Origin of the sequence: Flavobacterium sp. 270 (genome assembly GCF_004368785.1) — a bacterium.
Taxonomy (GTDB): domain Bacteria; phylum Bacteroidota; class Bacteroidia; order Flavobacteriales; family Flavobacteriaceae; genus Flavobacterium.
Map to the genome: position 1 here is coordinate 1,211,100 of NZ_SODM01000001.1, position 57,671 is coordinate 1,268,770.

Here is a 57,671-nt window from a genome sequence, read left to right on the forward strand (position 1 = left end):
TGGAGAAAAGAAAACTCCAAATTCTTTTATTGTAGCCTGCGACAGGTTTATTTATATTGAAGTTTTGGATGGCGCGATTCAGAAAAAGAAAACCAAAGCCGTTGCAGACGTTAAAAAACTGATCGAAAAACCTGCTGAAAAAGCATTACATAAAATAGACAAACAGACTATCGATCTTATCGAAGCCACTATAGAAGATATCGAAGATGATGACGGCTGGGCTTTTTTGGGCGATGTCGGAAATCTAATCGTAAAGAAAAAACCAGAATTTGACCCAAGAAATTACGGTTTTTCTAAGCTTACGCCGATGCTGAAATCATTAACCGATATTTTAGAAATCGACGAAAGAGAATCAGACAAAAAAGGAATCAAACACGTTTACGTTCGTTTAAGATTCAATTAATTTATTACATTTTATTACCTATTTAATTCTTTAAAAACATGAGAAAGAAATTCTTTATTTACGGATTCTTATTGTTTCTAATTGTTCTCGCAGTTTACCTTTACACAAAACGAGGATTTTTGCTCGTAATTATTCTACCAATCTTATTGGTTGTTGGTATTTACAACGCAACTCAGACCAAACATGCCATTTTGCGAAATTTCCCTGTTTTAGGGTATTTCAGATATCTATTTGAAATGATTGCGCCAGAAATTCAGCAGTATTTTATTGAAAGATCTACTGATGGAAAACCTTTCTCTAGAAATCAGCGTTCTATGGTGTATCAAAGAGCCAAAAACATCGATTCGAGCACGCCTTTTGGAACACAGCAAAATCTTAATCACGATAGTTACGAAGGAATCAAACATTCTATATTTCCTGCAAAAGTCAATGAAGAATTACCGCGAGTATTAGTTGGCGGAAAAGATTGTAAACAACCTTATTTAGCTTCTCTATTTAACGTTTCGGCGATGAGTTTTGGTTCGTTGAGCGAAAATGCAGTTCGTGCTATAAATAATGGTGCAAAAAAAGGAAATTTCTATCAAAATACTGGAGAAGGTGGTTTAACTGAATTTCATCTTGCTGGCGGCGGCGATATTACCTGGCAGATTGGTACAGGATATTTTGGATGCCGTGATGCTCAAGGAAATTTCAGCCCTGAAAAATTTACTGAAAAGGCCAATCTTCCGAACGTGAAGATGATTGAAATTAAACTTTCGCAAGGTGCAAAACCGGGTCACGGAGGTGTACTTCCAGCCGCAAAAAATACTGAGTTTATCGCTAAGATAAGAGGCGTTGAACCACATACAATGATTCTTTCTCCTCCAGGACACAGTGCATTTTCAGATAGCAAAGGACTTATTACTTTTATTGCGCAATTGCGTGAATTATCAAACGGGAAACCTATTGGTTTTAAATTATGTATTGGTAATACAGCAGAATTTGAAGCTATCTGCCACGAAATGATTGCTGCTGATATTTATCCGGATTTTATCACTGTAGATGGTGCCGAAGGAGGAACTGGCGCTGCGCCTTTAGAATTTGCCGATGGTGTGGGAATGCCATTTGAGCCTGCTTTGATTTTTGTAAACAAAACTTTGATAGGGTTAAATATCCGCGATAAAATACGCATTATAGGAAGCGGAAAAATTATTTCTGGTTATTCTATTCTTCACGCTGTGGCATTAGGCGCTGATATGTGTAACAGCGCACGTGGTTTTATGTTTTCGCTGGGATGCATACAAGCGTTGCGTTGTCATAATAACGAATGTCCAACGGGAGTTGCGACTCAAAACAAAATGCTAATGAAAGGTTTGGTTGTAACCGATAAATCAGATCGCGTATATCACTTTCATAAAAACACACTGCATGCCGCTAATGAACTTTTGGCAGCTGCAGGCAAGAAAAGTTTCTCAGACGTTGATATCAATATCTTTATGCGTGGTGACGAATTTGCTAATTTATCAGATTCTTATTTTCCTGATAACTTAACCAATGTAACCAAACAACATTAAAAGTAAAAAAGCCTCTTCGCAATTGCAAAGAGGCTTTTTTAATATCTGTTTACCTAATTAAAGTTTAGCAGCTACTTTTTTATCAGAATCATCTTTTTCTAAAACTGCCAGTTCTTCTTTATCTACTAATTGCTTAGCCAGAATAAAGTTATTATACGCTAAAAAATATACATCAAAAGACACTCCCTCGTTTATTAAGTCTGCAGAAATTTGGTTGTTTTTAATCATTTCTTTTAACAGCGCCGGAAACGATTCTTTGTATGCTAATTTGTTTGCATCGTTTTCTTCCAGATTAGTTTCAATTCTAATTTCAATTCTATTGTCATTCAAAAATGCTTTTGCACTTGTACTGGTAATACCACTACCTTTTATTGAAGACGAATTATTGTAATTACTTACATGTTCCTGAATTTTCTGTTTGGTGTTTTTACAACTTACCAACAACAGTACAACAGCAAAAGCAAATGCGATTTGGGTAATTTTTTTAATCATAATTTTTTGGTTTATTAGTTAATTTTTAACTCAAACATAATAAACTTTTCACACAAAAGCAATATTCCGTTACAAAAAATACAAATGTAATTATTTGACTACAAATTAATTACGCTTAAATTTAATTGTAAAATATTAAGCCGCAAAAGCACATTTTGTACTAAAAAATTAAAACTAAAAATACCGTAAAGTCTTTGCTATTCTACAAAATAGACTTTATACGAGAAACCCAAAATCAATGCTATTTCAACAATTCAGGCAGTGTTTCATTATTGATTATTTCTTTAGAAAGAACCGTATTATCATTTGCTAAGAAATAGGCATCAAACTGAACGCCTTCTTTTACTACATCCTGCGGAATTTGATCACTATTAAGCATTCCTTTCAGCATTTTGCGAAATGATACTTCAGCAGCTGTTTTATTGGCTTCATTTTGCTCCAGATTAGTTTCAAACCTAAGTTCAATTTTATTGTCATCTATATAACCTCTGGCAGTTGTCAGCGTTACATTTTCACCTTTAAAATTAGCTGCAGTACTATTGTAGGTCGTAACATATTCCTGCAGTTTTTGCTTCGTATTTTTACAGCTTGCCAGCATTACAACCAAAATAATGGCAAATGCTATTGGAGTGATTTTCTTCATCATGATTTCTAATTTTTATTTTAGTTTTTGAAGTCTTAACAATGCTTCCAAATAATAATAATCTGCATAATTGATAGAACAGTCAATTTCGCTTCCTGCAGGTTTATGACCTGTTGAATGAAGTAAAAATGCCGAATTTACATCGTGGCTTTGGTATTGATCTGATAACGAAACAATCATCTTTTTAGATTTTGTCAGATATTCGTTTTTCAGGTTTTTATCTTTTGTATAAGAACTCAATTCCATAAGTGCCGAAGATACAATTGCTGCAGCAGAAGCATCTCTTGGCGCATTTGGAATATCAGGAGCATTAAAATCCCAATACGGAATTAAATCTTCAGTTGTTAATCGATCTAAATATACACGAGCTAGTTTATGGGCAAAATCTAAGAATTTAGGATCTTTAGTTTCTCTGTATGTCATTGTAAAACCGTAAATAGCCCAAGCCTGTCCGCGCGCCCACATACTGTCGTCACTATATCCTTGTGCTGTTCTTCCTTTTATTTTTTTCCCTGTTTCATAATCATAAATGATAACATGATAAGATGTGTTATCTGGTCTAAAATGATTTGCCATTGTTGTTTCAGCATGTTTTACAGCAATATCATATAATTTTTTACTTCCTCCATTTTTAGAAGCCCAAAACAACAGCTCCAAATTCATCATATTATCAATAATAGTATTATGACCACCCATTTTATTATGAGGCCAAGACTGAATTGTTCCTACTTTTGGATTAAAAAGTGTCGCCAAAGTGTCGGCAGTTTTCAAAATGATTTCTTTGTATTCTTTGTTTTTAGTTAAACGATATCCGTTTCCAAAACTATTGAAAACCTGAAAACCTAAATCATGGTCGCCGGCTTTGCTCACAGATAAAGGCGTCAAAAATCGGCTGAATTTATCGGCTTCTTTTTCCCATTTTTTATCTCCCGTAGCTTGATATAAATACCACAACTCTCCAGGCCAAAATCCGCTGGTCCAATCTTTATAACCAACAAATTTCCATTCGTTGCTTCCATTCGGAACCGTTCTTGGTGAAGTTCCGTCATTCGGAATTACTTTTAACGTTTTTGAAGCTTGTACTGCACAATATTCTAATTGCTTTTTGACATCAAATGATTTTGTTTCGCCTTTTTTCTGCGAATAACCAACGGTTACAGAAATCAGAAGCGCTGTTAATAAAGAAGGAAATTTTGGTTTGAGATTCATAGTAGTAGTTTTTTTTTTAGAACGCTAAATTTATAAAAATTACAAGCAGCATTCAAGAAATAAAAATCATTAGTCTTTTAGACCCACCAAATTCGTACTATTTTGCACTCTTTTTATATCTTTGTTAGGTAACAACAAAAGATATTTACTACAACTTGGGCAAATCCAGAATCTACTACACCCTCCTATTACTTTTAGTAATCTGTCTTGGAATTCTTTCCAGAAAAATTTCGATAGTACCGCTTTGCTGCGGTGATATTCTTTACGCAGTAATGATGTATATCTTAATTAGAATTGTATTTATAACTAAAAACGCATTTCAAATTGGCATTATTGCTTTACTCATTTGCTACGGAATTGAATTCTTGCAGCTTTATCAGGCTGATTGGATTGTCGCACTTAGAAATACCCTTTTTGGACGATATGTTTTAGGTCAGGGATTTTTATGGAGCGATATTTTAGCTTACACTTTTGGAATTGCTATTGCTTTTATACTCGAAAAAATTACTTTAAAATATTATAATTATGAATCTGGTTTTCGCATCAAATAATAAAAACAAAATCAAGGAAATACAAAGTATTCTTCCTGAAACTATTAAAATCTTAAGTCTTGAAGAAATCGGCTGTCATGAAGATATTCCGGAAACTGCCGACACGATTGAAGGAAATGCGATCTTAAAAGCTGATCATGTAACGCAAAAATACGGTTACGACTGTTTTGCCGACGACACTGGCTTAGAAGTTGAGGCGTTAAACGGCGAACCTGGTGTTTATTCTGCCCGATATGCGGGCGAACAGCGCAGTGCAGATGACAACATGAATAAACTTTTAGACGGCTTGGCAGATAAATCAAATCGCAGTGCAAAGTTTAAGACCGTTATCGCTTTAAATTTAAATGGAGAACAACATCTTTTTACGGGAATTGCAAAAGGACAAATTACACTGCAGAAAACAGGAAATCAAGGTTTTGGATATGATCCGATTTTTCAGCCGGAAAACTTTACGGAAACTTTTGCTGAATTACCTCTGGAAACGAAGAATAAAATTGGCCACCGTGGAAAAGCTACTCAGCAACTAATTGATTTTCTGAACGCAGCAAAATAATTGTTTAAAATACAACATTTTAATAGCGAAAAATTAAATTTCACGACGTGTTTTTTTGACATTTTAGTTGACAGCTTCAAAAAATGATTTTACGATTACCATAACTTTTTGATAATCAAATCATAACAAAAACACAATTCTTAAAATTGCATTAGTTTATATGAATAATTAACAGTAATTTTGCACCCTATTTTAAATACACATATGAATAAATTTGAACAATTAGGATTGAATGAATCGTTACTGAAGGCGATTTTAGATCTAGGATTTGAAAATCCGTCAGAGGTACAGGAAAAGGCGATTCCCCTATTATTGGAAAAAGACACAGATATGGTTGCGTTGGCTCAGACAGGGACAGGGAAAACGGCAGCTTTCGGTTTTCCGCTAATTCAAAAAATTGATGCTGACAATAGAAACACACAAGCATTAGTTTTATCGCCAACACGAGAACTTTGTTTACAGATTACCAACGAACTTAAAAACTACTCAAAATACGAAAAAGGTATTAATGTGGTAGCAGTTTACGGCGGGGCTAGTATTACAGAGCAAGCCAGAGAAATTAAAAGAGGGGCACAAATTATTGTGGCTACTCCGGGAAGAATGCAAGACATGATTAACAGAGGTTTAGTAAACATTAAAAACATAGATTACTGTGTTCTTGATGAGGCTGACGAAATGTTAAACATGGGATTTTATGAGGATATCGTATCTATTTTATCTGATACTCCTGACGAAAAAAGTACATGGTTGTTCTCTGCAACTATGCCACAAGAGGTTGCCAGAATTGCAAAACAATTCATGAGCGAGCCTGTAGAAATTACTGTAGGAACAAAAAATTCTGGTTCTGCAACAGTTTCTCACGAATTTTACTTAGTGAATGCACGTGACCGTTACGAAGCTCTAAAACGTATCGCCGATGCGAATCCGGATATTTTCTCTGTAGTTTTCTGTAGAACAAAACGTGATACACAAGCTGTAGCTGAAAAATTAATAGAAGATGGATACAGCGCTGCTGCGTTGCACGGAGATTTATCTCAGGCACAACGTGATGGTGTAATGAAATCTTTCCGTGGAAGACAAATTCAGATGCTTGTTGCTACTGACGTTGCTGCACGTGGAATTGACGTTGATAATATTACTCACGTAGTAAACTATCAATTACCTGACGAGATTGAAACTTACAATCACCGTTCTGGACGTACTGGTAGAGCTGGAAGATTAGGAACTTCTATTGTAATTGTTACTAAAAGTGAATTACGTAAAATTTCTTCTATCGAAAGAATTATCAAACAAAAATTCGAAGAAAAAGCAATTCCATCTGGAATCGAAATCTGCGAAATTCAATTATTACACTTAGCTACAAAAATTAAAGATACAGAAGTTGATCACGAAATTGACAACTACTTACCAGCTATCAACAATGTTCTTGAAGGTTTATCTAAAGAAGAATTGATTAAAAAAATGGTATCTGTAGAATTTAACCGTTTCATTGCTTACTACAAAAAGAACAGAGATATTTCATCTCAATCTTCTGGAGAAAGACGTGAAAGAAATGATTCTGAGCCAAGAGAATTCAATAATAACGGAGCAGTTCGTTATTTTGTAAACATCGGTTCTAGAGACAATTTCGATTGGATGTCGCTTAAAGATTATTTGAAAGAAACATTAGACTTAGGTCGTGATGATGTTTTCAAGGTTGACGTAAAAGAAGGTTTCTCTTTCTTTAACACTGATCCTGAGCACACAGAAAAAGTTATGGAAGTATTAAACAACGTACAATTAGAAGGACGTCGTATTAATGTTGAAATTTCTAAAAATGACGGTGGCGGAAGACGTGACCATAACGGACGTTCTGGTGGTGGAAGAAGTTCTGGACCAAGAAGAGAAGGAAACTTTGCTCCAAGACGCGAAGGTTCTGGAGGCGGATTTAGAAGCGACAGAAACTCAGCTCCTAGAGAAGGTGGTTTCAGAAGCGACAGAAACTCATCTGCTCCAAAAAGAGAAGGTGGTTTTAGAAGTTCAGCTCCAAGAAGTGAAGGCGGTTCTGATAGAGCTCCAAGACGTTCTGAAAGCTTTGGTGATTCACCAAGACCAAGAAGACCAAGAAGAGATTAATAATATTAATATCTTAAAATATAAATCCCAAATTCCATATTTAATTGGAATTTGGGATTTTTTCTTATATCTAAGAATCTCATCAGCACCTTTGTTAATTTTCTGATAATTATATTCGGAGACTGCGAAATATTTAATCTCGATTTACTACTTTTAGTGCTTTAAATCAGGATATGAAATATTTCGCAGTTTTCTTTTTTATGCTATTCTCTACTATTGGCTTTGCGCAAGACACAGAGTCTACAGTTCCTCAAAGAGTTTCAGGTTATATTATTAACGATAACAGTAAACAGCCTCTTTCTAATGTAAACGTCATTAATACAAATAAAGTACGTGGCGCAAAATCTGATGAAAAAGGATATTTCGAAATTGATGTGCAGGTAAATGACACATTGCACTTTTCTATTCTGGGTTTTCAATCTCTAAGAATCAGAGTTACAAATGACTGGATCAAAAATAAAGTAACCAGAATTCAGCTTACTGAAAAAGCTATTGCTTTGGAAGAAGTCGTGATTGCTCCATTTAGTTTAACCGGATATCTTGAAATTGACTCAAAATTAATTCCAACAAAAGAAAACTACCGTTATAGTATTTCAGGCCTTACACAAGGTTATGAAGCGGGAGAATATTCTCCAAATGCTTTCGGAAAAGTATTAGGATCAATCTTTAATCCTGCCGATATGCTTTATAATTTCTTCGGAAAAAATGGAAAAGAGCTCAAGAAACTGAAGGAAATGAAAAAAGATGATACAGTTCGAAATCTTTTAGAATCAAAATACGATCGTGAAACTGTTTCTGTTTTATTAGGCGTAAGCAAGGACGAAATTCCCGAAATTATGCATCGATGTAACTATTCTGATTCTTTTATCCAGACAGCAAACGATTTGCAAATTATGGATGCCATAAGTGCTTGTTACGAGCAGTATAAAGTCTTAAAACGAAATTAAATTTTTACTATAATATCAATCCTCAATTTACAATTGGGGATTTTTTTTGAAATATAATTCCTAAAATTCAGAATATTATATAAATTTACTTTAATAAAATTGAACCAATTAAAATTTCAAAGCTATGTCAAAAGGTCAAGACGCCAAAAAAACGGTAAAAAAAGAACCGCTTAAAACGGCTAAAGAAAAGAAAGAAGAAAAAAGGGATAAGAAGAATAACCCTAAAAGAGACTAAAGAATTCAGTCGCAGTTTTCAGTTTGCAACTGAGAACTGCGACTGTAAACTAAATTATTTAACCGGAATATTTGAAAGAATTTCTAAAACAAATTTCCAATATTTTTGAGCCGAAGAAATACTTGCTCTCTCATCTGGAGAATGCGCACCGTGAATTGTTGGTCCAAAAGAAATCATATCCATTTCAGGATAATTAGTTCCTAAAATACCGCATTCTAAACCAGCATGACAAGCCACAACTTTTGGTTTTTCGTTATTTTGTTTTTCGTAAATATCTTTTAAAACTTCTAATATTTCAGAATTTACATTTGGAGTCCAGCCTGGATAAGAACCTGAAAGTTCAACCTCGCAGCCCACTAATTCAAAAGCAGAACGCAATGCATTTGCTAAGTCGAATTTTGAAGTTTCAACAGAAGAACGCGTTAAACATCCAATTGAGATTTTACCGTCTTTTACAATAACTCTGGCAATATTATTTGAAGTTTCAACTAAATCAGCCATATCAGCACTCATTCTGTAAACGCCATTATGAGCCGCATAAATTGCACGGATAATTCCTTCCTGAACACCAAGATCCATTACTCTTTCTGGCAAATCGCATTTTACAATTTCGATAGAAAGATTTGGCTCAGTCGTTTTATATTCTGTTTTAATATCGTTGATGATTTCCTGCATATCATAAATGTAAGCTTCATCAAACATTTCAGAAATAATCACTTTTGCAACACTTTCTCTCGGGATTGCATTTCGCAAACTTCCACCGTTAATTTCAGCAACTTGTAAACCAAAGTTTTCAAAAGCATCAAACAACAAGCGGTTCATAATTTTATTAGCATTCCCTAAACCTTTGTTGATATCCATTCCTGAATGACCACCATTAAGCCCTTTTACGGTAATAATATGCCCAACTGAACCTTCCGTAACTTCTTCTTCATGATACGTTCTTGTAGCCGTTACATCAATTCCTCCTGCGCATCCAATATCAATTTCATCATCTTCTTCCGTATCTAAATTCAATAAAATCTGACCTTGAAGAATTCCTCCTTTTAGGTTTAAAGCTCCTGTCATTCCAGTTTCTTCATCAATTGTAAACAAAGCCTCAATTGCAGGATGCGGAATATCTTTGCTTTCCAGAATAGCCATAATTGTAGCCACTCCTAGCCCATTGTCTGCACCAAGCGTAGTACCGCGAGCACGAACCCAGTCTCTATCAACATACATATCAATTCCCTGTGTATCGAAATCAAAAACAGTGTCTGCATTTTTTTGGTGTACCATATCAAGGTGTCCTTGTAATACAATTGCTTTGCGATTTTCCATTCCCGGAGTTGCCGGTTTTCTGATGATTACATTTCGAATTTCGTCTTCAAAAGTTTCTAAACCTAAGCTAGTTCCGAAGTTTTTCATGAACTCAATTACACGATCTTCTTTTTTTGACGGACGCGGAACTGCATTCAAATCAGAGAATTTATTCCATAGCGCTTTAGGTTCGAGATTTCTTATTTCCTGACTCATTATTTTTTGTTTGAAGTTTAACAATTAAGAGTTTCAAAGTTACAAAGTTTAAAAGTTTTTCTGCCACGAATTACACAAATTAGCACAAATTATAATTGTTATAAAAGTGGATTCTGTCATCTTTTAGCACATTTACAGAATTATCTAAAAAAATAGAATCATTAATTAGTGAAAATTCGTGTAATTCGCGCCTAACTTTTTTTAATCAGTCAATAATGTATTTATATTTACGTATCTAAAATTTAAATTGTGAACCGAAAATACATTTTACCTTTATTTCTTCTTACTCAAATAGTCTTTTTAAGAATCCTGCCTTATTTTTCAGATTATGTTGAAGGTTTTTACAGCAACAATTTATATATCAGAATTTCTCATTTTTCGAGAACCGTTTTAGGTAAAATTCCATTTTCTGTCGGTGATTGTATCTATGCGGTGCTAATTCTTTCTGCCATTAGCTGGTTTTGGAGAATAAGAAAAACCTGGAAAGCAGACTGGAAAGATCATCTTTTAAAAATACTGGGTAAAATTTCGGTTTTTTACTTTTTCTTTCATTTTCTCTGGGCTTTCAATTATTATCGTAAACCTCTTTTTGAAAAAATGGAAATCAAAAGAGAATATTCAGATGCCGATCTTTTGGCTTTTACGAAGAGGTTAATTGTAAAAACGAATGAAGTTCAATATCAAATTACAAAAAACAAAAGCGCAAAAATCGTTTTTCCTTATTCTCAAAAACAATCTTTTAAAATGATTTTGAATGGATATGACAATTTAGCAAAAGAACATCCTTATTTTAAATATGATATTTTAAGCGTTAAAAAATCTCTTTTCAGCGTTCCGCTTACTTATATGGGTTTCGCCGGTTATTTAAATCCTTTTACAAACGAAGCTCAGGTAAATGATTTATTGCCAATGTATACTTTTCCACTTACTACTTCGCACGAAATGGCGCATCAGATTGGTCTTGCAAGCGAAAATGAATGCAATTTTATTGGCGTTTTAGCATCGGTTAAAAATGACAATTTATATTATAAATACGCTGGATACAGTTTTACTTTACGTTATTGTCTGGGAATCTGGCAGTCTAAAAATGAAAAAATCTTTGAAGTATTAAAGAAACAAGTCAACGTTGGGATTTTAAAAAATTATCAGGAAAGTCAGGATTTCTGGAAACGTTACGATACGTTTATTGATGAAGGTTTTCATTTTTTATACGATAATTTCCTAAAATCAAACAATCAAAAAGATGGAATGGAAAGTTATAGTAAATTCATAGATTTGACATTGAATTATTATAAAGGAAGAGAATTTTAGTGATAATATTGAATCTCTCTTGTGCAAATTTCGGTAAGTTTCAAACTATTTTTATCTTTACCTTGTTCCGTTTCCTTTTTTATCCAATTTCCCTTTTTATCATAAACATATTTCTTATTTATAACTTTTACTGTTAATCCTTCAAATGATATATATTCGTCAGAAATTATATTTTGTTCTTGATCATACCTTGTAATCTGCGTTTTATATTGTTGATGACCAATTGATCTGTAATTACCAATTACTTCTTCATCTTTTGTTTTATTTCCAAATTCATCATATTCATAAATAATATGGTAACCACAAAATGGTAATTTATCTGTATAAATATATATTGCTTTACTTTCTATTTTATTTCCTTTATTATCATACACGAAATATTCATCTGTATTATGTGGAAAAAACTTTGCTTTCTGGTATTTTTTAATTAGCTGATTATTTAAATTGTATTCATAACCGAACAAAGGAGACCAATTACAACTTTCATTGCTAGAAAAAACGCAATTTCCTTCTTCTATTAAGTTTCCTCTTTCATCATATTTATATTCAGTAATTTTAGTTTTTTTATCATTTCGAAAACTTGATACTGTCTTCAAAACACATTTATCGTTGGCATTATAACTACATTTTTCTACTTCGTACAAAAAGTTTGATTTATTTTCTTGAGTTTTTTCATTGTAATTACTAAATCCTCCATATAGATATTCTGTGTTTTCTATTTTTCTATTTTTATCGTCATATATAGATGAAGTTTCTTTAACCAAGATATTACTAAAATATTCTTTAAGACTTACTTGATTCCATTTTTTATCATATTGATAAATATTTCCATCAATTCCAAAATCCATTTTATTTATTTTTGAAACCAATTTATTTTCCTTAAAAGTATAATGAACTTCTTCTACTTTTAATCTTCTATTAAAAACATCTAATCCTAAACCATAATATATGATTGTCTCAGTGTTTCCTTTTCTATCAAAAAAATAAATTACTGAATCAGTCTCAATTTTGTTTTTCAAATAATCGGTTTTAATTTTTAGAGTCTTTATTTTATCATTTAAAACAACATTGAATTTATCATCCTGCTCCATAAAAAAAACTGTCTTTTTACTTTGACCATAAAACGAAAAAGATACTACGAAAAAACATACAATACACTTTGAAATTATTTTTTTCATAAATGTTTTAATCAATATTTTAATATTATTTTTTATTTACGGAATCACTTCAATATTAATTCCTTTATTCCAGTTTTTATGCTCATTTTCGTAATATAAATAAGCAGAAGAAGCTACTCCTTTATAATTTCCCGGAACAATGGCTTTAAGGTCAATATTAATTTTCTTAATTTCTTTAGGATCCATTTTTCTAAAATAAAAAACCAATTCGCTTCCAAAAATTTCATAATAATCAACAACATTTTTATCTACAAGTTCTTTTAACTGCCAAGGTTCTGGGCTTAATCCGCCAGGAATTCCTATTCTTGCAATTGGGTTTGAAATTTGTTCTAAACTTGTATTCTGAATTTCAATTTCCACTCTTGATGTCTCACTAATTTTTATTTTACTTTTTTCTGTTTTCGTCTTTAAAATTAGCTTGCATTCTTTAGAATTATTTGGGGTATAGGTATTATAATTTACATAAAACATATACGGAATTGAATTTTCTTCCGGAATCTGAATCGAAAAATTATTTTTCCCTGCATTGATTTTTAGATTTTCTAAAATTATATTACCGCTGATATTCTTTTTAGTTAAATCTATTGGTTTATTATTTAGATTCATTACTGCAGCGGCACTAAAAACTGATCTCGTATCTATTTTATTAAATTCTGAAATTGCTTTTAGGGTAAGCGCTGTTGCTTGTGTAGAGCCATATCCTAACATCTTTTTGGCTGATTGGATATAATCTAAAGCATCTAAAACTTGTTTTGTCACTTGTTCTTCTTTTAATAATGCAATAGCATAAAGTGCAGCAATCTCTATATTCTGAGAAACTCCATAGCTGTTAATAACAGATTGTTCTGCTTTTAAATTTTTGAATCCTTTTTTTTCAATTTCAATACTTATCAGCTGCATCAATTGTTTGTATTCTTGAACTTTTTGCAGGTTAAAAGATGCCAAAGCGACCAATTCCATTCTATATAAATCATTACTTTTTAAGGCTTCCAGAAGCACTTTTTGATATTGTTTCTCAATATCTTTTTGCCCAATTTCTGATAAAACATATACGATGTAGGCATTGTTTACTTCGTATTTTATTCCAGAAAAACCATATTTTGCAGGATTTGACTTAAAACCGCCTTTATCATCTTTTCTTGAATTCAGCCAGGCTATTGATCTTTCGATCATTTTTGTATCCACGTTTATAAATTCCTTCATTTCGTTAAACTGTAACAAACCATATGCAGTGAGCGCTTCGTTACCTGGATTTCCGCCATACCATTCAAAGCCGCCGTTTTTAGACTCATAGTTTTTCAGTTTTGTATAACCAGATGCTAAAAACATCATAGCTTTTTCTTTAAATTCTGATCCTGTATTTTTATATTTTAATAACTGCATCGCCATAATGTTTGGATAATTTGAAGACGAAACCTGCTCAAAACATCCTGAAGGTTCATGCATCATGCTTTCTAAACCGTCAAATATGGCAGAAAACGGATTGTAAAACAATTTGAATCCGGCATCAATAGAGCTTTCCATTGGATCAAAAATGGTAAAATCTGCATTCTGAGACTTTGTCCCTGAAAAAGCCAGCTGCACAGGAAAACCATTTGAAGAAACATCAATTGTTTTTTTGATTTTAGTTTTAAAATTTTCTGCTTCTAATATAATTTCCAATGGAATATTATTGGCGATTCTATTTGGAATTAATGCAATGTAAAATGTTTTAGATTCATTTGGTTTTAAGTCAATAAAAGAATCTTTTATAGTAGTATTTTTTCCATCAAAACTAATTTTACAGTTTAATTTTAAATTGTTTTCTGAGTTGTTTTTTACCCATACTGGTAGTGAAATAACATCTTCTTTTGAAGAATAAAGCGGCACTTTTACATCTATCTGAATTAATTCTTTTACAGCATAAGAAACTTCAGATTTACCAATATCTCCTTTATAAGATGTTCCTTCTGCTAAAATTTTAAAAGAAGTATTATCATCAGAATTACAAAATTCAAAATTTGCTTCGCCTTTATTATTAGTCTGAATAACTGAATTCCAGTAAATACAACTTCTAAAATCAGATTTTTCTTCAGTAATTGTCGATTTATATTTGGGTGCATAAAAATCTTCTGCTTCGTTTAATATCCTTACTCCCGACTTATTAATATTCTGAAAAGTATAATTATATTTTTTACCCAGAAGAATTTTCCCATTCATCAATTTATTTTTAGTTGTTATTAAGATAACGCCATAATTGCCACTTGAACCATAAATTGATGTTGCTGAAGCATCTTTCAGAATGACAATTGATTCTATTAAACTTGGTGAAAGGCTTCCTAAAACAGCCGAATTCTCATTATTTGCATACGGAATTCCGTCTATAACAATTAATGGCTGTCCTCCTCCTCTGTTTCCATAAATTGATCCTGCGCCTCGAATCAGAATTCTTTCTGATGTATCTGGTTGGCCCGTTCCTGAACTAACCTGAACCCCCGCTACTCTGCCGCTTAAAGAAGATATAATTTCTCGCGATGAAACATAACTAACTGAACTTATAAGCTTTTTTCGGGACATTGTGCCATACCCTACCACTACTACTTCTTCTAATGCGGACTTGTCTGCATCTAAAAAAGTGGTATTTTTTTTCGGTTCTATAATTGTGCTTTCCTCGCTATTTATGGCTTTTTGTATGGTCTTGTAATGCACTTCTGTCTGAGTCGTATTAGAAAGCGTATCTTTCATCTTAAAAAAATCAGACTGATCCGACAATGAATTTTTGATAATACATTCTCCTTTATTTTTACTTTCGGCTGCCAAACATGCCAAATTAGAAAATACAACTCTATTAAATTTAAAATAACCACTTGAGTTACTTTTAGTTTCATAAACTTTTCCTTTATCTGTAAAAAACATCACTTTTACAGCAATAGGTTTTTGTTTATCATTTAGTACAAATCCCTCTATTACATTGCTTTTTTCGGGTTGTATATTTTTACTTTCAAACAATAATTTTACGAGGTCTTTTTGATTGTATTTTACCCAGCCTTGCGTATTTAATAACAAATCAATTGCTTCTTCTTTTAATTCGAGTTTTTTATTATCATCAAAATAAAATCTGGGTTCGTAAATTTTACCCTTTAATTCTGCTCCTAAAAACAGCCATGATAAAATATTATCTTGCTTATCATCGATGTAAGTCATCAGTTGTGAATCGACTACAGATATTGATAAATTTGACGAAATTGGATTATTATTTTTATCTTTTGTAAGAATAAAAACCTTTACTTTTTCTCTTGGCAGATAAGTTTCTTTGTTTGTTTTAATTTCTATTTTTAATCCATCTTGATAGTTTAGAAAAATAAGCCTTTCTGCTGCGATTCTATCTTCAATCAATAATGAAAAAGATTGAATTCCCATAGGAAGCTCTTTTGTATTTACATCAACAGTATTCCACCCCTGTTTTAAATTTACTTTAAATGATTTATGGATTTTTGACGTATTACGTATCAAAATTTTTCCCTCAATTGCTAACGGAGCATAAATATTCAAAACAACGTTTTCTGATTTCTTTTGAGCATTTATTACAAAACTATTTTTTGATGCTTCAGGCAATGCAATTTTTCCCTGAGATTTAAACGGAGAAGTTAATACGGCAAAGTATTTTTTATTCGCTTCTGTTTTCAAAATCACATTTCCCATTCCGTCATGGATACTTTTAAAATCGGCAATTTTATTTCCTGTTTCATCCTCAATAAAACCGCTCACATCCATTGGAAATCCAAATTCATTTTTTGCAATAAAAAATAAAGATGATGCTTCATTTAAAACAAAATTGCCACTTTCTGGTAAAAATTGTAAATCAACAAAATTCAGATTAATGGGTATTGCTCGTGTAACAGATTCTTTAAAATTATCGTAATCGAGCATTACATTTAAAATTCCATCATTTGATTTTAAATCATTTGGAAGTTTAAAATTAATAACTGCTTTTCCCATCTCATCTGTTTTTCCATGCAATGAATCTATTTTTTTTCCTGCAATAAAAATGTCGTAATCAAACATATAATTTCTTACAGGCTGGTTTTCTAAGTTTTTCAACTCAAAATCAGCTTCACATATTTCTCCTTTACCATAAGATTTCTTTTTAAAATCCAACGTCATTAATATCCTTGGCGAAACCACTTTTTGTACAAAAAATGTTTTCTCAAAAATATTGGCCGCAGTATGGCTTTGAATTCTGGTGTAAGCTCTTATTTTAAACATTCCGGGAGTCGTATTTTCAGAAATCGTATAAGAACCAGAAATACCTCCGTTTTCTACAGCATAAATCTGACTGGCTACTTTTTTGTTTGCTCCATCAAATAAATCTGTATAAACAAAATCGCTCAATGTAGTCGGACTGTTGTCAGCTTCTGTAATATATCCTTTAAAATAAAGTGTTTCTCCGGGAGTATATAATACATTATTTAAGTTTAAATATACTTTCTCATTAACTGGTTTTTGATAAATAGAATTCCAATCGGCTTCGATATTCTGGCTCAGTACGGCTTGAAATACTAATAAAAACAATATGTATTTTATATTTTGCATTGTCTTAAAATTTTATTGTTAAAGAAGAACCAAAACTTCTCATCATTGGTGAATTGAAATAATCTAATCCCTTTGTTTCTATAGAATTAAACATTGTATTATTGGTAAAAGAAGTTTTACTTTTAGATACAACAAAAGCATTATTCACAAAAAAGGAAATATTGATATCAAAACTACTGCTGTAAGGCAATTTATAACTTAGATTTATGGAGCTCAATCTAATATAAGTAGCGTCTTCAATCGCGTCTTCTGCTACACCTTCAACTCCATATCTTGTCCATCGATTTTGCTCTAGCGGAAGATTTGGGTCGTAAAACGATACTGCTTTTGTATTTTTCAGACCAGATTGTGTAACTCCGTCAAAAACATAATTTGTAATATTTCTTTGGTTTCCGGTCAGTTCAGATTTTCCGTAATAGTTTAAAGTCTGTTGTGTTCCATTCCAAATTTTACCACCCTGACTCCAATCAAAAGAAAAATTAAGTGTAATTCTTTTGTACTTGAGTGTATTAAAAAAACCAATTACAAAATCTGGATTTGAATTTCCTAAAATTTTGGGTTGTGAATCTTTTATTGGAAAACCATCTTCGCCGATTATTACATTTTGATTATTATCTCTTAAATAACCACTGCCAACAAGAACTCCCAGCGGCTGTCCAACAATATAATTTTTGTTAACATCTACAAAACCTGCAAATGGAATTTTAGTTTGGTCACTATTAAGGCTAGTAACTTCATTTTTATAATAAGTAAAATTAAAGTTAAAGCTATAACTCAAATTTCTTCCATAAATATTTGTTCTTTCAATTTCAACTTCAATTCCGTTTTGTTTGTAATTTACCTCTGGCGACCAATTAACCATATCCTGATTAAAAATAGGAACATATAAATTTTCTATTCTTTTGTTATAAAAATTCAGATTTAGATTCCATTTATAATTTAGATTATAATACAACCCAAAATTTGTAAATTTTTCTTTGGTGGGAATCGCATTTTTTGGCGTTATTAATTCTAAATTATTTTGAAGTTGGTGAAATTGATTTACCTGATATTGCAAAGAATTAAAATTCAAATTATTATTTTGCAATGAAGGCTCAGTTTTAATATCAGAATAATTAATACTAAACCAGATTGGTATATCAAAAAAGTTTCTCATTTCTGCCGAAGCAAGAAAATTAGTCATCAAATCATTTTTAACCGTTGAAGAATAATTAAAACTGGAATTCGCTTTCAAAGTAATTTCACCATAATAATCAAAGATGTCTTTAATAAGATAAGAACCATTTACATTATAAAAAACTTCGATTCTTTCCTGAGAAACATCAAGCTTATTTTGTGATAAACTATTGTTTGGAAAATCGGCCGGCGTGATAAATCCGTTAAAATAATTTCTTTCTAATTGTCGTTGCTGATACTTAAAATCTATTTTTGATTCTATAAATTGGCCATTAAAAAAGTTGTACGTGAAAGTTTCTGAAGCAGTAAGGTTTTTAAATTGCTCTATTCTTTTATCAAAATTAGGAGCATTATTTCCTGCAAAATAAAACCCTTGTCCATTAGTATTTGAAATTTTCGAAGACTGAAAACTTGCATTAACTACATTAGAAATAGACTCTTTTGAATATTTATGATTGAAATTAAAAGAAAATGTTTTGCTTTTATTCGTATCTAAATTATTTTCTATCAAATAATAAGGATTGTTTTCTAAACCAGAATAGCTTCGCTGTAAACCATTTGATAATGTAGATGCAGTTTTATTATCAAAATGAATTGGAGTGACTGCATTGGCAAAAATGATTTTATTTACTCCAAAATTTGCGTTAGAAAAGTTATTTTCAAAATCATTATAAGATAGAACAGTTTCAATTTTACTATGTTCTGAAACATTTCTAAAATATTTTAGAGAGCTTGTAATTTCATTGTTTCGTGCTGTTGGTATTGAAATAGTTCCTGCTTTATAAATAAAATTAACTTTCAGGAAATTACCTTTTGGGCTTTCAATTTGAGATGAAAAAGAGTATTTATTACTAATTGAATTTCGATAAAAATTATTTGGGTCATAAAGCTGCAGAGAATTTCCGTTTCCTGCTGTTTTATTTATTATATCACCCTGAGGATAATATTCTGATGGATTTCCTGAATATGATAAGGTATTGACATTTGGTCCCCAGCTAAAAATTTCATTACTATCAGGAGATTGATAAACTGTTTGACCGTTAAAGCTTCTTCCTTGTGCATATGTTGTCTGATATTTTGGAAGTCTGATTGGACTTGAATAAACAAACTCCTGATTCAATTCAAAAGATAATTTATTGTACTCAAACCCTTTTTTCAAACTATAAAAACCATTTTCATTTCTAGTAATTTTAAGTATATTTTTATCGCCCAAACCATCTTCAAGATTAAATTCAAATCTTCCTGAAGGGGCCGCAATTTTCACAGAATCACTTGGTTTCTTTAATTTCTCTGTATAATCACTACTTGTAATTGGATTAACGGATTCTCCGTTTTTTTGAAGAGCAAGATTCGTAATTCTAATCAATTTTGTTTTCATTCCAATATAAGAAATCGATAAGACATCACCAACTTTAACTTCTATTGCATAATTTCCATAAAAATCTGTACTGACACAATTATGTGTATTTACCACACAGACAGTAACCCCCGGAAGCGCCATGCCATTGTCACTAATATTACCTTTATAAATTGTTTGAGAAAAACCAATAGTTGATATAAAAAGAAAGAGTAATAGTTTTTTCATAAATGGTACTTTTATCTATAGAGTATAGTTTTTGGCAAAAAGTTGGGAAGATCTAAAAAATATTAGGATTAATACTAATTTTTATTCTATTATATTTTTTTTAATTTCACACTGTAACAAAAATGATTTTATAACTACTAATACCTATATGAGCGAAAGTCTAGAACAGTCATTTGTTGCGCAATTGCAGGAAAATCAGAATATAATCCACAAGATTTGTAGATTATATACTGCTGGAGAAGACGCTCATAAAGACTTATTTCAGGAAATTACTATTCAATTATGGAAGGCTTATCCAAAATTTAGAGGTGATAGTAAATTTTCGACCTGGACGTATCGTGTTGCGTTAAATACCGCCATAACCTTATACCGTAAAACCAAAAGAACCATATCTACCGTAGATTATGAAACGCATCAGCATTTTGTAAAGGATGTGGATTATAATTATGAAGAAGAAGAACAAATTAAATTGATGTATAAAGCTGTTTATCAATTAAATGATATCGAAAAAGCATTGGTTTTTATGTATCTGGAAGACAAAGATTATCAAGAAATAGCTATAACCTTAGGGATAAGCGAAGTGAATGCTCGTGTGAAAATGAACAGAATTAAAGGGAAACTTAAAAAAATATTAAATCCTTAAAGATTATTATGAAAGAACTGGATTTACTAAAAAAAGACTGGCAAAAGAACTCGAATTCTTTTGAACAAATTTCGGAGAAGGAAATTTATAAAATGATTCATAAAAAATCGTCTTCAATCGTGAAGTGGATTTTGATTATAAGCATTTTAGAAGTTTCTTTTTGGACGTTATCAAATTACTTTTCTAACATTGATGATTCTTTACAAAAAATGAATCATCCTGAAATTATATTGTACATGCAGATTTTAATGTACTTTAATTATGCCGTTGTATTTGTCTTTATTTATTTTTTCTATAAAAATTACAAAACCATCTCTACAACAGTTTCGACTAAATTATTAATGGGCAGTATTCTGAAAACCAGAAAAACGGTTCAATATTATGTTTGGTACAATTTAGGAATGATTGTCGTTTCTTGTATATTGAGTTTCTTTGTTGGATATGTCTATAATCCGGAAATGGCAGTAGTCCGCGAAAAACTGGCTATAAATGGTTTTGCAATGTTAGTTTCTGTCGGCTTGCTTGTAGTGCTTACTTTGTTTATTTTGGGAATCTTTTGGGGAATTTACAGATTGCTTTACGGAACGCTTTTACGTCGTTTGTATGCAAATTATAAGGAGTTGAAGAAAATTGATTTTTAGGAAAGGTTCAGAGGTACTTAGGTTCAAAGAGGCAAAGTTTTTTTTTAAGGTGCTAAGGTTCTGAGAAATTTAGCCGCTAAGACTCAAAGGCACAAAGGTTTTTGGTCTAATATTTTAAAATTGGTAATTATTAAAAACAAATAAAAGCCATTCAAATTTTGGTTTTAAATTGAAGAAAATATGGAGAACAATTATCCGCAATCCAAAACTTGAAACCTGAAACTTGAAACCCAAAACAATTCAAAAATCTAAAATCAGAAATCTAAAATTCCTAATAATCCCATCTTCTCATTTGGTTGAGTTCTTCTTGTACTTTTAGTTCTTCGGCTGGAATAACTTTTAAGAATGATGGATGCTGCTCTATTGCGTATTCTACTTTTTCTACGATTTCTTCGATTGTATCGTTTTCATAATCAATATCAAGAGGTTCTTTGATGATGAAAGATTGTAGAATTCCTTTCTTTTTCATTCGCAATCCTTTTTTATCAAACGAACGACGAAAACCGTCAATAACAATCGGGATTACGATTGGTTTATGCTGTTTTATAATATGCGCAGTTCCTTTACGAACGGGTTTAAACGATTTTGTAGTTCCTTGCGGAAATGTAATTACCCAACCGTCTTCTAGTGCAATTTTAATATTTTCAGTATCATTTGGGTTTACATCGCGTTTTTCAGTAACATCTACTCCTTTTGCGCGCCAGGTTCTTTCTACTGTAATTGCACCAACATAAGCTAGTATTCTTGGCAATAAACCTGCCTGCATAGTTTCTTTTGCCGCAACATAATACAGATTCATTTTGGGCTGCCACAAATAACCAATGTTCTTAATATTATCTTCACGTCCAGATAAACTTGCGTTAAAGACATGAAACATCGCTACAACATCGGCAAAATAAGTTTGGTGATTGGATATAAACAAAACATTGGTATCCGGAAGCGTTTTAATAATTTCAGATCCTTCAATCTGTAAATCATTAAAGCCTCTATATCTTCGGTGGGTCATGGCGCCCAGAATTCGGATTAGCCATTTCTTGATGAATAATATATGTCCAAAAGGATTTCGTTTAAACAATCCCATAGCAGTTTATCTTATTTTTTTGTTAGGTCGCAAACATACAAAATTTATTCATTTTGCCGTACTTTAAACAAATTTCGACAATAAAATCTTAATCTTATGAATATCAAATTGTTAAATTTTAAGTTTTATCAATTTTCTTTAAAAGTCGATTTTATAACTTCTCTCAACTCGCTTAAAATCATAGCGGTTGCGCCCCAAACAATATGATTTTGAATATTAAATGCCGGAACTAAAACATTAGATCCATAAGAAGTTGACAATGTGGCTTCGATAATGATTTCATCATTCAAAAAAACCGAAAGAGGCAATTCTATAACGTCCGCAACTTCTCTTACATCCGGATAAAAAGAAAGTTCTTCTGATGAAACTCCTAAAAATGGATGAACCAAAAAATTGCTTGGCGGAATATACACTGGCGTAAATTCCTTAATTATTTTTATTTTTTCTGGCAAAACGCCTACTTCTTCATGTGTTTCGCGCAAAGCCGTTGCTGCAAAATCTAAATCTGCTGTTTCGTACTTTCCGCCCGGAAAAGCGATTTGCGAAGAATGAACTCCATTATATGCATTCCTTACAATTAAAACTAAATGTGTTTTACCGTTTTTTGGATAAAGCAACATCATTACAGCGGCAATTCTAGGCTTTTTTTCTTCTAAATTAATGTTTTTCAAGGCTTCAAGTCGTTCTAGCGGCGCCATTTTTACGTGTGCCAATTCTCCTGGCAACGCTACGGGAATAATATTCTGAACATATTGCAAAAAATCTTGAAAATTCATGAGCAAAGTTTATTTTTGTACTTTCATTAAAAATATAAATATACTCCAGAAAACGCGTTTCTACAAGTTTTCTAAAATCAAAACCATAAAAATGTACAGCAGAGAAGAATCACAGAAGATGAAAAGAGAATTTTGGGTAGCTTTTGCCGAAAAATATCCGCGCAAATGGGTGCTGTATGATACAAAGATTAAAGATTTCTCTTTTAAATTTTATGTTGATAATAAGAAAGCTCAGGTTTTAATTGATATCGAACAAAGAAGTGATGAAAAACGAATTGCTTATTTTGAAAAATTAGAAGCGTTAAAAAATATTCTGGAAGACGAGTTTATCAAAGATTTAGTTTTCGAAAAAAATTATACGCTGGAAAGCGGCAAAACCATCAGCCGAATCTGGGTAGAAAAATTAGGCGTTGGTTTTAGCAATCGTAACAATTGGGAGGCCATTTTTGAGTTCTTTTTTGAAAATATGCACGCTTTAGAAATGTTTTATTTAGAATATGATGAATTTATAAAAGACATTGAAAACATTTAATAAATAAATCCTTATAACTAGATAGATTTAGTCAAAATTTTTATATTTGAAAAACCTAAATCTATAATGAGAAAACTTTTACTATTGTGTTTTTTAGTTTCATTTTCAAAAAACTATTCACAAACTGATTATGCGTTTGTTTACAATAATGATTCAATAATAAAAAAAGGCATTAGTCTTCATAATGACAAAAAATACGACGAAGCTCTTAAGGAGTATCGTAAAATTAGTAAAGTAGACCCTCAATATTTAAATGCTCAATACGAAATAGCTTTAACACTTAGTTCTCAAGATAAGAAAACAGAGTTTAGAGCCTTAACAGACGATTTGTACACTAAAGGAAAAATGAAAGATTTTCCAGAATTGTATCAAATTTATGGTATCTATTTAAGCAACGAAAAAGAGTTTGATTTAGCTGAAAAAATCTTCAAAGAAGGCGAAAAATATTTACCTAATTCTTCTAATTTTCTTTACAATTACGCCATTTTGTATGTGAGAAAAGAAGAGACTCAAAAAGCCGTAGATTTATTAGAACGTTCTATTAATAATAATCCAAATCATGCAGGATCACATTATCTTTTAGGTTCGCTTGCTTTTGAAAACGGAAAAATTACAGAAGGTACTCTAGCCATGATGACTTATCTGATATTGGCGCCAACTGGCCAATATGCCAATCAGGCTGTTTTGCATTTAAACTCAAATTACGGTCAGGATTTCCTTCATGAAAACAAAGTTGTTTTTTCAAAATCTGGAGATAATTTTGAAGAAATAGAAACGATTTTAAGAAACCAGTTACCCTTAAAAAAAGTATACAAAGTAAAATCTACTATTGACGATAAAATTACGCGTCAGATGCAGGCTGTTGCCGAATATGCGGTTGAACACAAAATGAGCGATGGCTTTTTTGAAACGTCTTATATTCCGTGGGTAAAAGATCTTGTTCAAAAAAATCAATTTGAAGCTTTTACTTATTTCAGTTTGCTTTCTATGGAAGATCAAATTGGTAAAGAACTTAACAAACAAAAGAAAAAAATACTCGCGTTTAATGATAATTACGTTCTAAAAGATTTTTGGAATGTATTTGGTAAAAGAAAACAAGATCTTTTTGGTAAAACCGAAGAAGTAATGATCTCGCTTAGAGACCGCAGACCTTTTATTATTGGGGTTCAGGTGAATGATAAATTTGAAGGAAAATGTAAATATTTAAATGCTGTTGGAAATCTAGCCGGTGAACTTAATTTTAAAAATGGAGAACTTGATGGCGAGCAAAAATATTATAATGATAAAGGCAATCTTACAGAGAAGAAATATTTTGCAAATGGAAAATTAACCGGCACCAGAACAACGTATTATGAGAACGGGAACGTTAATATATCTGAAAATTACAAAGACGATCTTTTAGACGGCATCAGTACTTCTTATTATCCGAATGGCGGTAAAAACTGCGAAATAAATTTTGCAAATGACCAGCGTAACGGAACTTTGGTTTGTTTGTTTGAAAATGGAGCTAAAAAGACTGAAATAGATTTTAGCAACGGCAAACTTAGCGGTAAATACAACTTATACAATCAATTAGGCGCTATAACGGAAAGCTACACTTGCAAAGACGACAAAATTGACGGAAACTATTTTGAATATTTTGACGGTAAACTTGTAAAAGCCGAAGCGGTGTATAAAGATGGCATAATCGATGGTTCTTTTAAGAACTACTATGTCAACAAAACTTTAGAAAAAGAAAACCTTTATACCGCAGGAAAAATCAATAAATCAACAGAATTTAATGCAAATGGTAAAAAGTTATACGAAACGATTTTTACTGACAAAGGAGAACTTGATACCTACAGCTATTTTAATGCTGACGGAGTTAAATATTTTGAAGAAAAATACAAATCGGGAGATTTAAAATCTGGACTTCAATACACTGCAAATTCTGAAAAACCAACAGAATTAAACTTAACCAAGAAAAATTTTGAGCTAAAAAACCTAGACGGAATTTTGAGAATTAAGGGTACTTTTGAAAAAGGCAAGAAAAACGGAGAATGGAAATATTTTTATAATAATGGTGTAGAAAGACTTAATGAGTTTTATCTGCAGGGAAAAGTAAATGGAATTATAAAAAATTACAACTCTAATGGTAATGTTGCCAGCATTTCTAATTATGTAAACGACACTATTCATGGTGTTTATGAGGTTTACAGCAGAAACTTAATCAACCAGGTTTATAACTACGATAAAGGACAGCAAAACGGGCCTTTTAAAACTTTCTACTCAAATGGCGCTGTAAGTACAGAAGGGTTTCTTAGTAAAGGATCTGTAGAGGATGATAAATTCACCTATTTTCAGAATGGAAATATTTCTATTATCGATCACTATATTGATGGTTATCTGGCGTATAGAAAAACATTTTCGCCTAAAGGAAAATTAGAAAACGAAATTGATTTTAAAAACAAAACCGGAAAATTTACTTACTCTTATAATGATGGTGTTTACAACAAAACCTATGATCTTAAAAATGGTGTTTTAGATGGTAAATTCATCATAAAAGACAAGTTTAAAACCAGCATGACCGATGCCGAATATTTAAACGGCGTACTTCATAATGTGCAAAAAGAATACAGCCCGCTGGGAACTGTTCTTACTGAAAAAAATTACTACTGTGGTAAATTAAACGGAATTAGTAAACACTATGATTATAATGGAAATCTACGATTTACAGAAGAACATGTTTTTGATGTTGAAAATGGAAAAACCATTCGTTATTACCACAACAAATTAAAAATGTCCGAATACAATCAGGAAAATGATTCTAATGAAGGCGAAACTGTTTATTACAATCAAAAAGAAGAACCGATATTAAAAGTAGGACACAAAGGAAATCAGGCTGTTTATTATATTAGAAAAAGCAAAACTGGCGAATTGAATGATAAAGTTGTAATTGAAAATCAGACGGCACAAATTACCTCTTTGTATCCGAATGGAAAAATTGCGATTCAATATAATCTTAACAAAGGAAATAACGACGGTAAGTTTGTTATTAATAATGTGGATGGAAAACCGGAATTTGAATGCGATTACAAAGACAATATTCTAAATGGTGACCGAATTGAATATTATGCTAATGGTAAAATCTACAAAAAAGAACATTTCACAAACAATGACTACGACGGTCCACAGGAATATTTTAAAGAAGACGGCAAGCAATGGCTGGTTGTTAATTTAAAAAATGACGAACTGCACGGAAACACCTTGATTTATAACGCTGGAAAACTAATAGAAACTAAAAAATATGATTCAGATGAATTGGTCGAAATTATCAGATAAAACTAGCATTCATCTTGCATTTTTTGTTTTTTTTTCAATTTCAGTAACAGCACAAAAATCGTTTCAGGATTTTAAAAATGTTTATCCCGACAATAACGAAATCATCTTGGATAACTCTGAGGTCTATGATATTTCGATTGCAAATAATGCACTTAAAATTGTACAGGACAATCATTATGAAGCGCTAATTCTAACACAAAACGGAATCCTTAATAACAAAGAATCTTTCTCGTATTCTGATTTGATTATGCTGAAAGGCTACGACGCTTACACTGTTCTTACCGAAAATGGAAAAGAGAAAAAGATAAAAGTTACGCAGAGTAATGAGAAACAATCGCAGCAAAATTCTATTTTTTATAATGACGTAAAAGAGCGCCAGCTTATTTTTCCGAGTTTAGAAACCGGCGCTAAAAAAGTATACAATTATCAAAACGAATTTCTAGATCCGCATTTACTGCATAAGTTTATATTTGGAAGTTATCTTCCGATGGAAAATGCTTCTATTGAAATTAGAACAGATAAAAATGTAGTGATTGATTATAAAATCTTTAATGATCCCAACAAAACAATTTCTTTTTCTAAAACAGAAAAAAAAGGAAAATGGGTTTATAAATGGGCATTGACCAATATAAAAGCCGCGAAATTTGAAGAAGGATCGCCTGGTTATTTATATGATGTTCCACACATTGACTTTTATGTAAAAGAATTTACTGCAAACAACAAAACGACACCGGTTTTGGGTGACGTTGCTGAATTGTTTAATTATTACAGAGGTTTTGTAAAAAACTTAAATAAGACCGAAGATCCAGATTTAAAAGCCTTTACATTAGAACTCACAAAAAATAGTAAAACTGATGAAGAAAAGGTAAAAACAATTTTTTATTGGGTAAAAGAAAACATCAAATACATTGCTTTTGAAAACGGATACGAAGGTTTTATTCCGCGCGAAGCGAGTTTGGTTTATCAACGAAAATTTGGCGACTGTAAAGATATGGCAAGTATTATTTCCTGCATGTCTAATTATGCCAATGTAAAAGACGTAACCATTGCCTGGATCGGGACACGAGAAATTCCATATTCTTATAATGATTTAGCGACGCCTTCTGTAGACAACCACATGGTTGCCGTTTTTAAAAAAGACAAAGACTACATCTTTTTGGATGGAACCGACAAAGAAACACGTTACGGAATCCCGACTTCTTTTATACAAGGAAAAGAAGTGCTGTTTAACGAAAATGATCAATACAAAATTTACCCTGTTCCTGTTGTTCCTGCAAACCAGAATGAGATTAAGGAAACGGTAAATTTAACAATCAATAACAGCAAATTAGTCGGAACTGCAAAAATGGAAAGATACGGCTATAACAGAAGTCATATTTTAATGCAGATTGGGGATGCGTCTAACAAAACGCGTCTTGACATGATAAAATCTTTAGTATTAAAAGGCAATAATAAATTTAATCTAAAGAATTTTAAAGAAGAAAATTTAACCAACAAAGACCTTCCTTATACAATTGATTACGATTTTGATCTGGACAATTATATTGTAAAAGTGGACAAGGAAATCTATGTAAATCTATTTTTAGACCGAATTTTAGAATCTACAACACTTGCAAAAGACCGTGTATCGCAATACGAATTTGATTATCTCACACAGTTTACAAATCAGTATGCATTAGAAATTCCGAAAAACTGCACGATAAAATACCTTCCAAAAAATTTCACTCTAGACAATGATTACATTAAAGCTGATTTTACTTATCAGCAAAAAGGCAATATGCTTTATCTTAATGTAAGTCTCGCGCAAAAGAAATTATTACTCAATAAAACCGATTTTGAGCCGTGGAATGAAACCATTAAAAAACTAAAAACCAACTATAACGAAACCCTAATTTTATTAGAAAAATAATGAAAAACCAATTACTAAAATCAATTTTTACCTGTATTGCTTTGTTTGTTACCTCAGTTTTTTTTGGTCAGGAATACAGCTTTAAAAATTATGACTGGAACGAAGCCGAGAACACGATTAATGTTCCTCAAAAATATAAAGACGAGAAAGAAGTCATTCTAAACCGAACCATTAAAATAGAAATGGTTATCGAGAAAAATCAGGCAGCACAGTATCGTTTAATTCACGAAAAAAAATACATCAATTCTGATGATGCTATTGAGCGTAACAACAAAATCTACATTCCGTTTGATAATGACGTAAATATTTTGGTTACGAAAGCGCGCGTAATTCAGAAAAACGGAAAAGTAATTACGCTGGACAAAAAAGACGTAAAAGAAGAAGTTGACGAAGAAAAAGGAATGAAATACCATTATTTCGCCTTAAATGGTCTTGAAAAAGGTTCTGTTATCGAAAAATTATATGTGTTTGAAGAAGCGCCAAATTTAAAAGGAAATACCGTAAAAATGCAGGATGAATATCCTATTGCAGACTGCAGTTTTGAATTGATTGCTCCAGAACATTTAGTTTTTAAAACCAAATCTTACAATGGTTTAAGCGAACCGGTTTTAGACGATAAAAAAATCGAACATAAAAAGATTTTAACTGTTACAGAAAAAGATGTACCTGCTCTAAGCGATGATGAAGAGTATTCTAATTGGAATGTGAGGATAAAACTTTTTAGATACAAACTAGACAGCAACACTTACACAGGAGGCAAAAATTTAAATAGCTTTAAAGAATATGCTACTTCAACTTTTGAAATAATTAATCCTGCTCTAGACAAAAAACAAGAAAAAGCGGTTGCCTCTTTTTGCAGCGGAATAGAAGTTTCTAAAGATCCTCAGGAACAAATCTGGAACATCGAAAACAAAATTAAAAAGACAATTGTTTACGATAAATATATTGATACAAAACCAGGTTTAAGCGACGTTATTAAAACCAAACAAGCTAATAGTCTTGATATTATACGTTTGTATATCGCCGTTTTTAAATATTTTAAAATTGAGCAGAATCTTGTATTTACTTCAAACCGTTACAAAATTCCGTTTGATAAAGATTTTGAAAGTCAGGAAAATTTAAGCGAATTTCTGTTTTATTTCCCAGCAGTAAAAAGTTACCTTACTCCTACTGAAATTGAATATAGAATTCCGCTTTTCCCAAATAATTTAGGAAATAACAACGGATTATTTATCAAAGAAAAAGTTTTTGCCGGCGTACCAATGGGAATTGGTGAAGTTAATTTTATCGAAATCCCGGGAACTGAAATCACACATGATTTTATGGATATCACGGTTGATTTTACAAAAGATATCGAAAATCCGCTTATCACAAGTAATATGACTTACGGAGGTTATTCTGGATTGAATTTCCAACCGATTAAAGATTTTGTTTCTGCAGAACAATACCAAACGATGCTGAAAAGTATTGCCGAAAATTATACGTTGAAAACAGAATATAAAACGCTTACAACAGAAAATGACGGAACTAATTTTATTGGTAAAAAACCATTTAAATTGAATTTGACTTTTGATGGTAAAGATATGATTCAGAAAGCCGGAGGAAATTATTTATTTTCTGTTGGACAAACAATCGGGCGCCAAATGGAGCTTTATCAGCAGAATAAAAGGGAACTTCCTATAGAAATTGAATATCCGCATTATTACACCAGAAAAATCAAAATTCTATTGCCAGATGGTGCTAAAATTAAAAACCTGGATAAGTTTGCTATGAATTTCAAAACAGAACTTAACGGCAAAACCGAAGCTGCTTTTACCAGCAATTATGCTCAAAATAAAAATGAAGTGACAATTGAAAATACTGAATTTTACAACATCATTAATTATCCGTTAACAAGTTTTGACCAATATAAAGCAGTCATAAACGCAGCTGCTGATTTTAATAAAATTGTTGTTATTGTGACACAATAGTAACAATTAAAATTCCAAATAAAAAATCCAAATTCCAATGTCTTACTTGATATTGAAATTTGGATTTTTTTTATTAAAATTTAAACTATTCTATTATTGAAAGACTTATTAAGTAGTTATCTTTTTAGCGTAAAATGACCTTTCTTAGCTATTCCGTTTTCAAATACTAAGTGAAACCAATAATCAGAAGATGGCAATGGTACTCCATTATAATTTCCGTCCCAGCTCTCACTCTTTCCTAAATTTTTTAACAATTTCCCATACCTATCATAAATATAGATATTATAATTCTGATCATTTATTCCTGTAATTTTCCAGTTATCATTAAATTCATCTCCATTTGGCGTAAAAAACTTTGGTATGACATAATCTTCTTCTTCGTTTTGCTGACAATCTGAGCTAACATTAGAAACATATAAATTTATTTTTGTCTTTGCACTGCAAGAAGTATTAGTTTCTGTAACATTAACAATTATCTCTTCAAAATTTTTGGTAGAATTAGTATAGGATTGATTAATCAAACTAGTAATATCATTTCCTTTTGTATCAAAATATGAAAAAGTAAAAAGTGAAGGATCATTTACAAGAACTGCATTAACTTTTGATAAATCAAATTCTGCAAGACCTGTTCCTTTCAAATCACATTTATACATATCCGATATAGGATTTAAGGTAAATGAAGAAATAGTTTGTAATTCAATTTTAGTTTCCTGAAAACAACTTGGATTATTTTTATTGGCTACTTTTATATTTATTTTTTCAGAATAAGGCTCAATATTAGAATAATTAACTGGTAAAGGAGACGGCAGTTTATTTCCTAGTTTATCTGTATAAGTAAAAATAAAATTGCTAGAATTTTCAACCAAATCCGTTTCAATTGATCCTAAATTGAAACTTGAAGAAAACCCATTTCCTAAATCAGCGCAAGATTTTAATACCGGAATAGTATTTAATACTGGTTTTTGCGTATTTACATAATTATAAGTATTAAAAATGTAAACTGCACCAGTATAGCCAATATAGTTTTGACCGTTTGCATCTAAAGCGTCCCAAAATGCACCAATAAATAAATCATTTTCATACAAAGAAATTGAACCTGCAAACCAATCACTATTCCGTTTTATGTTTGATACCACAGTTTGATATTCAGCCCAGGTACCTTCGTTTCCTTTTTTAAACATATATACATGTCCAAAAACTTTTGATAAATTTCCGTTGACATCATATTCATATTCGCTTCCCCGCACGGCTATTTGATCTTTATAGACTTCCATTTTATTACCAAAAGCAAAAAAATTAGCTGAGCCATTAGAGGCTCTTAATTTTTGATAACCATTCCATTCCCCGCTTGAGTTTTTCTTAAAGATATAAACACCACCTAACATAGTAAGCGGTCCCCCGCCATCTCCACTCAAATTAGAATCATAATCATCTTCACCTGGAGCCGCAACCATGATCCCGTTTTCATTGATTTTTACAATCTCACCAAATCTATCCTGCGTTGCTCTAAAATCGTAAGCCGTTAATTTTTTAGTTTCCTGCCAGGTATTAGAATTATTATTTTTTTCAAATACATAAGCTGCACCGGGCGAGTTAATTCCTTCTTCCACCGCGCCAACAACAATTGTATTTTTGTAAATAGCCACAGAATTACCAAAAGAATCTCGTCTCTCTCTATCGCTTGCTACTATTTTTTGTACTAATGACCAAACTCCATCAGTACCTTTATAAAAAATATATGCTGCACCTGCATTTTCTAAATAATTATTTAAACTACTATCTGTACTATTATATGATGAACCTACGACCATAAAATTTTCTGAAATAGCAATCCTAGAACCATAATTATCAAACAAAGAATTTTCGTCTCTGGCTATTTTTTGCTTAAATATATAATTATCATTACTATCTCTCTCGTACATATATACGGCATTTCCAGAAGGAATTGCAACATCACAACCAACAATTGCAAGTGTTTTTCCTTCCATAAATAATACAGAACCAAAACCACAATAGTTTCTTGCATCTGGAAGTGAAAGTTCCTGATATATTGTCCAGCCGTCGCAATCTTGTTTTGCAATATAAACTTTACCCGCATTTTCTACATTACCTACTTCTGTCTGATCTGCACCATATGCAGCATAACCATCATAAGTTGCGACAGCAAAACCAAAATCATTATCTCTAACTCTTACTGGTTCGACAATTTTAAAATTTTGTTTCCATTCTTGAGAAGAAACAGATAGTACAAAAAGTAACAAAAAAAATGTAGTAATATTTTTTATTTTCATAGTTAATTACAAAAAGTCAATGAACTGCTTAGCTAAACCGTAACCATATTATAAACAATAATATGATCATCATAATTAATGTAAAGCTGTTTGCGATAATCTTGCTTTTTGCGGGTTATTATAGAAAGTTTACACTCTCTTCCGTCGTTATCTTTGCACATAAAAGAATAGACAATATCGGTATCATTTTCTTCGCGTTCAATGTAATTCAAAATATTAAACAACTGAATTTCCATTGAATACACTACGATTCTATGTTTATTAGTATCTAAAATTACCGAAAGATTTACCAGATCCAGATTAGACCATTCTCCCCATTTACCTTTTTCATTTTTTTCCAGAACACTAAATCCAGAAGTTTTAAATTGGTACGTCTGCGCATAAGACTGCTGCAGGCCTAAACCTAAAAAAAGTAAAATTATATAAGTGCGCATAGCATTCATGGAGTATTTCTTACAAGTAGTTAAAATTCAAATTTAGTCTTTTCTTTGCAGGCAATTTCAAATTCCGACATCATTTCTTGAATTATTTTTTCAGCCGGCAGAATTTCATGAATAATTCCAGCAATCTGCCCAATTTCTAATTCGCCTTCATCCAGATCTCCTTCAAACATTCCTTTTTTGGCTCTTGCTCTGCCTAAAAGTGTTGTAAGATCTTCTTTAGAAGGACATTTTTCATACAAATCCTGAATATCCTGATAAAACTTATTTTTAACCAATCTCACAGGCGCTAACTCTTTTAAAGTCAAATGCGTATCTCCTTCTTTTACTTTAACTATTTTTTCTTTAAAATTATTGTGTGACGAAGATTCAACAGAAGCTGCAAAACGACTTCCAACCTGCACACCATCGGCACCCAGAACCATTGTGGCAAGCATTCCTCTTCCGGTTGCAATACCTCCTGCGGCGATAATCGGAATCTGAATTTTTTCTTTCACCATCGGGATCAAAGTCAGCGTAGTCGTTTCATCACGTCCGTTATGTCCACCAGCTTCAAAACCTTCTGCCACAATCGCATCAACACCTGCATCCTGCGCTTTTAAGGCAAAAACACTGCTGCTTACAACATGCACAACCTTAATCCCTTTTTCTTTCAGGAATGCAGTCCACGTTTTAGGATTTCCTGCCGAAGTAAAAACAATCTTTACCCCTTCTTCTACCACAATATTTATAATTTCTTCGATGTTAGGATATAACATCGGGATATTAACTCCAAAAGGTTTATCGGTAGCTTTTTTACATTTCTGAATATGTTCCCTTAATACTTCGGGATACATCGAACCTGCACCAATAAGACCTAAACCGCCAGCATTGCTTACGGCAGAAGCCAATTTGTAACCGCTGTTCCAAATCATTCCGCCTTGAATTATTGGGTATTTTATATTAAAAAGCTGTGTAATTCTATTCATTAAAAAATGCTGTTATTGTTTGATTATCTTTCCTGTTTTGCGCAATCCGTCAGCATCAAAAGTATAAAAATAAAGACCGCTTTTAAGGGCTTGTAAAGAAAGAACCGGGTTTTGAGTAGTAATTTGTTTCTCGATAAGTTTCTGTCCTAAAATAGAATAAATAGCAACCGAAGCCGTATTACTTTCGTTTAAAAACGAAAACGAAATATCGCTTTGCACAGGATTTGGAAAAACAGAAAAAGCATCAGAAGAAGCAACAAAACGTTCTACCCCCAAAGTCGATCCAAAATTCGGAATTCCATAACCATAATTATTATTTGGACTAGTAAATTTATCAGCTGATTCTACAATCATTTTTCGAATTTCTTTATTGGTTTTAGCTGGAAAAGCCTGCCATAAACACGCCACCATTCCAGCCATTATCGGACACGAAAATGAAGTTCCGTTGATCGTAGCAATTGTTCCTGTTGTTGTCGAAACCACTGCTGCAGTTCCCTGTGCCATGACATCGGGCTTTATCCGATTATCAAAAGTTGGCCCTATAGAACTAAAGGATGATTTTACTTTTGCATTATCAACAGATCCAACCGTAAGAACCGAAACTGCATCTGCAGGCGCACCTACATGTGGTTCTGCCGTATTACCCTCATTTCCAGCTGAAGCCACAACAAATATTCCTTTGCTAAAAGCCATTTCAGCACCACGCGAAATAAAAGTTGTAGTGCCATTCATATCGCTGTAAGTATGACTGTAATTAGTTTTATCAGAGGCAAAATAACCCAAAGAAGTCGTAATAATATCTACTCCTAAACTATCGGCTTTTTCTGCCGCTTCAACCCAAAGGGATTCTTCAACGGGATTTTCAGAAAGATCATTTTCTGTAATAAACAAATAATAAGAAGCATCTGGAGCAGTTCCTACCAAAGCATTTTCTTTGTAACCGCCCATTGTAGAGAGAACCATAGTGCCATGATCGTCGCCTGCATAAAAGTTTTCGCTTCTGGAAACAAAATCGTAACCGCCTAAAATTCTGTTATTCGTTCTCAGATTTTCAAAAGGCTGTGCCGTATTTACACCCGGGAAACCAGCGTCTAAAACCGCAATTACTTTACCCGAACCCGTATAATTTTGCTGATGTAAAACCTGTCCGTTCAACATCTGAATTTGATTGGCAGAAGTTCCGTAATTGTAATTGATCTCCGTTTTGAATTTTTCTTTTGTTTGAGCAATTTTATTTTCGGAAACTTTTTTTGAAGTAATATTTAAAGCTTTGTTCGCAAAAACTACTTTTTCTACAAACGTTAATAGTTTTAATGCATTAATATTGGCTTGAGTACCACGAATATGCAATGCGTTTAACCATTTTGATTTTGACATTATGATTATACCTGCACTGGCTTTTATTTGATTTACGTATGATTTTTCTAAAGGCGCATCGGTTAAATTTAAAGCAATATTTTGATTCGTCCTACGATCTAATGCTCTCTGCGAAAGCATTGTCAAAGGAGCGTCTAAATATTGCTGTGTATTTGGTTTGCCAGAAAAGTAAACCCACGCATCTTCTTCTACTTGCGAAAACATAGCAGAAGAAAAGAATAATATAATAAATGTAAAGTAGTAGTGTTTCATCGGATACTTTTTTAAAAGGAAAACCTTTGTAAAAAAGTATAAAGCTAAGAAATTACTCCCGAACCAACTAATTCATTATCGAAATACCAAGCAGCAAACTGACCTTCTGTTACAGCAGATTGCGGTTCATCAAAACGAATGTACATTCCGTCTTCAAACTGATGCAAAGTTGCTTTTTGCAAAGGCTGACGATAACGGATTCTTGCCATTACTTCCATACTTTCTCCAACTTTTAAAGCCAAATCTGTACGTATCCAGTGTACTTCTGATTTTTCTATAAATAAAGCTTTTCTAAACAAACCAGGGTGCTGGCTTGTTAAACCAGTATAAATAGTATTGGTTTCAACATTTGTAGCAATAATAAACAACGGATCTGTAGTTCCGCCCACGTTTAGTCCTTTACGCTGTCCGATTGTAAAATAATGTGCTCCTTGATGTTTCCCAACCACTTTTCCCATTGTAGGAAGATAATTTAGTTTTTGAGATTCTAATTTCAATTCTTCTTCTAAAGATAAACCAGCAGGTTTCTCGATATTGTAAATTGGATCATTTTTATCAATCTGAACTATTTTACCTTCTTTAGGCTGTAATTTTTGCTGCAAAAATTCTGGTAAACGAACTTTACCAATAAAACATAAACCTTGAGAATCTTTCTTTTCTGCTGTTACCAAATCCATTTCAGCAGCGATTTCACGTACTTCCGGTTTTGTTAAAGCACCAATTGGAAACAATGATTTTGCTAATTGTTCCTGAGATAACTGACACAAGAAATAAGATTGATCTTTGTTGGTATCTGCACCGGCAATTAATTGATAAACAGGTTTTCCGTCCACTTCAATTTCACTTTTTTGACAATAATGACCTGTTGCCACATAATCTGCACCAAGACTTAAAGCAATTTTCATGAAAACATCAAATTTGATTTCGCGGTTACAAAGCACGTCAGGATTTGGAGTTCTTCCTTTTTCGTATTCGTTGAACATATAATCAACGATTTTCTCTTTGTATTCTTCGCTTAAATCAACGGTTTGAAACGGTATTCCGAGTTTTTCTGCTACTAATAAAGCATCATTACTATCTTCTAACCAAGGACATTCATTAGAAATAGTAACCGAATCATCATGCCAGTTTTTCATAAAAAGGCCAATAACTTCGTAACCCTGTTGTTGCAATAAATAAGCAGCAACACTAGAATCTACACCACCAGAAAGTCCAACAACTACACGTTTCATTTTAACTCGTTTATATTTACAAGGGTGCAAAGGTACGCCAAAATATAGATAATTATAGTAGTTTTGATTAGTTTATACAATCCTGCTGTAGATAAAACTTATAGCTTTTTAATAGCGTAAGATCCTGTTTTGATATTTATATCTATTTAAAGTATAATTTTTCTCGCAGATTTTGGAGATTTAGCAGATAGTTGAAATAATTATTTAATATCAACTTAAAACAAAAATGTACTTAATGTATATCTTGCTTATACATTAAATACATTTTTAATATGTTCAATTTAAAACCTTTGTAGCTTAGAACCTCAGTACCTTTAAACCTTTCCTCTACTCCATTTTAGGTTTTGAATTCGCTTGGTAATTACTTTTTGGATCACTCATATTTACTTGCTTCGTTTTTCCTTTGGTTGTAAATTGCCACATTCCAACTTTTTTTCCGTTTAGAAATTTCCCTTTAGAAGCAACTGATCCGTCAGTTTCGTAAAAAACAGCATCACCGTTATACTCATCATTTTTATACGTTGACTGTTCTAAAAGCGATCCATCCTGACCCATTTTTTTATAGATTCCATCTCTAAGACCATTTTTATACATCATCTCTTCTGCCACTTTAGCATTCGGATAATATATTGTTCTAAGGCCTTCTAGTTTTCCGTTTTTATAATTTTCGAGCGTCATCAAAACGGTCGAAGCTTTATGATAAAACTTCCATTCGCCGTCGTGAGCTTTGCCTACTTCTTTTCCTTCGCTTACTTTATTTTTATTCTGATCGTAAAAAATAGTATACGAACTGCCATCATTTGCACTAAAATCGCGAGTCGCTATAACATCTCCTTTTTTGGTATCATCAAAAAACTTAAACACTCCCGTTTCTTTACCGTGGCTAAAAGTTCCTTCATAACGAGGTCTTTTAGATTCTGTATAAATTCCTTTCCATAATCCATCTTTTTTGCCTTCAGCATCCAATTTGTTTACGGCTGTCTGAGCATTCATAAAAAAAGCATTTAAGAAAACTAATCCGAATATGAGTTTTTTGTAAATCATTTTATACTTTGTTTTTTAGCTAAACGAAAATCTAAATTATAAATTATAGCGGTATAAAAAAAATCCCGATTAAATCGAGATTTTTTTATAGAACTTATTTCTTTTTATTCTGAGCTTTTGCAGCTTCTTGTTGTTCCATCACTTCTTGAAGACGTTGTTGAAACTTGCTTTGCTTTTTAGGCTCTTTTAATTTATTTTCCTGAATTTGAGCGTGAATTTTGTCTGTATCAACAATATAATTTTTGATTACAAACATAATTCCGATTGTGATTAAGTTTGAAATAAAGTTATACAAACTCAAACCAGCACCATAACTATTGAAGAAAATTAACATCATTAATGGCGAAACATAAATCATGATTTTCATCATTTTTGCCATATCCGGCATACCTTCTTGTTGCGGCGCTGCCATTTGCTGATCTCCAGAAGTCATTTTCATGTAGAAGAAAATTGCAATTGCAGCCAAGATTGGAAACAAACTGATATGATCTCCGTACAATGGAATATGAAAAGGTAATTTTACTACAGCATCAAATGAAGATAAATCGTCTGCCCAAAGGAAGCCTTTTTGTCTTAACTCAAAAGCAGATGGGAAAAACTGGAACGATGCATACATAAAAGGAAGCTGAATCAATGCCGGAATACATCCTGCCATTGGGTTTACACCTGCTTTGTTGTATAATTTCATTGTTTCCTGTTGTTTCTTCATTGGGTCTTTTTTGAATTTTTCTCCCAATTCTGAAATCTCAGGACGTAAAACTTTCATTTTAGCCTGCGACAAGAATGACTTATAGGTAATTGGCGACATAGCCAATTTGATAAGAATTGTAAAAATAATAATCGCAATTCCTAGAGACAATCCAATTGTTGAACTTAAGAATCCGAATAATGGAATAAAAATCCATTTATTGATCCATCCGAAAATCCCCCAACCTAATGGAATAATTTTTTCGAAATTTTTATCGTATGATTTTAATACTTTGTAATCAGCCGGTCCAAAATACCAGCTCATTTTATAATCAACTTCTCCGTTAGAAAAAGCTAACGGCACAGTTGCTTTAAATTGTTTTGTAAAAACAGTATCTATTTTTTCGTCTTTTACTAAGTTATCAGATTGCAATCTTGATTTCTCAAAAGCTTTATCAGTAGATAATATAGTAGTAAAAAAGTGCTGTTTAAAAGCTATATAACTTACCTTTTCAGGAGTTTCTTCTTTTCCTTCTCCGTTAGCACTTACAGAACTGTACTTTTCATCACCATACTCATATTCAATTTGAGCATAACGATTTTCATAAGATATACTTTTTTCGTTTCTGTATGTTTTTAAATCCCAAACTAAATCTAATGGTTTAGAAGAATTTAAAACTTTATTTAAACCTTGAGAACGAATATCAAAACCAACTAAATAATCGTTTGGTTTTAATATGTATTTGTATTCTAAAAATTCGTTTGCACCTGCTTTTAAACGCATTGACAAAACCTGATCTGCTCCAACTTTAGTGAGTGTTGGTTCAAAAAACAAATCTTTAGAGTTTAAAGTTCTGTTATCTGTCGTTTGTAATTGAATGTTTAGATTAGAATTATTGTCTTTAATTAATTCTACTAATTGACCAGAATTTTTCTCAAATCTTTTAAATTCTTTCAATGTAGCTTCAACTATGTAACCACCTTTGTTAGCGATTTTTAGTTTGATCTTTTCATTTTCGATTGTAGTAAAAGATTCTTTTGCAGAAGGAAGCGTTGCTGAATAAGCAAAACCACCTAAACTTTTTTGCAATTCTGCTATTTGAGCCGTGTCACCTGGCGTTGCTGCCGTAACCGGTACAACTGCAGTTTTAGTTTTATCAGCTTTAGCCTGAGCTTCTTGTTTAGCTACTAATTCTTTCTTGGCTTTTTCAGCAGCAATCTCTTTTTCAGAAGGTTGATTTTGGTACATAATCCAAATCAAAATTCCAAATATCAATACAAAACCAATGATTGAATTAAGGTCAAATTTTTTTTCTTCCATTATTGTTTAAAAAAGTTATTCGTTTAAGGCTATTAGTAATGAGTTGATCTCAAACGTTACATCCTCTTAGAATATAATTATTGTTTTTTATGTGAATTTACAGCAGCTGCTACAAAGTTTACAAAAATTGGATGCGGATTGGCAACTGTACTTTTGTATTCTGGATGATATTGTACTCCAATAAAGAATGGGTGATTCTCTAATTCTACAATTTCTACCAAACCTGTATCAGGATTAACACCAGAAGCTTTTAAACCAGCTTTTTGTAATTCGTCTGCGTATTTATTATTGTACTCATAACGGTGGCGGTGACGCTCCGAAATAGTTTTTTGTCCGTAAATTTTGTGTGCTAAAGTGTTTGGCTTAATATCACATTTCCAAGCTCCAAGACGCATTGTACCACCTTTGTCTGTAATTGTTTTTTGCTCTTCCATTAAATTCACAACAGGATGAGGCGTTTTTTCGTTCATCTCTGTAGAATTCGCTTCAGCGTAACCTAAAATATTTCTAGAATATTCGATAACAGACATTTGCATTCCTAAACAAATTCCGAAAAACGGAATATTATTTTCACGTGCATAACGAACTGCTTCGATTTTTCCTTCAATACCTCTTTCTCCAAATCCTGGTGCAACCAAAACTCCATCAAGAGGTCCTAGTTTTTCTTCCACATTATCAATATTAATGTGTTCTGAGTGTATAGAAATTACGTTTACTTTAGTTTCGTTTGCAGCTCCTGCATGAATAAACGCCTCTAAAATAGATTTGTAACAATCCTGCATTTCTACATATTTACCAATTAAACCAATATTTACGGTTTGTTTTGGGTTTTTTAAACGGCGTAAAAAAGTATTCCAAGTCTTAAGGTCTGGCAAAGCTTTTTTAGGTAAATCTAATTTCTTTAAAGCCACAACATCTAACCCTTCTTCAAGCATTAAATTTGGAACTTCATATATGGTAGAAGCATCAATTGACTGAATAACTGCTTCTTTTTTTACATTGCAAAATAAAGCTAGTTTTTGGCGTAATTCCTGAGACAATTCGTGCTCGGTTCTACAAACCAAAATATCGGCTTTAATACCGCTTTCCATCAAAGTTTTTACTGAGTGCTGCGTTGGTTTTGTTTTTAACTCACCTGCAGCAGCCAAATAAGGAACTAATGTTAAATGAATAACGATTCCGTTGTTTTCTCCTAACTCCCAAACTAACTGACGAACAGACTCTATATAAGGTAAAGATTCAATATCCCCAACAGTTCCTCCGATTTCGGTAATCACAATATCATAATCTCCAGATTTACCCAGCAATTGCATTCTGTCTTTGATTTCGTTGGTAATATGAGGAACAACCTGAACTGTTTTTCCTAAAAATTCCCCTCTTCTTTCTTTTTCAATAACCGAAAGATAAACTCTTCCTGTAGTAACGTTATTGGCCTGAGAAGTAGGAACGTTTAAGAAACGCTCGTAGTGTCCTAAATCTAAATCTGTTTCTGCACCATCATCTGTAACATAACATTCTCCGTGTTCATATGGATTTAAAGTACCTGGATCCACATTAATATATGGGTCAAATTTTTGAATAGTAGTACGGTAACCTCTTCCTTGTAATAATTTTGCCAAAGAAGCTGCGATAATTCCTTTTCCTAAAGATGAAGTCACACCTCCTGTAACAAAAATATATTTTGTTTGATTCATTCTGTTGTCTGTTTGTATGTAGTTGTGTAAAAAACTTGGCAAAAGTACAAATTTAATTGGACAATTTAGATATTAGACTTCTTAGATTTTTAGAAATTTAGATTGGTAAATTATTTCTTTTTTCAAATTAGAAATAAATACTCTTCTACGTTAAATTATTTTTATTCTTTACAATATTTCCAAGTATTAAAATGAAAATTTTATCTAATAATCTAACAATCCAAAAATCTAAATTACGGTTTCGGATATCGTTTTTTAATATTACGAATTAACTCTTCCAAACCATTCAATTTCAACTCATAAATAAGCTGCAGTTGCTGGCCTAATTCTCCTTTTGGAAATCCTTTATTCTGATACCAAACGACATAATATTCAGGCAAATCTATTAAATAACGTCCTTCGTATTTTCCGAAAGGCATTTTGGTGTGGGCTAATTTTATGAGAAGTTTATTGTCTTGTTCCATTTTTATAAAAGAAAAAGAAGCAAGAATAAAGAATATAGAATTCCCTTTCTTGCTTCTCTTGCAAAGCTATTATTATTTTAAAAAAATATTTCTATTTGATATGAATTATTTTTTAAACCATATAAGTTATATAAGTTCATTTAAATAACTAGAGCTTACATATAAACTAAAGTTTACTTATTCTATCAAACCATATAAGTTTTACAAGCATATATAAACTTAAATTTACTTATATAACTTATATGGTTTAAATCTTTATTACAGCTTAGAATCTCAGCCTCTCAGAACCTTAGCAACTTTAGTAATGCCATCTCACAAAAGCCTCCATTGCTGCGTAAGTTGCCAAACCTAATTGCTGATAAAGCATTGCCGTTTCGTGGTTTCTGTCTTCGGCTCTCTGCCAAAATTCTCTGGCATCTGTTCCTTGAAAAACAACTCCGTCTTTTTGAGATTGGTGTTTAAAGATTCCGTGGCGTTTTGCCAAAACCTGATCCGGGCTCATTGGTACCGCCATTTCAACTTCATCAATTCCCCATTCCTGCCAAGCACCGCGGTATAACCATAACCAGCAATCGTCCATAAAAGGTTTTGGTTTTAAAGCTTTTACAGCTTCAAAAATCGCATCCAAACAAACTTTATGTGTTCCGTGTGGATCTGCTAAATCTCCGGCTGCATATATTTGGTGTGGTTTAATTTTTTCAATTAAATCCATCGTCAATTGAATATCTTCTTTTCCGATTGGTTTTTTCTCAATTGTTCCAGTTTCGTAAAACGGAAGTTCCATAAAGTGAATCTGATCGTCTGTTAAACCAACAAAATGACTTGTTGCTCTCGCCTCTCCTTTTCTAATTAATCCTTTTATGTAACGAACTTCTGGAATGTCGATTTCGCTGTTCTTTTTATTCTTTAAAAAAGTCACCGCTTTTTCGTAAATCGTATCAGCCTCAGGGCTTTTGATTCCGAATTTTTCGTTGTAGTCAATTACGAAACTTGCAAAACGCAGCGCTTCATCATCCGCGACAGCGATATTTCCAGAAGTCTGGTAGGCAACGTGTACTTCGTGTCCCTGCTCCTGCAGACGCATAAAAGTTCCTCCCATACTGATAATATCATCATCTGGATGAGGACTGAAAAGCAAAACACGTTTTCTTGCCGGCTCTGCTCTTTCCGGGCGGTTAGTATCGTCTGCATTTGGTTTTCCGCCTGGCCAGCCTGTAATGGTATTTTGTAATTTATTGAAAATCTTAATATTAATATCGTAAGCCGGACCAGAATCTGCCAGTAAATCGCTCATTCCGTTTTCGATATAATCGGCATCGGTAAGCATTAAAATTGGTTTTTTAAGTTTTAAAGCCAAACCTAAAACTGCTTTTCTAGTCAGTTTATCTGTCCAGACTACTTTTTCTACCAGCCAAGGGCTGTTGATTCTCGTTAGTTTTGAAGAAGCTTCTTTATCTAAAATAAAAACTGCGTTATCGTGTTCCTGCAAAAATGAAGCTGGAACTCGATTTGTTACTTCATCTTCTACCGATTTTTTTACAATATTTGCTTTCCCTTCACCCCAAGCCATCAAAATAACTTGTTTGGCTTCCATGATTTTTTTCACTCCAAGTGTGATTGCTGTTCTTGGTGTATTGCTTAATCCAGAAAAATCTTTACTTGCCGCAACTCTCGTAATATGATCTAAAGCGACCAAACGGGTTTTAGAGTTTTGAAGCGAACCCGATTCGTTAAAACCAATATGTCCGTTACCTCCAATTCCCAAAATCTGCAAATCGATACCGCCCAAAGCTTCAATTTTAGCTTCATAATTATGGCAGTAATCTGCAATTTGTTCTTTGGTCAAAAGTCCGTCTGGAACGTGGTAATTTTCAGGTAAAATATCAACATGATCAAACAGTAATTCTTTCATAAAACGAACATAACTGTTGATAGAGTTAGGCTCCATTGGATAATATTCATCCAGATTGAAACTAATTACGTTTTTAAAACTTAATCCTTCTTCTTTATGAAGACGTACCAGTTCTGCATATAGTCCTTTTGGAGAAGAACCTGTTGCAAGACCTAAAATACAAGGCTGATTGTTTTTTTGTTTTGTTTGAATTAAAGCTGCAATTTCCTGGGCAACTGCTTTAGAAGCTTCTGTAGAATTTTCGAAAACCACGGTATTGATGTTTTCAAATCGTTTTTCGAAACCTGTTGCTTTGTCTATTTTACTTTTTAACATGATATATAGTTTTTTATTCTTTCTAACTTAAATTTCGAGATTTTTATTCTAAAAATACATGCAAATAATATGCATTTTTACACATGATTATGCGTTTTTTTTGCAAGACAAAGATAAGCCATTATGTTGTGTAAAGCCCAAAATAAAACATGAATTTTTTGTTAATTTCCAAGCAATATGTGATAATAGCAGCGGGAAGCAATTGCATTCAGATTTAATTTTCCAAAAAAAAAACCATCAATCTCTTGACGGCTTTTTTAATTATTTAACTACTAACTCCAGTTAAAAGTAATTCGTTTTTCAATTTCACTGCTTAAACTCAAAAATACTGGGCAGGTCATTGCTGTACGTTCCAGAATCGTTTTGTTTTTTTCATCTGCAACGCCTTTCATTTCAAAAACAATTTCAATTGCGCCAATACGTCTTGGCTCAGCATTCATTATCTTCGTTACTTCTGCTGTAGAACCTGTAAAATCTACTTCTAAATCACGGGCTTTGATTCCCATAACTGTCATCATACAGCTTGCTAGTGCATTGGCAACAGTATCAGTAGGAGAAAATGCTTCTCCTTTTCCGTTATTATCTAATGGTGCATCAGAAATGATTTCGCTTCCTGATTGCACGTGAATTGATTTTGTTCTTAAATCTCCTAAATAGGTTACTTTTGATGTCATTAATTTGCTACTTTTAAAGTTAAATCGGTGTCATAATATAAAATGTAAACACCTTTATTGGCGTGTCCACCATCTTCTTTTTTGTAATATTGAAACTTATTGTCAACTTGCTCCGTTGTCATTAAATCTGCTGTTTCCTGATATGTTTTTCCTTGTACTAAACGCATCATAGTATCAAAAGTTACATCAAAACCTCTTGTTGCGTATGTATTCGGATTTACTTTATTTTTTAATCTGTATTCTTTATCAAAAATGGCAACAGGCTGTTCGTCACTTTCTCTGGTTACCGAAGGATACATTAATTTCAGTTTGATCAAATTGTTAAAATCAATTTCGTCTGTATCCAATGTGCTGTTTGGTTCTAAAATTACCAGCTGCACCTGACATGTTTTTTGCGCATCAAGCATAGCTTTGATAGTAGTTTTTACCATAGCCGTGTTACCCGTTTCCATTACCACATAATTCATTCTGTTTGGTAATAAAAGACTTTTCAAATTGGCAACATCAAGTCCGCCAGTTTCAGATAAAGCTGCAAAAACAACTCCTTTCTGGTTTTGTTTAATATAGCTGACAACCGATTCTTTTTTCTTGTCTACTACAGCAACGATATTTCCGTTTTTAGAACGCATATAGTCAAAAATAGCATTTCGAACAATATCATTAGACGGAATTGACTGATACAAATTATCAATCGGGTTTGCACTATCTTTTGATAATGGCGAAATCACCGGAACATTGTACAAACGCAAAGTATTTGCTGTAGATTCAGCATTATTTTGATAAAACGGCCCGATTACAGCGTGGGCGTCCTGAAGCTTATTTTGAGCAATTAAACCTGCAACATTTGATGTCGTTTTTGTTTCCTGAGAATCATAAATTGCAACATCTATAGGCAATTTTAATGTTTTTGCCGAGTCAATAGCCATCATAGCTCCAGAATAAAAATCAAGCGTCATATTAAAAAACTTATCCGTTTTTACTCGATTATTGATGCTTGTTGTATCATTTTGCATTTTAGCTAAATTAAAAGGCAATAGCAAAACCAGTTTTTTACGATCTGTTTGTCCTCTCTTCTTAGTTAATGCTACTACTTCTGGATCAGCTTCATCTGATCTTACTGTTCCAACAATTTTTATACCGCCGCCACCGCCAGAAGTTACTTCTGGAGCTTTTGTTTCTGTTTTTTCAATAGGTTTTTCAACTGTTTTTACAACAGGTTGTTGCTGTGCTACGATTGGCACTGCTGCAACATATCCAGTCGGAACTTTTAAAACCATTCCTTCTTTTACTCCTTCAGAAAGTGACGGATTTAATTCCGTTAATTCTTCCTGAGTTAAATGAAATGTTCTTCCTAAACTATAAAAAGTCTCTTTTGGCTTCACCTGATAATCCATATAAGTGGTTATTTTTCGTGGAGCTTCTGTTGATTTTTTAGTTTCAGCAGGTTTTACGGTATTGGTTATTGGCGCACTTGCCGTTTCTGTTTTAGGCGCTGTTCCTTTTATTGTTACACGATAACCAACTGGAAGACTAGCTACAATTTCGGGATTACGTTTTTCTAAATCTTCAATAGTAGTATTGTATTGTTTTGCAATAGAATACTTGGTTTCTTTTGCCTGTACATCGTGATAAACATATTTTTCAGGTGTTTTTGCACTCACCGTTTTCGCAGTTGTAGCTACAGCTTTTGGCGCACTTCCTTTTGCTGGAATTACCAGTTTTTGTCCAATCTGAACGCCTGTTTTTTCCAAAACGGGATTTGCTGCTTTTAAAGCTTCATCAGAAATACCATATTTTTTTTCGATACTATAAAAAGTTTCTTTTGGCTGTACTTCATGAATTATTTCTTTTCCGCCGGCAGTTGATTTTACTGCAGCCGTTTCCGTTTTAGTGTTTCCATCTTTAGTCGGAATCAACAAAACAGTATTCGGAGGCAAAGAAGTTCTTGCATCTGGATTTAATGCATAAATATCATAAGGCGTAACCTTAAATTTTACGGCAATCTGATTAATCGTTTCTCCACTTGATACTTTGTATTTTACTACTTTTTCCTGCGAAAAAGCATTACAGGTTACAAAGAAAATAAGAGAAAATAATGTTGAATAATATTTCATATGGGCTTAAAACAATTTAATTTCTAATTCAAAAAACAAGTTACTCATTCTCTATAAAGCAAGATTCGCGCCACGAGTTAATTTTCTGCTAATTATTCTCTAAGGTCAATTTCTGCCTTAGCAATAATTACATTTTTATATAACTCATCTTCTTCCTTTTTCTTGCATTGATATAAAACTTCTTCCATATTTTGGAATCTATCTGAATAAACATAATACGAAAGACTGTTTATATTAAAGAAGAAACTAGCGTTAAAATCGCCAGTATCAATAAGTTTCATAATGAGCCTATCTCTTAACATTGCGTCCGTAAATATACCTAAAACTAAGTAATAGCCATTTGAAACTTGTTTAAGATTATCAAAAACTTCAACTTTTACTGTTTTATCAGTTCTAAGCGGATTTTCTTTCAGTTCGCGTTTCATTTCTTCCAAAGATACCGTTTTAGAAACCTCCGTTTTATTCTGATTTTTAACTGCTTCATCCTGATACTTTTTCAATTTTACCAAAGCCAGTTTATCATCAAAATTTCGGGCTTCCATGCTATAATAAGACGCTTTACTGATTTGTCTTTTAATCTCAATTTTTTTCTGATTGTCCAGTGAATCTATTTTAGCAATCAACAACTGATTCTGCGCATCACCCTGTTCCTGATCTATTTTGTAACGTTTTATTTCGTCAAGCGAAAGGCGTTGCTGCAAAGAAGTAACACTGTTCTTTTTTTCGCTTTCGCGGATTTTCTTTTTGTATTCCTGATTTTCCTCAACCGCAATTCTTTCCACTTTATTCATCAGTCCGGCGTAAGCTTTTCGGTTTTCTGCCAACTCCTTTTTTAATTCAGAAGATAAATCACTGGTTTGTCCGATGCTTGCGTAAGATTGTTTTTCAAGACGTTTCGATTCATCAATATTCATAACGTCCATTCTTTTCAATTCGACCAAATCATTATTCATTGTATTTACTAACGAATCTAATTTTGCCATTAAAATATCCTGTACATTTTTATTGGCTTCTAAAACCAATCTTAGTTTTTCAACTGAATTTTCTTTAGAGCCATTCATATCATTCAGATTGACTTTCAGATCATTAATTTTGATAATCTTCTGATTCATTTCTTTCTGAATAACCAACCGGTCTTTTAAATCGTCAATTTCAACCGTTTTGGCTTTTGTCTTTTCAACCACAACTTGTTTTTCCGCCAAAGCCAGCATTAATTCTTCACTTTCGTTTGCTGGTTTAATTGCTGTAGTATTGATGGCTAATTTGTTGCCTACAATTAATCCGTTTACAATTTCTGGATTTTGTGATTCTAACTGATCGATAGAAATACTGTATTTTTTGGCAATAGAAAATTTAGTTTCTTTGGGTTCAACCACATGAAAAACAGTTTCCTGATTGATTACGCGAACTCTTCCGTCTAACGTTTTTCTTTTGTTTGGAATTGTAATGGTCTGACCAATCTGCAATCCGTTTTGAAGTAAATCTTTATTTAAATTTTCTAAATCCTGCACCGAAACATTGTATTGTCGCGCAATACTGAACAAAGATTCTTTTGCCGTAACCTGATGTGTAATTTTTGAAGTTGACAGCACTTCTGTTTTAGGATTCGAAGTACTTTCTGGAATAATTAATTCCTGACCAATTTGTAAACCACCGGCAAGGATTTCCTGATTTGCATTTTGAATGGCTTCAACAGAAACATTGTATTGTTTAGATAAGCCAAACAACGTTTCTTTTGCTAAAACTATATGAGTTTGCTGCTTTTGATTTGTTTTTGATTCCGCATGAACAGGAATTTTTATAATTTGATTGTCCTTTATACCGTTTTGAGATTCGGGATTGAGCTTATAAATTTCATCAACAGATACTTTATATTTTTGGGCAATAAAATATGCCGTTTCTCCTTTTTGAATTTTATGTTCAATAATTGAATCTTGCGCAGTTATTCTGTTAAAAGACAAAATAAACACAAGAGAAATCGTTAAAAGTTCTCTCATAAATAGTAGGTTTAAAAAATTAGGGCTTTACAAATGTAACTTAATTTTAAAAATAGCACTATTCTTACCTGCATGTTTGTTACAACTTAGAACATTATTTTTTGCGACAATACATTAACCCGTTGCTATAAGTATTTCTAACACATAGAAATATAGTTTTTCTTGCGTAAAAAAGAGTATAAAAACAAATCTAGATTTACACACATAGCTATGTTTCTTTAGATAAATGAAATGCCTTTTTTATAGCTAAAGTTGAACTATGATTCTATGTGTTAAAAAATATTTGAATTTCTTCCAACAGATTAAATTATAGATTTTAAACAAAAAAATGCCCGTAAAATACGGGCATTCTTTTATTCTATTTCATTAATAATCAAAGATTATTCCCACTCAATTGTTGCTGGTGGTTTTGAGCTTATATCGTAAACAACACGATTCACACCTTTTACTTTATTAATAATGTCGTTAGACACTTTCATCAAGAAATCATAAGGTAAGTGAACCCAGTCAGCCGTCATACCGTCGGTAGATTCTACAGCTCTTAGCGCTACTACTTTTTCGTAAGTACGCTCATCACCCATCACACCTACACTATTTACAGGAAGCAAGATTGCTCCAGCCTGCCAAACTTTGTCGTATAATCCCCAAGATTTTAATCCTTCGATAAAAACTGAATCTACATCTTGCAGAATCTGAACTTTCTCTGGCGTAATATCTCCTAAAATCCTAATTGATAATCCAGGTCCCGGGAAAGGGTGTCTCCCTAATAATTCTGGATCTATTCCTAAAGTAGCTCCAACTCGTCGTACTTCATCTTTGAAAAGCATTCTAAGCGGTTCTACAATTTTTAATTTCATATAATCTGGCAATCCACCAACATTGTGGTGCGATTTAATTGTAGCCGATGGTCCTTTTACAGAAACCGACTCAATAACGTCAGGATAAATAGTTCCTTGTGCCAGCCATTTTACGTCTTCGATTAAGTGTGATTCATCATCAAAAACTTCGATAAATACACGACCAATTGTTTTACGTTTGGTTTCCGGATCGCTGATTCCGGCTAATTCGCCAAGAAAACGATCTCCTGCATCTACTCCTTTTACGTTTAATCCCATTCCTTTGTATTGATCTAATACATTTTGGAATTCGTTTTTACGCAATAAACCGTTATTTACAAAAATACAGTATAGGTTTTCGCCAATTGCTTTATTTAATAAAACAGCTGCTACAGTAGAATCTACTCCGCCAGAAAGTCCTAAAACTACTTTATCGTTTCCTAGTTTCTCTTTTAACTCTGCTACCATTTCTTCTACGAAAGCACCTGGTGTAAAGTTTTGAGGAACTTCGGCAATTTTTACTAAAAAGTTCTCCAGCATTTTTGATCCATCTGTAGAATGGAAAACTTCTGGATGATATTGAATTCCATAAGTAGTTTCGCCTTCAATTTTATAAGCAGCAAATTCTACATCATTTGTGCTTGCCAATTTTACTCCGTTTGTCGGTAAAGCTTTGATACTATCGCTGTGGCTCATCCAAACCTGGCTGTTTTCTGAAACGCCATCAAAGAAAACTTCGTTCTCTTTTATATAAGATAAGTTAGCTCTTCCGTATTCTCTTGTGTTAGAAGCTGCAACTTCACCTCCACTAAAATGAGATAAATACTGCGCTCCGTAACAAACCGCTAACATTGGAAGCTTGCCTCGAATTTGAGATAAATCAGGATGCGGCGCATCTTCTGCTCTTACAGAAAATGGACTTCCTCCTAAAATTACTGCTTTATAAGGTGATAAATCACTAGGAAAGTGATTGTAAGGGAAAATTTCGCAGAATATATTTAATTCGCGAACTCTACGCGCAATAAGCTGTGTGTATTGCGATCCGAAATCTAAAATAAGTACGTTGTGTTGCATGCGCAAAAATACTTTTTATATTTTAAAATGAAAAATCGGATTCATGAAAAAAAATATTTTTTTTTCATTTGAGCTGCTAAGATGCTAAGAATCTAAGGTTCTGAGGTTTTAGACGAGATGAAAACTTAGAAGCTCAGCACCTTAGAAACTTAGAAGCTTCCAAAAAATCCATATCTCAAAATCTTTCGTAAATACCAAAAACCCATTTAAACCAAACTATGAAATCAAAATTAATTGCCCTTTCTTTATTCTTAGCTGTATTAGTAAGTTCTTGTAGTGCTGTTGATGATTTATTGAGTTTTACTATTTCGAATCAGGCTTCGATAAAAATTAAAAGTACTTCGCCAATCAATCTGCCTTCAGAAATTATTACGCCGGATGTAACTACTAACTCTTCCACAGAATTTGCAAACAACAAAACAAAAGCAAATCTGGTAAAAGATGTAAAACTAAGATCACTGCAACTTACAATTGACAGTCCTTCGGGCAAAACTTTTACATTCTTAAAATCCATTCATTTGTATATTTCGACTACAAATTCTGATGAAATTGAATTGGCGTATCAAGACAATATCAACTCTTCTATGAATACGATTGATTTGATTTGTACCGATAAAAGATTAGATCAATATATTAAGGCTGACAGTTATAAAATTAGAACTCAGGTTACTTTAAAAGAAACTTTAACTCAAGATGTAACGGTAAAAGCAGCTATGAAGTTTAAAGTAACGGCAGATCCGTTTTAAAAAAGAGTCAAAAAAATTCAAAGCAACAAAGGTTCAGAGAAATAAAGTATAATTACTTTGTTTCTCTGAACCTTTTGCTTTTTAAGAAAAGTTAAAACTTTAAAAAAGAAAAAAGACTCCTTTATTTTTTCATTAAATTTATAGAACTGAATATAATCTTCTTTGCAATCCTTAAATATTAAGGATAGCGCAATCTTCATTATTTCAACCCATAAAACTAACTAGCATAACCAATGTTGCACCACAATTATTAATATTAAAAATATAATTTATGAGTAAAATAGTTGCAGAACAGTTAGTTGAAATGTTGGTCGAAGCTGGAGTAAAACGAGTATATGCCGTGACCGGTGATAGTTTAAATTATTTTAATGATGCAATACGAAGAAACGGTAAAATAAAATGGATTCATGTACGCCATGAAGAAGTTGGTGCTTATGCTGCTGCTGCTGAAGCTGAGTTAGACGGTTTTGCGGTCTGCGCCGGAAGCTGTGGCCCGGGACATGTACATTTAATCAACGGCTTGTACGATGCGCACCGCTCGCACGTACCTTTATTAGCTATTGCCTCGACGATCAATACTGGAGAAATGGGAATGGATTATTTTCAGGAAACCAATACAATTAAACTTTTTGATGATTGCAGCTGTTACAATCAGATGATTATGACGGCAGAACAAGCACCTCGAATTATACAAACTGCCATACAACATGCGTTTGGCAAAAAAGGTGTAGCTGTTATTGGTTTACCCGGAGATGTTTCTGAACTAAAAGCGGTTGAAAGCAATATATCTACACAATATTTTCATTGCAATCCCGTAATCAGACCTTCTGATCAGGAATTACAATTGTTAGCAAAAGCAATTAATGAAAGCACAAAAATAACTTTGTTTTGTGGTATTGGTGCAGAAAAAGCACACGATCAGGTTGTACAATTATCCCATCATATCAAAGCGCCTGTGGGATATTCATTTCGAGGAAAAATGAGCATTCAGCCTAATAATCCAAATGAAATTGGTATGACAGGATTACTCGGCCAGCCTTCTGCTTATCACAGTATGCATGAGTCGCATCTTGTGTTATTATTAGGAACTGATTTTCCGTACGATAAATTTATGCCGACAGATAACAAAATCATTCAGATAGATACAAGCTCTGAACGTTTGGGCAGACGAGCCAATCTTTATATGGGATTATGCGGTGATGTTGCTAATACCATAGACGCTTTACTTCCATTATTAGAAGCAAAAACAGATGATAGTTTTTTACAGGCACAGCTTAAATTGTACGCGACGGTAAAAGAAAACATGAATACTTATATTGAAGATAACGGTGATGAAGACACGATTCAGCCCGAATATCTTGCTCATATTATTGATAAACTAGCAGATAATAACGCCATTTTTACTGTTGATACGGGAATGACCTGTGTATGGGGAGCGCGTTTTATAAAAGGTACCGGCGAACGTAAAATGCTGGGGTCTTTTAATCACGGATCGATGGCCAATGCAATGCCAATGGCTATTGGTGCAGCTTTGGCTCATCCGGAAAAACAAGTTATTGCAATGTGCGGCGATGGCGGTTTATCTATGCTGCTGGGTGATTTAGCAACAATCAATCAATACAAGATTCCTGTTAAAATCATTGTTTTTAATAATCGTGCTTTGGGAATGGTAAAACTTGAAATGGAAGTTAACGGTCTGCCGGATAATGAAACCAATATGGTAAATCCAGATTTTGGATTAATTGCCCAGGCAATGGGATTTGAAGGTATAAATGTTCATAAACCGGAAGAAGTTGAAAGCGCTATTAAAAAAGCTTTTTTACACGATGGTCCTGTTTTACTAAATGTTTTTACAAATCCAAATGCATTGGCAATGCCGCCAAAAGTAGATTGGGAACAAGTTACGGGAATGGCAAAATCAATGACAAAATTAATGCTGGGTGGTAAAATGGAGGAAGTTCTTGATACTATAAAATCTAATTATAAACACTTAAAAGAAGGTTTATAAAATTGTATTTAAAATATTAAAACGGAGAAAAATTAGAATCAGAAATGGTTCTAATTATTCTTTCGTAACTACAATAGATGCTTTGAAACCTGCTGCCAGATTGTCCCAATAATCATTGGTTACTAAAGTTCCTTTATCATCATAAACTCTAATTTCTGCAGTGTTTCCTCCTAAAGAACCGATGTTTAGCGCTTCAAAATCTAATTTATTAAATCCGTCTACCAGATTAATTTGTACGGATTGAAAACTGGCATCTAATAACACCTGACTTCTAATTACCTGATCATTAGACGAAACTTTGACTAAATCACCGTCGATGGCGCCAAAATCACGGAATTTTACAATAAAATATTTTGATTTGGTTTTAAAGTCTCCCAACGAAATATTTTTCTTTACTAATTCTCCTCTGCCTTCTTTTAGTCCGGCAGCTTTTAGCGCTTTATCCAGATCTTTTTCCATTTTATCTACATAACGATCGCCGGGATTGGCAAAATCATTTTCTGTAGACATGGTAAATTTGCTTTTTTCTTCGCCAATCTGAAATTTTGATTTTGGAGTAATGCTCGTATGCTCAAAAACGTTTGGCGTTTTGATGCTTGGCACATCCATATTATCGGCCTGAGGGTCTTTTACCTCAGGAATTGGAGTCTTTTTGGGTTTTGCTCCAAACTTTGGAGCGGGAATCGGCTTATATTTAGTACCAAACTCTGTTTGAGCTGATACCACTATAGTAGTAAAAAATAATATGAAAAATAAAATCTGCTTCATTAAATAAGTATTATCGAATCGGCTTTTATAATTTGTATAAAATCAATAGCATAGCATCACAAAAATAGTATTATTTAATTACGCTCTGCAACTTTAAGACATTTATAACAATATATTAGGCTAATTTTTGGAATCAAAAAACTTGCCAAAAAAAGAAGTTCAAAGGAACAAAAGTTCAAAGACATAAAGACTATTTGTCCCTAAACCTCTGCCCCTCTGAACCTTTGAACCTATAAACCTTATTTAAAAAATCTCTAATTAACTTTAATAAGGGTTGTAGAAATGGTAGACAAATCGAGTGTTTTACCTATACTGTAGAAAAAGAATGTATAATCAGGCTGTGTAACTCCTGCATTCATACTATCGATAAAAGCTAATTTTTCGTATAAAGTACCGTCAGTAGTTTTTACACTAAACTTAACTGCATAATTGCCGTCTTTTGTTCGATCATAATCAAGTTTAGAAGAGTTTGTAACATCAAAATCAATTATTACCTGATTTGCGCTGGGTTTGTCGTCAACTTTACTAATCATCAATTTAAAATCAGAGGCTTTTATAGACGGCAGCGTTGTATTGTCCTCATCATTGTGAGAACAATTTGTAAATACAATTGATAAACTCAATAGGAGAATTAGATTAATGGCTTTTAGTAATGATAATCTGTTCATAAATTATAAAATTATAGTTAGTAAATATTCTAATCGGTTATAATAAAAATACATTTTAGTAGATTTAATCTTACAATATTAAATCTAAAATATAATTAAATAAAATATTTTGTAAGTTTTAACATATAAAAAATACAAAAACAAAACACACTATTAATTTGAAAAATTGTATCTCTAAAAAATTCTCACAAAAAAGCTTTATCTTTCTTGATAAGTAGTGAGTTTATCATTAAATTCAATACTTTAATTTTTTAAATCTTAAAAAATGGATTATATCGATTATTATAAGGCGTTAGACATTACCAAAACAGCTACGGAAGCCGATATAAAAAAAGCATATCGAAAAGCAGCGCGCAAATATCATCCTGATCTGAATCCGAATGATAAAGAAGCCGAGAAAAAATTCAAAGAAATAAACGAAGCGAATGAAGTTTTGAGTAATCCGGAAAATCGTAAGAAGTACGACAAATACGGAAAAGACTGGAAACACGCTGATGAATTTGAAAAAGCCGGTTACGATCCAAATCAGCAACAGCAACAGCGAACAAGGCAGCAAAGCAGTCAGGGCTATTCTGATTTTGGAGGCGATTTCTCCGGAAGCGACTTTTCTGATTTCTTTAATTCTATGTATGGCTCGGCAAATAGCGGCAGAACGCAGTCTAAATACAGAGGTCAGGATTTTAATGCAGAATTACAACTCGATTTGGCTTCGGCTTACACGACACACAAACAGAGTTTAACGGTTAACGGAAAAAACATTCGAATTACAATTCCGGCAGGTGTAGAAAACGGACAGGTTATAAAAATTCCAAATCACGGCGGCGCTGGTGCAAACGGCGGACCGAATGGTGATTTGTATATTACTTTTTTAATCGATAACAATTCTGATTTTAAAAGGGAAGGAAATAATTTATACGCAGATGTTCCGCTTGATTTATACACTGCCGTTTTGGGCGGCGAAATAAATGTAAACACTTTTGACGGTAAAGTAAAGATTAAAGTACCGGCAGAAACGCAGACAGGAACTAAAGTAAAACTAAAAGGAAAAGGATTTCCGATCTATAAAAAGGACAATCAGTTTGGTGATTTATATATTACTTATACTTTAAAAACGCCGATGAAATTGTCTGATAAAGAGAAAGAATTGTTTCAGGAATTAGCAAAAATTAGAAATCATGAGTAGTAAAAATTTAATTCAGATAAGACAATTTTGTTTGTATCACGAAATTGAAAATACTTTTATAACAGAGCTTCATAATTATGGTCTGGTTAAAATTATTATTCAGGAAGACGATGAATATTTAGAACCTGAACAACTGCCTTCTGTCGAAAAAATGATCCGAATGCATTACGATCTTAAAATTAATATGGAAGGAATTGATGCCATTGCTCATTTATTAAATAAAATCGAAGTTTTACAGCAAAACCTAACGGCTTCTCAGAATAAACTCCGCCTTTATGAAGAAAATAAATCTGAATAATTGAGATTCAAAATATCACAAAAAAGAATGATTTACAGTATGATTCAACCCAAATTAATCTCTTTTTGAAGAGCAGATTTTATAAATTGCAACGTAATTAATTAACCTGAATTTGTTTTAAAACTTGACAAAACAAATCCGCAAAACATAAAAAATGAAAAGAGAAAACATCTTAACAGGATCACCGTGGGAAGACAAAATGGGATATTGCCGCGCTGTAAGAATTGGGAATATCATTGAAGTTTCTGGAACTGTAGCTGTAGTTGACGGGGAAAAAGTTAAAGCTGATGATGCTTACGCTCAAACTTATAACATTTTGGAACGTGTTGAAAAAGTATTACAGGATTTGAATGTTGGAATGAAAGATGTTATTAGAACCCGTATTTTCACCACTGAT

General features: G+C 32.6%; 43 protein-coding genes (2 of these 43 cut by a window edge). 18 read left to right on the plus strand and 25 right to left on the minus strand.

The genetic code is table 11. The annotated features are described in order from the left end of the window. Positions 1-403: the 3' portion of an NYN domain-containing protein gene (locus EV144_RS05265; RefSeq protein ID WP_134146809.1), read on the plus strand. The gene continues 374 nt to the left of window position 1, outside the view; the window shows 403 of its 777 coding nt (coding positions 375-777); the start codon falls outside the window, past its left edge; the stop codon is at positions 401-403. 38 nt (positions 404-441) lie between these two features. After that, positions 442-1,956, plus strand: a complete 1,515-nt coding sequence (locus EV144_RS05270; RefSeq protein WP_134146811.1) for an FMN-binding glutamate synthase family protein — start codon at positions 442-444, stop codon at positions 1,954-1,956. A gap of 57 nt (positions 1,957-2,013) precedes the next feature. Here the strand turns inward: EV144_RS05270 and EV144_RS05275 are convergent, their stop codons facing one another. From EV144_RS05275 to EV144_RS05285, 3 genes are all read right to left on the minus strand, one after another. After that, complete coding sequence (locus tag EV144_RS05275) at positions 2,014-2,448, minus strand: hypothetical protein (RefSeq protein ID WP_243854618.1); 435 nt, start codon at positions 2,446-2,448, stop codon at positions 2,014-2,016. Between the two features lie 241 nt (positions 2,449-2,689). Continuing rightward, positions 2,690-3,094, minus strand: a complete 405-nt coding sequence (locus tag EV144_RS05280) for a hypothetical protein (RefSeq protein ID WP_134146813.1) — start codon at positions 3,092-3,094, stop codon at positions 2,690-2,692. 12 nt (positions 3,095-3,106) lie between these two features. Continuing rightward, positions 3,107-4,300 (minus strand): glycoside hydrolase family 88 protein, encoded by a 1,194-nt coding sequence (locus tag EV144_RS05285; RefSeq protein WP_134146815.1) that lies wholly within the window; start codon positions 4,298-4,300, stop codon positions 3,107-3,109. A gap of 155 nt (positions 4,301-4,455) precedes the next feature. Between EV144_RS05285 and EV144_RS05290 the strand changes: the two genes are divergently transcribed. The 4 genes from EV144_RS05290 (at position 4,456) to EV144_RS05305 (ending at position 8,466) form a co-directional block, all read left to right on the plus strand. Continuing rightward, the gene (locus EV144_RS05290; protein WP_134146817.1) at positions 4,456-4,851 is read left to right on the plus strand and encodes a DUF2809 domain-containing protein; all 396 of its coding nucleotides are present in this window, start codon (positions 4,456-4,458) and stop codon (positions 4,849-4,851) included. Beyond that, positions 4,826-5,404, plus strand: a complete 579-nt coding sequence (locus EV144_RS05295; RefSeq protein WP_134146819.1) for a non-canonical purine NTP diphosphatase — start codon at positions 4,826-4,828, stop codon at positions 5,402-5,404. Before EV144_RS05290 ends, EV144_RS05295 begins: the two co-directional genes overlap by 26 nt. A gap of 204 nt (positions 5,405-5,608) precedes the next feature. Beyond that, positions 5,609-7,519, plus strand: coding sequence for a DEAD/DEAH box helicase (locus EV144_RS05300; protein ID WP_134146821.1), 1,911 nt, complete (start codon positions 5,609-5,611; stop codon positions 7,517-7,519). 173 nt (positions 7,520-7,692) lie between these two features. Continuing rightward, positions 7,693-8,466, plus strand: coding sequence for a carboxypeptidase-like regulatory domain-containing protein (locus tag EV144_RS05305; protein WP_134146823.1), 774 nt, complete (start codon positions 7,693-7,695; stop codon positions 8,464-8,466). 289 nt (positions 8,467-8,755) lie between these two features. Here EV144_RS05305 and EV144_RS05315 read toward each other — a convergent pair whose 3' ends face one another. Then, on the minus strand, positions 8,756-10,216 hold the full coding sequence (locus EV144_RS05315; RefSeq protein ID WP_134146827.1) for an aminoacyl-histidine dipeptidase: 1,461 nt from the start codon (positions 10,214-10,216) through the stop codon (positions 8,756-8,758). Positions 10,217-10,465: 249 nt separating this feature from the next. On the opposite strand from EV144_RS05315, the gene EV144_RS05320 reads away from it, so the two are divergent. Beyond that, on the plus strand, positions 10,466-11,527 hold the full coding sequence (locus EV144_RS05320; protein WP_134146829.1) for a DUF3810 domain-containing protein: 1,062 nt from the start codon (positions 10,466-10,468) through the stop codon (positions 11,525-11,527). Here EV144_RS05320 and EV144_RS05325 read toward each other — a convergent pair. From EV144_RS05325 to EV144_RS05335, 3 genes are read right to left on the minus strand one after another with little or no spacing between them, the layout of a single operon-like run. Continuing rightward, the gene (locus EV144_RS05325) at positions 11,524-12,705 is read right to left on the minus strand and encodes a hypothetical protein (RefSeq protein ID WP_134146831.1); all 1,182 of its coding nucleotides are present in this window, start codon (positions 12,703-12,705) and stop codon (positions 11,524-11,526) included. The genes EV144_RS05320 and EV144_RS05325 overlap by 4 nt on opposite strands. A gap of 36 nt (positions 12,706-12,741) precedes the next feature. Continuing rightward, positions 12,742-17,277 (minus strand): TonB-dependent receptor plug domain-containing protein, encoded by a 4,536-nt coding sequence (locus EV144_RS05330; RefSeq protein ID WP_134146833.1) that lies wholly within the window; start codon positions 17,275-17,277, stop codon positions 12,742-12,744. A 4-nt stretch (positions 17,278-17,281) separates the two neighbouring features. After that, complete coding sequence (locus tag EV144_RS05335) at positions 17,282-20,038, minus strand: carboxypeptidase-like regulatory domain-containing protein (RefSeq protein ID WP_134146835.1); 2,757 nt, start codon at positions 20,036-20,038, stop codon at positions 17,282-17,284. A 148-nt stretch (positions 20,039-20,186) separates the two neighbouring features. Here EV144_RS05335 and EV144_RS05340 point away from each other — a divergent pair, with 148 nt between their 5' ends. Together EV144_RS05340 and EV144_RS05345 are read left to right on the plus strand one after the other, a co-directional pair. Beyond that, positions 20,187-20,681 (plus strand): RNA polymerase sigma factor, encoded by a 495-nt coding sequence (locus EV144_RS05340; protein ID WP_134146839.1) that lies wholly within the window; start codon positions 20,187-20,189, stop codon positions 20,679-20,681. Positions 20,682-20,689: 8 nt separating this feature from the next. Then, complete coding sequence (locus tag EV144_RS05345) at positions 20,690-21,322, plus strand: hypothetical protein (protein WP_134146841.1); 633 nt, start codon at positions 20,690-20,692, stop codon at positions 21,320-21,322. Between the two features lie 271 nt (positions 21,323-21,593). Here EV144_RS05345 and EV144_RS05350 read toward each other — a convergent pair whose 3' ends face one another. Both EV144_RS05350 and EV144_RS05355 read right to left on the minus strand, forming a co-directional pair. Then, positions 21,594-22,403 carry a lysophospholipid acyltransferase family protein gene (locus EV144_RS05350; protein ID WP_134146843.1) on the minus strand — a complete coding sequence of 270 codons (810 nt, stop codon included), beginning with the start codon at positions 22,401-22,403 and terminating at the stop codon, positions 21,594-21,596. A 128-nt stretch (positions 22,404-22,531) separates the two neighbouring features. Further along, positions 22,532-23,179 carry an NUDIX hydrolase gene (locus tag EV144_RS05355; protein ID WP_134146845.1) on the minus strand — a complete coding sequence of 216 codons (648 nt, stop codon included), beginning with the start codon at positions 23,177-23,179 and terminating at the stop codon, positions 22,532-22,534. A 91-nt stretch (positions 23,180-23,270) separates the two neighbouring features. On the opposite strand from EV144_RS05355, the gene EV144_RS05360 reads away from it, so the two are divergent. From EV144_RS05360 to EV144_RS05375, 4 genes are all read left to right on the plus strand, one after another. Further along, positions 23,271-23,711 (plus strand): DUF4268 domain-containing protein, encoded by a 441-nt coding sequence (locus tag EV144_RS05360; protein WP_134147547.1) that lies wholly within the window; start codon positions 23,271-23,273, stop codon positions 23,709-23,711. A gap of 66 nt (positions 23,712-23,777) precedes the next feature. Beyond that, a complete protein-coding gene (locus EV144_RS05365; protein WP_134146847.1) occupies positions 23,778-27,032 on the plus strand; it encodes a CDC27 family protein in 3,255 nt (1,084 codons plus the stop codon). Then, on the plus strand, positions 27,007-28,941 hold the full coding sequence (locus EV144_RS05370) for a DUF3857 domain-containing protein (RefSeq protein WP_166670539.1): 1,935 nt from the start codon (positions 27,007-27,009) through the stop codon (positions 28,939-28,941). Before EV144_RS05365 ends, EV144_RS05370 begins: the two co-directional genes overlap by 26 nt. Beyond that, positions 28,941-30,911 (plus strand): DUF3857 domain-containing protein, encoded by a 1,971-nt coding sequence (locus EV144_RS05375; RefSeq protein WP_134146851.1) that lies wholly within the window; start codon positions 28,941-28,943, stop codon positions 30,909-30,911. Before EV144_RS05370 ends, EV144_RS05375 begins: the two co-directional genes overlap by 1 nt. 116 nt (positions 30,912-31,027) lie before the next feature. Here the strand turns inward: EV144_RS05375 and EV144_RS05380 are convergent, their stop codons facing one another. The 14 genes from EV144_RS05380 to guaA form a co-directional block, all read right to left on the minus strand. Beyond that, positions 31,028-33,202, minus strand: a complete 2,175-nt coding sequence (locus EV144_RS05380) for a T9SS type B sorting domain-containing protein (RefSeq protein ID WP_134146853.1) — start codon at positions 33,200-33,202, stop codon at positions 31,028-31,030. A gap of 32 nt (positions 33,203-33,234) precedes the next feature. Continuing rightward, positions 33,235-33,645, minus strand: coding sequence for a hypothetical protein (locus EV144_RS05385; protein ID WP_134146855.1), 411 nt, complete (start codon positions 33,643-33,645; stop codon positions 33,235-33,237). A 20-nt stretch (positions 33,646-33,665) separates the two neighbouring features. Then, on the minus strand, positions 33,666-34,610 hold the full coding sequence (locus EV144_RS05390; protein ID WP_134146857.1) for an NAD(P)H-dependent flavin oxidoreductase: 945 nt from the start codon (positions 34,608-34,610) through the stop codon (positions 33,666-33,668). A 12-nt stretch (positions 34,611-34,622) separates the two neighbouring features. Beyond that, positions 34,623-36,239 (minus strand): S8 family serine peptidase, encoded by a 1,617-nt coding sequence (locus EV144_RS05395; protein ID WP_134146859.1) that lies wholly within the window; start codon positions 36,237-36,239, stop codon positions 34,623-34,625. Between the two features lie 44 nt (positions 36,240-36,283). Next, positions 36,284-37,471: a tRNA 2-thiouridine(34) synthase MnmA gene (mnmA, locus tag EV144_RS05400; protein WP_134146861.1), complete on the minus strand. Its 1,188-nt coding sequence runs from the start codon at positions 37,469-37,471 to the stop codon at positions 36,284-36,286. A gap of 327 nt (positions 37,472-37,798) precedes the next feature. Beyond that, complete coding sequence (locus tag EV144_RS05405) at positions 37,799-38,515, minus strand: toxin-antitoxin system YwqK family antitoxin (protein WP_134146863.1); 717 nt, start codon at positions 38,513-38,515, stop codon at positions 37,799-37,801. Between the two features lie 94 nt (positions 38,516-38,609). Continuing rightward, positions 38,610-40,523 carry a membrane protein insertase YidC gene (gene yidC / locus EV144_RS05410; protein WP_134146865.1) on the minus strand — a complete coding sequence of 638 codons (1,914 nt, stop codon included), beginning with the start codon at positions 40,521-40,523 and terminating at the stop codon, positions 38,610-38,612. Positions 40,524-40,600: 77 nt separating this feature from the next. Further along, a complete protein-coding gene (locus EV144_RS05415; RefSeq protein ID WP_134146867.1) occupies positions 40,601-42,217 on the minus strand; it encodes a CTP synthase in 1,617 nt (538 codons plus the stop codon). Between the two features lie 233 nt (positions 42,218-42,450). Next, positions 42,451-42,681: a DUF3820 family protein gene (locus tag EV144_RS05420; protein ID WP_134146869.1), complete on the minus strand. Its 231-nt coding sequence runs from the start codon at positions 42,679-42,681 to the stop codon at positions 42,451-42,453. Positions 42,682-42,979: 298 nt separating this feature from the next. Then, a complete protein-coding gene (gene nagB, locus EV144_RS05425) occupies positions 42,980-44,908 on the minus strand; it encodes a glucosamine-6-phosphate deaminase (RefSeq protein WP_134146871.1) in 1,929 nt (642 codons plus the stop codon). A 272-nt stretch (positions 44,909-45,180) separates the two neighbouring features. Then, the gene (locus tag EV144_RS05430; protein WP_134146873.1) at positions 45,181-45,582 is read right to left on the minus strand and encodes an OsmC family protein; all 402 of its coding nucleotides are present in this window, start codon (positions 45,580-45,582) and stop codon (positions 45,181-45,183) included. Continuing rightward, positions 45,582-47,696, minus strand: a complete 2,115-nt coding sequence (locus tag EV144_RS05435) for a LysM peptidoglycan-binding domain-containing protein (protein WP_134146875.1) — start codon at positions 47,694-47,696, stop codon at positions 45,582-45,584. Before EV144_RS05435 ends, EV144_RS05430 begins: the two co-directional genes overlap by 1 nt. Positions 47,697-47,788: 92 nt before the next feature. Then, positions 47,789-49,693: a LysM peptidoglycan-binding domain-containing protein gene (locus EV144_RS05440; RefSeq protein ID WP_134146877.1), complete on the minus strand. Its 1,905-nt coding sequence runs from the start codon at positions 49,691-49,693 to the stop codon at positions 47,789-47,791. 380 nt (positions 49,694-50,073) lie between these two features. Next, positions 50,074-51,603 carry a glutamine-hydrolyzing GMP synthase gene (gene guaA / locus EV144_RS05445; protein ID WP_134146879.1) on the minus strand — a complete coding sequence of 510 codons (1,530 nt, stop codon included), beginning with the start codon at positions 51,601-51,603 and terminating at the stop codon, positions 50,074-50,076. Between the two features lie 218 nt (positions 51,604-51,821). On the opposite strand from guaA, the gene EV144_RS05450 reads away from it, so the two are divergent. Beyond that, on the plus strand, positions 51,822-52,349 hold the full coding sequence (locus EV144_RS05450) for a hypothetical protein (RefSeq protein WP_134146881.1): 528 nt from the start codon (positions 51,822-51,824) through the stop codon (positions 52,347-52,349). Between the two features lie 271 nt (positions 52,350-52,620). Next, positions 52,621-54,357, plus strand: coding sequence for a thiamine pyrophosphate-dependent enzyme (locus tag EV144_RS05455; RefSeq protein ID WP_134146883.1), 1,737 nt, complete (start codon positions 52,621-52,623; stop codon positions 54,355-54,357). A gap of 54 nt (positions 54,358-54,411) precedes the next feature. Here the strand turns inward: EV144_RS05455 and EV144_RS05460 are convergent, their stop codons facing one another. Both EV144_RS05460 and EV144_RS05465 read right to left on the minus strand, forming a co-directional pair. Continuing rightward, positions 54,412-55,125: a hypothetical protein gene (locus EV144_RS05460; RefSeq protein WP_134146885.1), complete on the minus strand. Its 714-nt coding sequence runs from the start codon at positions 55,123-55,125 to the stop codon at positions 54,412-54,414. Positions 55,126-55,379: 254 nt separating this feature from the next. Beyond that, on the minus strand, positions 55,380-55,793 hold the full coding sequence (locus tag EV144_RS05465; RefSeq protein ID WP_134146887.1) for a hypothetical protein: 414 nt from the start codon (positions 55,791-55,793) through the stop codon (positions 55,380-55,382). Positions 55,794-56,058: 265 nt separating this feature from the next. Here EV144_RS05465 and EV144_RS05470 point away from each other — a divergent pair, with 265 nt between their 5' ends. The 3 genes from EV144_RS05470 to EV144_RS05480 all read left to right on the plus strand — a co-directional run. Next, entirely contained in the window at positions 56,059-56,976 is a 918-nt protein-coding gene (locus tag EV144_RS05470; RefSeq protein WP_134146889.1) for a DnaJ C-terminal domain-containing protein, read from the plus strand. Then, a complete protein-coding gene (locus EV144_RS05475) occupies positions 56,969-57,274 on the plus strand; it encodes a chaperone modulator CbpM (protein ID WP_134146891.1) in 306 nt (101 codons plus the stop codon). The genes EV144_RS05470 and EV144_RS05475 overlap by 8 nt, the downstream gene beginning before the upstream one ends. Positions 57,275-57,428: 154 nt before the next feature. Next, a protein-coding gene (locus tag EV144_RS05480; RefSeq protein WP_134146893.1) for a RidA family protein crosses the window boundary here: on the plus strand, positions 57,429-57,671 show its 5' portion. It continues 144 nt past the right edge of the window; 243 of the gene's 387 nt are visible here — the first part of the coding sequence; its start codon is at positions 57,429-57,431; the stop codon falls past the right edge of the window.

Excerpts from the sequence above, each read along its gene's own strand:
- EV144_RS05365 (WP_134146847.1), top strand. The coding sequence starts at position 23,778 with ATGAGAAAACTTTTACTATTGTGTTTTTTAGTTTCATTTTCAAAAAAC.
- EV144_RS05375 (WP_134146851.1), top strand. The coding sequence starts at position 28,941 with ATGAAAAACCAATTACTAAAATCAATTTTTACCTGTATTGCTTTGTTT.
- EV144_RS05450 (WP_134146881.1), top strand. The coding sequence starts at position 51,822 with ATGAAATCAAAATTAATTGCCCTTTCTTTATTCTTAGCTGTATTAGTA.
- EV144_RS05300 (WP_134146821.1), top strand. The coding sequence starts at position 5,609 with ATGAATAAATTTGAACAATTAGGATTGAATGAATCGTTACTGAAGGCG.
- EV144_RS05340 (WP_134146839.1), top strand. The coding sequence starts at position 20,187 with ATGAGCGAAAGTCTAGAACAGTCATTTGTTGCGCAATTGCAGGAAAAT.
- EV144_RS05305 (WP_134146823.1), top strand. The coding sequence starts at position 7,693 with ATGAAATATTTCGCAGTTTTCTTTTTTATGCTATTCTCTACTATTGGC.
- EV144_RS05370 (WP_166670539.1), top strand. The coding sequence starts at position 27,007 with ATGAATTGGTCGAAATTATCAGATAAAACTAGCATTCATCTTGCATTT.
- EV144_RS05390 (WP_134146857.1), bottom strand. The coding sequence starts at position 34,610 with ATGAATAGAATTACACAGCTTTTTAATATAAAATACCCAATAATTCAA.
- EV144_RS05280 (WP_134146813.1), bottom strand. The coding sequence starts at position 3,094 with ATGATGAAGAAAATCACTCCAATAGCATTTGCCATTATTTTGGTTGTA.
- EV144_RS05285 (WP_134146815.1), bottom strand. The coding sequence starts at position 4,300 with ATGAATCTCAAACCAAAATTTCCTTCTTTATTAACAGCGCTTCTGATT.
- EV144_RS05455 (WP_134146883.1), top strand. The coding sequence starts at position 52,621 with ATGAGTAAAATAGTTGCAGAACAGTTAGTTGAAATGTTGGTCGAAGCT.
- EV144_RS05405 (WP_134146863.1), bottom strand. The coding sequence starts at position 38,515 with ATGATTTACAAAAAACTCATATTCGGATTAGTTTTCTTAAATGCTTTT.
- EV144_RS05475 (WP_134146891.1), top strand. The coding sequence starts at position 56,969 with ATGAGTAGTAAAAATTTAATTCAGATAAGACAATTTTGTTTGTATCAC.
- EV144_RS05440 (WP_134146877.1), bottom strand. The coding sequence starts at position 49,693 with ATGAGAGAACTTTTAACGATTTCTCTTGTGTTTATTTTGTCTTTTAAC.
- EV144_RS05385 (WP_134146855.1), bottom strand. The coding sequence starts at position 33,645 with ATGAATGCTATGCGCACTTATATAATTTTACTTTTTTTAGGTTTAGGC.
- mnmA (WP_134146861.1), bottom strand. The coding sequence starts at position 37,471 with ATGAAACGTGTAGTTGTTGGACTTTCTGGTGGTGTAGATTCTAGTGTT.
- EV144_RS05360 (WP_134147547.1), top strand. The coding sequence starts at position 23,271 with ATGTACAGCAGAGAAGAATCACAGAAGATGAAAAGAGAATTTTGGGTA.
- EV144_RS05275 (WP_243854618.1), bottom strand. The coding sequence starts at position 2,448 with ATGATTAAAAAAATTACCCAAATCGCATTTGCTTTTGCTGTTGTACTG.
- nagB (WP_134146871.1), bottom strand. The coding sequence starts at position 44,908 with ATGTTAAAAAGTAAAATAGACAAAGCAACAGGTTTCGAAAAACGATTT.
- EV144_RS05470 (WP_134146889.1), top strand. The coding sequence starts at position 56,059 with ATGGATTATATCGATTATTATAAGGCGTTAGACATTACCAAAACAGCT.
- EV144_RS05380 (WP_134146853.1), bottom strand. The coding sequence starts at position 33,202 with ATGAAAATAAAAAATATTACTACATTTTTTTTGTTACTTTTTGTACTA.
- EV144_RS05330 (WP_134146833.1), bottom strand. The coding sequence starts at position 17,277 with ATGCAAAATATAAAATACATATTGTTTTTATTAGTATTTCAAGCCGTA.
- EV144_RS05315 (WP_134146827.1), bottom strand. The coding sequence starts at position 10,216 with ATGAGTCAGGAAATAAGAAATCTCGAACCTAAAGCGCTATGGAATAAA.
- EV144_RS05325 (WP_134146831.1), bottom strand. The coding sequence starts at position 12,705 with ATGAAAAAAATAATTTCAAAGTGTATTGTATGTTTTTTCGTAGTATCT.
- EV144_RS05460 (WP_134146885.1), bottom strand. The coding sequence starts at position 55,125 with ATGAAGCAGATTTTATTTTTCATATTATTTTTTACTACTATAGTGGTA.
- EV144_RS05355 (WP_134146845.1), bottom strand. The coding sequence starts at position 23,179 with ATGAATTTTCAAGATTTTTTGCAATATGTTCAGAATATTATTCCCGTA.
- EV144_RS05465 (WP_134146887.1), bottom strand. The coding sequence starts at position 55,793 with ATGAACAGATTATCATTACTAAAAGCCATTAATCTAATTCTCCTATTG.
- EV144_RS05430 (WP_134146873.1), bottom strand. The coding sequence starts at position 45,582 with ATGACATCAAAAGTAACCTATTTAGGAGATTTAAGAACAAAATCAATT.
- EV144_RS05350 (WP_134146843.1), bottom strand. The coding sequence starts at position 22,403 with ATGGGATTGTTTAAACGAAATCCTTTTGGACATATATTATTCATCAAG.
- EV144_RS05345 (WP_134146841.1), top strand. The coding sequence starts at position 20,690 with ATGAAAGAACTGGATTTACTAAAAAAAGACTGGCAAAAGAACTCGAAT.
- yidC (WP_134146865.1), bottom strand. The coding sequence starts at position 40,523 with ATGGAAGAAAAAAAATTTGACCTTAATTCAATCATTGGTTTTGTATTG.
- guaA (WP_134146879.1), bottom strand. The coding sequence starts at position 51,603 with ATGCAACACAACGTACTTATTTTAGATTTCGGATCGCAATACACACAG.
- EV144_RS05420 (WP_134146869.1), bottom strand. The coding sequence starts at position 42,681 with ATGGAACAAGACAATAAACTTCTCATAAAATTAGCCCACACCAAAATG.
- EV144_RS05415 (WP_134146867.1), bottom strand. The coding sequence starts at position 42,217 with ATGAATCAAACAAAATATATTTTTGTTACAGGAGGTGTGACTTCATCT.
- EV144_RS05295 (WP_134146819.1), top strand. The coding sequence starts at position 4,826 with ATGAATCTGGTTTTCGCATCAAATAATAAAAACAAAATCAAGGAAATA.
- EV144_RS05270 (WP_134146811.1), top strand. The coding sequence starts at position 442 with ATGAGAAAGAAATTCTTTATTTACGGATTCTTATTGTTTCTAATTGTT.
- EV144_RS05435 (WP_134146875.1), bottom strand. The coding sequence starts at position 47,696 with ATGAAATATTATTCAACATTATTTTCTCTTATTTTCTTTGTAACCTGT.
- EV144_RS05395 (WP_134146859.1), bottom strand. The coding sequence starts at position 36,239 with ATGAAACACTACTACTTTACATTTATTATATTATTCTTTTCTTCTGCT.
- EV144_RS05335 (WP_134146835.1), bottom strand. The coding sequence starts at position 20,038 with ATGAAAAAACTATTACTCTTTCTTTTTATATCAACTATTGGTTTTTCT.